The 57671-nt window shown below is 63.7% G+C and carries 47 protein-coding genes and 1 tRNA gene (2 of these 48 cut by a window edge); 32 read left to right on the top strand and 16 right to left on the bottom strand.

Going from position 1 to position 57671, the window contains the following annotated elements; translation table 11 throughout:
• The 15 genes from P0D89_RS00755 to P0D89_RS00685 all read left to right on the top strand — a co-directional run.
• Positions 1-746, top strand: the 3' portion of a protein-coding gene (locus P0D89_RS00755) for a helix-turn-helix domain-containing protein (RefSeq protein WP_408375992.1). Its footprint begins 361 nt before the window's first position; only the last 746 of its 1107 coding nucleotides appear in the window; the start codon falls outside the window, past its left edge; its stop codon occupies positions 744-746.
• Between the two features lie 85 nt (positions 747-831).
• The gene (gene ispG / locus P0D89_RS00750) at positions 832-2148 is read left to right on the top strand and encodes a flavodoxin-dependent (E)-4-hydroxy-3-methylbut-2-enyl-diphosphate synthase (protein WP_408375991.1); all 1317 of its coding nucleotides are present in this window, start codon (positions 832-834) and stop codon (positions 2146-2148) included.
• Between the two features lie 20 nt (positions 2149-2168).
• Positions 2169-3509: a histidine--tRNA ligase gene (gene hisS / locus P0D89_RS00745; RefSeq protein ID WP_408375990.1), complete on the top strand. Its 1341-nt coding sequence runs from the start codon at positions 2169-2171 to the stop codon at positions 3507-3509.
• A 66-nt stretch (positions 3510-3575) separates the two neighbouring features.
• A complete protein-coding gene (locus P0D89_RS00740; RefSeq protein WP_408375989.1) occupies positions 3576-4205 on the top strand; it encodes a YfgM family protein in 630 nt (209 codons plus the stop codon).
• A 75-nt stretch (positions 4206-4280) separates the two neighbouring features.
• Positions 4281-5426 carry an outer membrane protein assembly factor BamB gene (bamB, locus tag P0D89_RS00735; protein ID WP_408375988.1) on the top strand — a complete coding sequence of 382 codons (1146 nt, stop codon included), beginning with the start codon at positions 4281-4283 and terminating at the stop codon, positions 5424-5426.
• A gap of 442 nt (positions 5427-5868) precedes the next feature.
• The gene (gene der, locus P0D89_RS00730; RefSeq protein WP_408375987.1) at positions 5869-7206 is read left to right on the top strand and encodes a ribosome biogenesis GTPase Der; all 1338 of its coding nucleotides are present in this window, start codon (positions 5869-5871) and stop codon (positions 7204-7206) included.
• Between the two features lie 142 nt (positions 7207-7348).
• Positions 7349-7585, top strand: a complete 237-nt coding sequence (gene hfq, locus P0D89_RS00725; protein ID WP_006051315.1) for an RNA chaperone Hfq — start codon at positions 7349-7351, stop codon at positions 7583-7585.
• A gap of 73 nt (positions 7586-7658) precedes the next feature.
• Complete coding sequence (gene hflX / locus P0D89_RS00720; RefSeq protein ID WP_408376040.1) at positions 7659-8831, top strand: GTPase HflX; 1173 nt, start codon at positions 7659-7661, stop codon at positions 8829-8831.
• Positions 8832-8880: 49 nt separating this feature from the next.
• On the top strand, positions 8881-10269 hold the full coding sequence (gene hflK / locus P0D89_RS00715) for an FtsH protease activity modulator HflK (protein WP_408375986.1): 1389 nt from the start codon (positions 8881-8883) through the stop codon (positions 10267-10269).
• A gap of 12 nt (positions 10270-10281) precedes the next feature.
• Complete coding sequence (hflC, locus tag P0D89_RS00710; RefSeq protein ID WP_408357010.1) at positions 10282-11184, top strand: protease modulator HflC; 903 nt, start codon at positions 10282-10284, stop codon at positions 11182-11184.
• 44 nt (positions 11185-11228) lie between these two features.
• Positions 11229-11420, top strand: a complete 192-nt coding sequence (locus P0D89_RS00705; RefSeq protein WP_129959421.1) for a DUF2065 domain-containing protein — start codon at positions 11229-11231, stop codon at positions 11418-11420.
• Positions 11421-11599: 179 nt separating this feature from the next.
• Positions 11600-12751, top strand: coding sequence for an ATP phosphoribosyltransferase regulatory subunit (locus P0D89_RS00700; RefSeq protein WP_408357008.1), 1152 nt, complete (start codon positions 11600-11602; stop codon positions 12749-12751).
• A gap of 203 nt (positions 12752-12954) precedes the next feature.
• Positions 12955-14301: an adenylosuccinate synthase gene (locus P0D89_RS00695; RefSeq protein ID WP_408357006.1), complete on the top strand. Its 1347-nt coding sequence runs from the start codon at positions 12955-12957 to the stop codon at positions 14299-14301.
• Positions 14302-14304: 3 nt separating this feature from the next.
• Entirely contained in the window at positions 14305-14895 is a 591-nt protein-coding gene (locus P0D89_RS00690) for a phosphoribosyltransferase (RefSeq protein ID WP_408357004.1), read from the top strand.
• Positions 14896-15202: 307 nt separating this feature from the next.
• A complete protein-coding gene (locus P0D89_RS00685; protein WP_408375985.1) occupies positions 15203-17089 on the top strand; it encodes a potassium transporter Kup in 1887 nt (628 codons plus the stop codon).
• A gap of 199 nt (positions 17090-17288) precedes the next feature.
• Here P0D89_RS00685 and P0D89_RS00680 read toward each other — a convergent pair whose 3' ends face one another.
• Complete coding sequence (locus P0D89_RS00680; RefSeq protein ID WP_408357000.1) at positions 17289-19637, bottom strand: Tex family protein; 2349 nt, start codon at positions 19635-19637, stop codon at positions 17289-17291.
• Between the two features lie 125 nt (positions 19638-19762).
• Complete coding sequence (locus P0D89_RS00675; protein WP_408356998.1) at positions 19763-20050, bottom strand: hypothetical protein; 288 nt, start codon at positions 20048-20050, stop codon at positions 19763-19765.
• Between P0D89_RS00675 and P0D89_RS00670 the strand changes: the two genes are divergently transcribed.
• The 3 genes from P0D89_RS00670 to yoaA all read left to right on the top strand — a co-directional run bounded on the left by P0D89_RS00670 (position 20049) and on the right by yoaA (position 23595).
• Entirely contained in the window at positions 20049-20921 is an 873-nt protein-coding gene (locus P0D89_RS00670; RefSeq protein ID WP_408356996.1) for a hypothetical protein, read from the top strand. The genes P0D89_RS00675 and P0D89_RS00670 overlap by 2 nt on opposite strands.
• A gap of 127 nt (positions 20922-21048) precedes the next feature.
• Positions 21049-21267, top strand: coding sequence for a DUF465 domain-containing protein (locus tag P0D89_RS00665; protein WP_042322843.1), 219 nt, complete (start codon positions 21049-21051; stop codon positions 21265-21267).
• A gap of 63 nt (positions 21268-21330) precedes the next feature.
• On the top strand, positions 21331-23595 hold the full coding sequence (gene yoaA, locus P0D89_RS00660; RefSeq protein ID WP_408356994.1) for a DNA repair helicase YoaA: 2265 nt from the start codon (positions 21331-21333) through the stop codon (positions 23593-23595).
• Positions 23596-23750: 155 nt separating this feature from the next.
• Here the strand turns inward: yoaA and P0D89_RS00655 are convergent, their stop codons facing one another.
• On the bottom strand, positions 23751-24026 hold the full coding sequence (locus P0D89_RS00655) for a hypothetical protein (RefSeq protein WP_230412894.1): 276 nt from the start codon (positions 24024-24026) through the stop codon (positions 23751-23753).
• 232 nt (positions 24027-24258) lie between these two features.
• A complete protein-coding gene (locus P0D89_RS00650; protein ID WP_408356992.1) occupies positions 24259-25509 on the bottom strand; it encodes a JmjC domain-containing protein in 1251 nt (416 codons plus the stop codon).
• Between the two features lie 32 nt (positions 25510-25541).
• Here P0D89_RS00650 and P0D89_RS00645 point away from each other — a divergent pair, with 32 nt between their 5' ends.
• The gene (locus P0D89_RS00645; RefSeq protein WP_149668217.1) at positions 25542-26081 is read left to right on the top strand and encodes an FKBP-type peptidyl-prolyl cis-trans isomerase; all 540 of its coding nucleotides are present in this window, start codon (positions 25542-25544) and stop codon (positions 26079-26081) included.
• Here P0D89_RS00645 and P0D89_RS00640 read toward each other — a convergent pair.
• The 4 genes from P0D89_RS00640 to P0D89_RS00625 all read right to left on the bottom strand — a co-directional run bounded on the left by P0D89_RS00640 (position 26061) and on the right by P0D89_RS00625 (position 32639).
• Positions 26061-27428 (bottom strand): hypothetical protein, encoded by a 1368-nt coding sequence (locus P0D89_RS00640; RefSeq protein ID WP_408356990.1) that lies wholly within the window; start codon positions 27426-27428, stop codon positions 26061-26063. The genes P0D89_RS00645 and P0D89_RS00640 overlap by 21 nt on opposite strands.
• Entirely contained in the window at positions 27415-30099 is a 2685-nt protein-coding gene (gene mutS, locus P0D89_RS00635) for a DNA mismatch repair protein MutS (protein WP_408356988.1), read from the bottom strand. The genes P0D89_RS00640 and mutS overlap by 14 nt, the downstream gene beginning before the upstream one ends.
• A 160-nt stretch (positions 30100-30259) precedes the next feature.
• Positions 30260-31558, bottom strand: a complete 1299-nt coding sequence (lplT, locus tag P0D89_RS00630; protein ID WP_408356986.1) for a lysophospholipid transporter LplT — start codon at positions 31556-31558, stop codon at positions 30260-30262.
• Between the two features lie 277 nt (positions 31559-31835).
• Entirely contained in the window at positions 31836-32639 is an 804-nt protein-coding gene (locus P0D89_RS00625) for an inositol monophosphatase family protein (RefSeq protein WP_408356984.1), read from the bottom strand.
• Positions 32640-33189: 550 nt separating this feature from the next.
• Between P0D89_RS00625 and P0D89_RS00620 the strand changes: the two genes are divergently transcribed.
• Positions 33190-34017, top strand: coding sequence for an RNA methyltransferase (locus P0D89_RS00620; RefSeq protein ID WP_408356982.1), 828 nt, complete (start codon positions 33190-33192; stop codon positions 34015-34017).
• 182 nt (positions 34018-34199) lie between these two features.
• Positions 34200-35051 (top strand): serine O-acetyltransferase, encoded by an 852-nt coding sequence (cysE, locus tag P0D89_RS00615; RefSeq protein WP_408356980.1) that lies wholly within the window; start codon positions 34200-34202, stop codon positions 35049-35051.
• A 264-nt stretch (positions 35052-35315) separates the two neighbouring features.
• Here cysE and P0D89_RS00610 read toward each other — a convergent pair whose 3' ends face one another.
• The 4 genes from P0D89_RS00610 to P0D89_RS00595 all read right to left on the bottom strand — a co-directional run bounded on the left by P0D89_RS00610 (position 35316) and on the right by P0D89_RS00595 (position 38271).
• Positions 35316-36113 carry a UDP-2,3-diacylglucosamine diphosphatase gene (locus P0D89_RS00610; RefSeq protein WP_408356978.1) on the bottom strand — a complete coding sequence of 266 codons (798 nt, stop codon included), beginning with the start codon at positions 36111-36113 and terminating at the stop codon, positions 35316-35318.
• A gap of 47 nt (positions 36114-36160) precedes the next feature.
• Positions 36161-36655, bottom strand: coding sequence for a peptidylprolyl isomerase (locus P0D89_RS00605; RefSeq protein ID WP_408356976.1), 495 nt, complete (start codon positions 36653-36655; stop codon positions 36161-36163).
• Positions 36656-36799: 144 nt separating this feature from the next.
• Positions 36800-37381: a peptidylprolyl isomerase gene (locus tag P0D89_RS00600; protein WP_408356974.1), complete on the bottom strand. Its 582-nt coding sequence runs from the start codon at positions 37379-37381 to the stop codon at positions 36800-36802.
• A gap of 89 nt (positions 37382-37470) precedes the next feature.
• Positions 37471-38271 (bottom strand): tetratricopeptide repeat protein, encoded by an 801-nt coding sequence (locus P0D89_RS00595; RefSeq protein ID WP_408356972.1) that lies wholly within the window; start codon positions 38269-38271, stop codon positions 37471-37473.
• Positions 38272-38502: 231 nt separating this feature from the next.
• Between P0D89_RS00595 and cysS the strand changes: the two genes are divergently transcribed.
• The 6 genes from cysS (at position 38503) to P0D89_RS00565 (ending at position 45533) form a co-directional block, all read left to right on the top strand.
• The gene (gene cysS, locus P0D89_RS00590) at positions 38503-39900 is read left to right on the top strand and encodes a cysteine--tRNA ligase (protein ID WP_408356970.1); all 1398 of its coding nucleotides are present in this window, start codon (positions 38503-38505) and stop codon (positions 39898-39900) included.
• A 47-nt stretch (positions 39901-39947) separates the two neighbouring features.
• On the top strand, positions 39948-41000 hold the full coding sequence (locus P0D89_RS00585; RefSeq protein ID WP_408356968.1) for an endonuclease III domain-containing protein: 1053 nt from the start codon (positions 39948-39950) through the stop codon (positions 40998-41000).
• A 124-nt stretch (positions 41001-41124) separates the two neighbouring features.
• Complete coding sequence (locus P0D89_RS00580; protein WP_408356966.1) at positions 41125-42096, top strand: acetyl-CoA carboxylase carboxyltransferase subunit alpha; 972 nt, start codon at positions 41125-41127, stop codon at positions 42094-42096.
• Positions 42097-42144: 48 nt separating this feature from the next.
• Positions 42145-43623: a tRNA lysidine(34) synthetase TilS gene (gene tilS / locus P0D89_RS00575; RefSeq protein ID WP_408356964.1), complete on the top strand. Its 1479-nt coding sequence runs from the start codon at positions 42145-42147 to the stop codon at positions 43621-43623.
• Positions 43624-44008: 385 nt separating this feature from the next.
• Entirely contained in the window at positions 44009-45259 is a 1251-nt protein-coding gene (locus P0D89_RS00570; RefSeq protein ID WP_408356962.1) for an aspartate kinase, read from the top strand.
• 180 nt (positions 45260-45439) lie between these two features.
• Positions 45440-45533 (top strand) — tRNA-Ser (locus P0D89_RS00565).
• 395 nt (positions 45534-45928) lie between these two features.
• Here P0D89_RS00565 and P0D89_RS00560 read toward each other — a convergent pair.
• Genes P0D89_RS00560 through P0D89_RS00550 form a run of 3 tightly spaced genes read right to left on the bottom strand, consistent with a single transcriptional unit; the run spans position 45929 to position 50905 of the window.
• Complete coding sequence (locus P0D89_RS00560) at positions 45929-47116, bottom strand: porin (protein WP_408356960.1); 1188 nt, start codon at positions 47114-47116, stop codon at positions 45929-45931.
• 60 nt (positions 47117-47176) lie between these two features.
• Positions 47177-49600: a glycoside hydrolase family 31 protein gene (locus tag P0D89_RS00555; protein ID WP_408356958.1), complete on the bottom strand. Its 2424-nt coding sequence runs from the start codon at positions 49598-49600 to the stop codon at positions 47177-47179.
• A gap of 18 nt (positions 49601-49618) precedes the next feature.
• Entirely contained in the window at positions 49619-50905 is a 1287-nt protein-coding gene (locus P0D89_RS00550) for an MFS transporter (protein ID WP_408356956.1), read from the bottom strand.
• Positions 50906-51559: 654 nt separating this feature from the next.
• Here P0D89_RS00550 and P0D89_RS00545 point away from each other — a divergent pair.
• The gene (locus P0D89_RS00545; protein ID WP_408356955.1) at positions 51560-51907 is read left to right on the top strand and encodes a hypothetical protein; all 348 of its coding nucleotides are present in this window, start codon (positions 51560-51562) and stop codon (positions 51905-51907) included.
• Positions 51908-52107: 200 nt separating this feature from the next.
• Here the strand turns inward: P0D89_RS00545 and fabI are convergent, their stop codons facing one another.
• Positions 52108-52899 carry an enoyl-ACP reductase FabI gene (gene fabI / locus P0D89_RS00540; RefSeq protein ID WP_408356953.1) on the bottom strand — a complete coding sequence of 264 codons (792 nt, stop codon included), beginning with the start codon at positions 52897-52899 and terminating at the stop codon, positions 52108-52110.
• 125 nt (positions 52900-53024) lie between these two features.
• On the opposite strand from fabI, the gene P0D89_RS00535 reads away from it, so the two are divergent.
• The 4 genes from P0D89_RS00535 to P0D89_RS00520 all read left to right on the top strand — a co-directional run.
• Complete coding sequence (locus tag P0D89_RS00535) at positions 53025-55037, top strand: extracellular solute-binding protein (protein WP_408356951.1); 2013 nt, start codon at positions 53025-53027, stop codon at positions 55035-55037.
• A gap of 69 nt (positions 55038-55106) precedes the next feature.
• The gene (locus P0D89_RS00530; RefSeq protein ID WP_408356949.1) at positions 55107-56144 is read left to right on the top strand and encodes a microcin C ABC transporter permease YejB; all 1038 of its coding nucleotides are present in this window, start codon (positions 55107-55109) and stop codon (positions 56142-56144) included.
• On the top strand, positions 56144-57250 hold the full coding sequence (locus P0D89_RS00525; protein ID WP_408356947.1) for an ABC transporter permease: 1107 nt from the start codon (positions 56144-56146) through the stop codon (positions 57248-57250). The genes P0D89_RS00530 and P0D89_RS00525 overlap by 1 nt, the downstream gene beginning before the upstream one ends.
• Positions 57247-57671: the 5' end (the start) of an ABC transporter ATP-binding protein gene (locus P0D89_RS00520; RefSeq protein WP_408356945.1), read on the top strand. The gene runs 1210 nt beyond the window's last position; the window shows 425 of its 1635 coding nt (coding positions 1-425); the start codon lies at positions 57247-57249; its stop codon lies beyond the right edge, outside the window. Before P0D89_RS00525 ends, P0D89_RS00520 begins: the two co-directional genes overlap by 4 nt.

The following is a 57671-nucleotide window of genomic DNA, read 5'->3' as shown; positions in this document are numbered from 1 at the left end:
CGATGCCGGCGTCGTCGGGCAAGGACTTGCCGCGCGGCCGTGTGTCGTTGACGCTCGGCAGCAGCGGGCAGAAAAGCCGCTCGTGGCTGTGGGGCATTGCGGCGGTTGTCGTCGCGGTGATCGCGCTCGCCATGTGGCATACCAACAGCGGCGATTCGACCGCGTGGCTCGCACGTCTGAAGGCGAGCGCGAACGGCGCCGCAGGCGGCGCAAACGGCGCATCGGGTGCGGTCGCGCAGGGTCCGTCGGAGGGCGCAACTGCGCAAGAGGAAGCGTCGGCGCCGGAAGCGCCGGCCGTAGCGGAAAACGCGGCGTCGGCTACGCCGATGCCCGCGCCGCTGGCTACAGGTATAGCGCCGTCGTCGGCACCTGCGGTCACGGCAATGGCGGCCGCTCCGAAGGCGGGCTCGCAGGCTCAGACTGCTGCTGCGCCAGTCGCGAGTGCGCCGGCCGCTGTGGTGGCGGCAGCATCGGCGGCAACGGCAGCGCCTGCCGCGGGTGAGGCGATCGTCGCGCTGCGCGTGACGCAAGACAGTTGGTTCAGCGTGCGCGGCAAAGATGGCAAGGAGGTGTTCTCCGGCCTCGTGCACGCCGGCGACACGAAGGAAGTGACAGGTGAAGCGCCGTTCAAGATTACGGTCGGCAACAAGGCTGGTCTGGAGTCGCTGACGCTCGATGGCCAGCCGGTCGATCCGGCGAAATATTCGGCAGCCAAAGGCAATGTGGCGCGCTTCGCGTTGCCTTGACAGATACGGTATGCGCCGCGGCCAACCGGTCCGCGGCGCTTTTTCAATTCGGGCGCGACGTTTTTATGTAGCGCGTGCGGCGTAAATGGGTTTTTCGATGCAATCCCAAGCTCAATCCCAATCCAGTAGCAAGATCGTTTCTACCGAGCCGGTGTTCGGCGGGCAGGCTGCGCGGCGCAGGTCGCACGCGGTCGATGTCCGTTGGGGCGGCCAGCTCGTCACCATCGGCGGCGACGCGCCTGTGCGCGTGCAGTCGATGACCAACACGGACACGGCGGACGTAATCGGCACCGCGATCCAGATCAAGGAGCTGGCGCAAGCCGGTTCGGAACTGGTGCGTATCACGGTCAATACGCCCGAAGCGGCCGCGGCGGTGCCGGCCGTGCGCGAGCAGCTCGACCGCATGGGCGTGTCGGTGCCGCTGGTCGGCGATTTCCATTACAACGGCCATTTGCTGCTGCGCGATTACCCTGCGTGCGCGGAGTCGCTGTCCAAGTACCGGATCAATCCGGGCAACGTCGGCCACGGCGCAAAACGCGACACGCAGTTCGCGCAGATGATCGAAGCGGCCGTGAAGTACGACAAGCCGGTGCGTATCGGCGTCAACTGGGGCAGTCTCGATCAGGACCTGCTCGCGAAGATGATGGACGAGAACGCCGCGCGCTCCACGCCGTGGGAAGCGCAAAGTGTGATGTACGAAGCGCTGATCCAGTCGGCGATCGGCTCGGCGGAGCGGGCGGTCGAACTCGGCCTCGCGCGCAACAAGATCATTCTGTCGTGCAAGGTCAGCGGCGTGCAGGATTTGATCGCCGTGTACCGCGAACTCGCGCGCCGTTGCGAATTCGCGCTGCATCTCGGCTTGACCGAGGCGGGCATGGGCTCGAAAGGCATCGTCGCGTCGACCGCGGCGTTGTCGGTACTGCTGCAGCGGGGCATCGGCGACACGATCCGCATCTCGCTTACTCCGGAGCCGGGCGGTCCGCGCACCGGCGAGGTGATCGTCGGCCAGGAAATCCTGCAGACCATGGGTTTGCGCTCGTTCACGCCGATGGTGATCGCGTGCCCGGGTTGCGGCCGAACCACCAGCACGCTGTTCCAGGAACTGGCGTCGCAAATCCAGACCTATCTGCGCACGCAGATGCCGGTGTGGCGCGACCAGTATCCCGGCGTCGAGAAGATGCACGTCGCGGTGATGGGCTGCATCGTCAACGGCCCGGGCGAGTCGAAGCAGGCCAACATCGGCATCAGCTTGCCGGGCTCCGGCGAGAACCCCGCTGCGCCGGTGTTCATCGACGGCGAGAAGGTCAAGACGCTGCGCGGCGAGAACATCGCGCAAGAATTTCAGCAAATCGTGAGTGACTATGTCGAGCGCCGCTATGGCCGCGCTGAAGCACTCAACTAAACATCGGCTATCGAAGACAGATGACTGAACAGAAGAAAAAGCTCGAAAAGCTTTCCGGCGTGAAGGGCATGAACGACATCCTTCCGCAGGAAGCCGGGCTCTGGGAATTTTTCGAATCCACCGTCAAGTCGATGTTGCGTTCGTACGGATACCAGAATATCCGTACGCCGATCGTCGAGCATACGCAGCTGTTCAAGCGCGGCATCGGTGAAGTGACCGACATCGTCGAGAAAGAGATGTACAGCTTTACCGACGCGCTGAACGGTGAAAACCTCACCATGCGCCCCGAAAACACGGCGGCGGTGGTGCGTGCGGCGATCGAGCACAACATGCTGTACGACGGTCCGAAGCGCCTGTGGTACATCGGCCCGATGTTCCGCCACGAGCGTCCGCAGCGCGGCCGATATCGCCAGTTCCATCAGGTCGGCGTGGAAGCGCTGGGCTTCACGGGCCCGGACGCGGACGCTGAAATCATCATGATGTGCCAGCGGCTCTGGGACGACCTCGGCCTGACCGGCATCAAGCTCGAGATCAATTCGCTGGGCCTCGCTGAAGAGCGCGCGGCGCATCGCGTCGAACTGATCGCGTACCTCGAAAAGCACATGCACGTGCTCGACGAAGAAGCAAAGCGCCGTCTCTATACGAACCCGCTGCGCGTGCTGGATACGAAGAATCCGGCCATGCAGGAAGTCGCCCAGAACGCACCAAAGCTGATCGATTTTCTCGGCGACGCATCGCGCGCACACTTCGAAGGTTTGCAGCGCATTCTGAAAGCGAACAACATCCCGTTCACGATCAACCCGCGTCTCGTGCGCGGTCTCGATTACTACAACCTCACCGTGTTCGAGTGGGTGACCGACAAGCTCGGCGCGCAGGGCACAGTCGCGGCGGGCGGCCGTTATGATCCGTTGATCGAGCAGCTCGGCGGCAAGGCGACGGCAGCATGTGGCTGGGCAATGGGCGTCGAGCGGATTCTCGAATTGCTGAAGGAAGAGGGCCTGGTGCCTGAAGCGGAAGGCTGCGACGTGTACGTGGTTCATCAGGGCGATGCGGCGCGCGAGCAGGCCTTCATCATCGCGGAGCGGCTGCGCGACACGGGGCTCGACGTGATCCTGCATTGCAGCGCCGACGGTCAGACGGCCAGCTTCAAATCGCAGATGAAGCGTGCCGATGCGAGCGGCGCAGCGTTCGCGGTGGTGCTCGGCGAAGACGAGATCGCCAACGGCACAGTGGGCGTGAAGCCGCTGCGCGATGCAAATGCTAACGGCGGTAAAAGCGAGCAACATAACGTGCCCGCTGAAGACTTGACCGAATTTCTAATCAATGCGATGGTTGCAACCGCCGAAGACGGCGACGACTGATCGCGATGTCGTCGAGCCTGTTGGCTCGACACGCACACGTATCAAGAAAGAGGAAATCGCCGGGCAATGAGTTACCACGACGAACAAGAATCGATTGAAAGTCTGAAGGCATGGTGGACGCAGTGGGGTAATGCAGCCACGTGGATCGTGCTGGTGGCATTGGTTGCGGCAGCCGGCTGGAACGGCTGGAATTTCTGGCAGCGGCGCCAGGCGGCGGAAGCCGCTGTGCTGTACGACCAGGTGCAGCAAGCCGTGGCATCGGGCGACAAGGCCAGGATCACGCGCGCCGCCACCGACATGGAAGACAGGTTCAGCCGCACCGCGTACGCGCAGATGAGCGCGCTGGGCGCCGCCAAGGCGCTCTACGCCGCGGGCGATGAAGCCGCCGCGAAGGCCCAGCTGCAATGGACCATCGATCACGCGAAGGACGACGAGTTCAAGCAGATCGCCAGGCTGCGCATGGCTTCGCTGCTGCTCGACGACAAGGCTTACGACCAGGGTCTCGCGTTGCTCGCCGACTCGCAATCCGACGCGTTCAAGGGCATCGTGGCGGACCGTCGCGGCGACCTGCTCGCCGCGCAGGGCAAGCGCGACGATGCACGCACGGCTTACAAGCTCGCGCTCGACTCGCTGTCGAAAAACGACAGCTCGGCGCGCCAGTTGATTCAGTTCAAGCTGGACGCGCTCGGTGGCTGATCGCCGCGTGCCGCGCGCCGCATGCAACGACCAACCGGTTTCCTTTAATTAATTTCCTGAATGCTTCGTCCACCGATGAATCTGCTGAAACGTTACGCCGTGCCCGTTATCTGTGCGATGACCGTCCTCACCATGACGGCTTGCTCATCCACGAAAGACGAGCGCCGCGTGCCGACGCCGCTCACCGAGTTCAAACCCGTGCTCGACGTGCAGCAGGCCTGGACGGCGAGCGTGGGCAAGGCGGGCCGCTACCTGTTCTCGCCGGTCGCGGTGGGCAATGCGGTGTTCGCGGCTGGCGCGAACGGCTCGGTTGCGAAGATCGACGCGCAAACCGGTAAGGACATCTGGCGCGTCAAGCTGCGTGACGACCTGTCGGCGGGTGTCGGCAGCGACGGCACGCTGACGGCGGTCGGCGGCCTGAAGGGCGATGTCTATGTGCTCGGCGCGGACGGCAAGCAGTTGTGGACCGCGAAGGCGCCGGGCGAGATCATTACGCCGCCGCTGGTCGGCAACGGCCTCGTCGTGGTACGCACCGTCGACGGTCAGATCGTCGCGTTCAACGCGCAAACCGGCGAGCAGAAGTGGAACTACCGCAACCGCGCGGTGCCGCTCAATCTGCGGGTGTCGTCGGGCATGACGTTCGCCGGCGACGCAGCCGTGCTGGCCGGCTTCCCGGGCGGCTCGTTTGCCGCGATCAACCTGCAAACGGGCGACGCCTACTGGCAAACGCCAGTGTCGTATCCGAAGGGCGTGACGGAAGTGGAGCGCATCAACGACGTGACTGGTCCGCCTACGCTGGTCGGCTCGCAAACCTGCGCGGTGACGTTCCAGGGTCAGATTGGCTGTTTCGACGCGAACTCGGGCCGTGCGCTGTGGCAAACCGCGTTCTCGAGCACGAGCGGTCTCGCGCAGGATGACCGCACCGTGGTGGCAGCGGACGACTGGTCGGTCGTATCGGCGTTCGATGTGAACACCGGTTCGCGCCTATGGAAAAACGACCAGCTGAAGAACCGCGACCTCGGCGTGCCGTTCCTGCTCGGCCGTGCGGCCGTGCTCGGCGACTATCAGGGTTACGTGCACTTCCTGTCGGCTTCCGACGGCTCGCTGGTCGCTCGCGTGAAGACCGACGGCAGCGCGATTACCGCGGCGCCCGTACTGGCCGGCGAAACGCTGGTGGTGCAAACGCGCGACGGTGGACTGTACGGCTATCGCCCGCGCTAATCGCGCACGCCGAGCTTCGTCAAGCGCGCAGGCCGGCATCGCCGGCCGCGCGCGTTTTTGTTGAACTTGTTTTGAGTGTTTGTCGTATAGCAGGACAGTAGAAGCATTGCGCCGGACTGGGTGGTCCGGCAGTCGAATCAGAAATGTCACGCGTAGCCTACGTGGCCATCGGTGGCTGCTTGCGGCGCCACCTTCGGCGGCATCGCAGACCATCGCCCTCGAACGGGCGTGCGAGCTGTCGAGCAAGAAAGACTGAATCTGGCGGCCCGTTGGCGCCGCCCATACAGCCAAATCCCGTCCGCCCGGTTGCGCATATCGAGAGCACAGCCGGGGCCGGCCGAATTCGTGATAATTTTCGTCAAACGCTGCCGTGTCGCGGCCGCATGGCGTCGCTACGCGGGCGGTCGATTTCGATCCCGCGTTTCACCGTGAACAACATCTGATGAAACCCGTTATTGCCCTCGTCGGGCGCCCCAATGTGGGGAAATCCACGCTGTTCAACCGTCTCACGCGCTCGCGTGATGCGCTGGTTGCCGATCTGCCCGGTCTCACGCGCGACCGCCACTATGGCGAAGGGCGCACCGGCGAGCGGCCGTATCTGGTCGTCGATACCGGTGGTTTCGAGCCGGTCGCGAAAGACGGCATCCTGCACGAGATGGCGCGTCAAACGCGCCAGGCGGTCGAGGAGTCGGACATCGTCGTATTCATCGTCGACGGCCGCAATGGTCTCGCGCCGCAAGACAAGTCGATCGCCGACTATCTGCGCAAGGTCGGCCGGCCGATTTTCCTCGTCGTCAACAAGGCGGAGGGCATGAAGTACAGCACCGTCGCCGCCGATTTCTACGAACTGGGTCTCGGCGACCCGCGCGCGATTTCAGCCGCGCATGGCGACGGCGTTACCGAAATGATCGACGAGGCGCTCGGCGTCGCGTATGCGGGCCAGCCGGAAGAGAGCGACGACGAGAAAGCAGCGCGCGGCGTGAAGATCGCGATCGTCGGCCGCCCGAATGTCGGCAAGTCGACGTTGATCAATGCACTGGTCGGTGAAGAGCGCGTGATCGCGTTCGACATGCCGGGCACCACGCGCGATTCGATCTACGTCGACTTCGAGCGTCAGGGCAAGCCGTACACGCTGATCGACACGGCCGGTCTGCGCCGCCGCGGCAAAGTATTCGAAGCCATCGAGAAGTTCTCGGTGGTGAAGACGCTGCAATCCATCTCGGATGCGAACGTCGTGATCCTGCTGCTCGACGCGCGCCAGGACATCTCCGAACAGGACGCGCATATCGCTGGCTTCGTCGTGGAGCAGGGGCGCGCGCTGGTGGTGGGCGTGAACAAATGGGATGGTCTCGATCCGCATGTGCGCGAGCGCACCAAAGCCGACCTCGAGCGCAAACTAAAATTTCTCGACTTTGCCAAATTCCATTTCATTTCCGCTGCGGAAAAAACCGGAATTGGTCCGCTGATGCGTTCGGTCGACGACGCCTACACCGCTGCAATGGCGAAGCTGCCGACGCCGAAGCTCACGCGCGCGCTGATCGATGCAGTTGAATTCCAGCAGCCGCGCCGACGTGGTCCGGTGCGTCCGAAGTTGCGTTACGCGCACCAGGGTGGACAGAATCCGCCGATCATCGTGATTCACGGCAACGCACTCGATGCGATCACCGAAACATATAAGCGCTACCTCGAAAACCGCTTCCGGGAAACTTTCAAGCTGACTGGGACTCCATTGCGAATAGAGTTCCGATCGTCGACGAACCCTTACGCGGACAAAGGCTGAAACCCGCGTGTATGTTGGGTTTGGGCGTGCGGCCCGGGCCCGCGCGCAAAAACGAAAATCGGCTATAGTGTAGCGGTTGACGGCGGATCTCTTTTTCTTCGTCGTCAATTCAGTCAACCTGCAAAAAAATACGGAGTTTGCTATGAGCAACAAAGGGCAATTGTTACAAGACCCGTTTTTGAACGCACTGCGTAAAGAGCATGTGCCGGTGTCGATCTACCTGGTCAACGGCATCAAGCTTCAAGGGAACATCGAATCGTTCGACCAGTACGTCGTGTTGCTCAGGAATACGGTCACCCAGATGGTCTACAAGCACGCAATCTCGACTGTCGTGCCAGCCCGTCCGGTGAATTTCCACCCGGATTCCGAACAGTCCTAACCCTCGTCGCGGCCGGCGTAGCGTCGCCCGTTGGCGATTCCCTCCCGGCCGCCTCATTTTGATACCCTCCAATTTGATCAATGCAGCGCTTGTCGGCATCGACTTCGGTAAGATCGATTTCGAAGCCAGTCTCGAAGAACTCAGCCTGCTCGCGCAAAGCGCGGGCGCGAATCCCTTAGTCACCCTTACCGGGCGCCGGTCCAGCCCCGACGCGAAGATGTTCGTCGGCAGCGGCAAGGCCGAAGAATTGCGTCTTGCGTGTGAGGCGAACGACATCGAACTCGTCATCTTCAATCACGCTCTGGCGCCCGCGCAGCAGCGCAATCTGGAGCAAGCGCTTAATCGGCGCGTGGTCGATCGCACCAGTCTCATTCTCGACATCTTCGCGCAACGCGCCCGCAGCCACGAAGGCAAGCTGCAGGTGGAGCTCGCGCAATTGCAGTATCTGTCGACCCGGCTGATTCGCGCGTGGACCCACCTCGAGCGCCAGAAAGGTGGTATCGGCTTGCGCGGTCCTGGCGAAACGCAGCTCGAAACCGACCGTCGTTTGATCGGCGAGCGCATCAAGGCGCTCAAGACGCGGCTCGAAAAATTGCGTCGCCAGCACGGCACGCAGCGCCGCGCGCGCAGCCGCAACCAGACGATGTCGGTGTCGCTGGTCGGCTATACGAACGCAGGCAAGTCCACGCTTTTCAATGCGCTTACCAAAGCCCAGGCGTATGCCGCCGATCAACTGTTCGCGACGCTCGACACCACCTCGCGGCGCGTTTATCTCGGCGACGAAGCGGGGCAGGTGGTGGTGTCCGACACGGTCGGCTTCATCCGCGAGTTGCCTCACCAACTGGTGGCCGCATTTCGCGCCACGCTCGAAGAAACCATTCACGCCGACCTGCTGCTGCATGTGGTCGATGCATCGAGCGCGGTGCGCCTCGATCAGATCGATCAGGTGAACGAGGTATTGCACGCGATCGGCGCGGACACGATTCGCCAGGTGCTGGTGTTCAACAAGATCGACGCGGTGCCGGAGTTGGCGGCCCGTGGCGACACGGTTGAGCGGGATGAATATGGTAATATTTCGCGCGTCTTTTTGAGCGCGCGCACTGGTCAAGGGCTGGATACGCTGCGCGCTGCCATCGCTGAAATCGCTACTGCCGAACCTCTTGCCGACACGTTCGTCGATCAGTCGGAAGAAGACCGGCCCGCAGCACCGCGCGACGACCGTAAGGTTCCAGAACTCGGGCACTGACCCGTTCCAATTGCACTGACCCGCTGTCTACTCTGGTGAACGAACACAGGTGAACGAATACAACGAGCGGAGTATCTGGCTGCGCATGCGCGCCTTGCTTTCACTGAACGATCCGCGCTGGGGCCGGGGCGACGGCAATGGCGACCGGCAACGGCCGAATGACCCGAAGCGTCCACCCAAGGACGGTGAGGGTCCGCCCGATCTCGACGAGATGTGGCGGGAGTTCAACCGCCGCCTGAGCCAGATCTTCGGACGCAAGGGCGGCGGTGCGGGCGGCGGCCGTCCGGACAACGGACGTGGCGCGCGCATCGGCGTGGGTATCGTGATCGGCGTGCTGATCGCGATCTATCTCGGCAGCGGCGTGTTCGTCGTGCAGGATGGCCAGGCCGCGGTCGTGATGCAGTTCGGCAAGTATCGCTACACCGCGGGTCAGGGTGTGCACTGGCGCTTGCCGTATCCGTTCGAAGCCCATGAGTTCGTCAATGTCGGTCAGATCCGCCAGGTGGAGATCGGCCGCAACAACGTGGTGCGTCTCGCAAACGTGAAGGACGCATCGATGCTCACGCACGACGGCGACATCGTCGACGTGCGCTTCGCGGTGCAGTACCAGGTGCGCAAGCCCACCGACTATCTGTTCCGCAGCGTCGATCCCGATCAGAGTGTCATGCATGCTGCGCAGGCGGCAGTTCGCGGCATTGTCGGCGCGCGCAGCACGAACGAGATCCTCGATCAGGATCGCGAAACAATGCGTCAGCAGCTGATGGCGGCGATCCAGCAATCGCTTGACCAATACGAGTCCGGCCTCGCCGTGACCGGCGTGACGATCCAGAGCGTGCAGGTACCAGATCAGGTGCAGGCCGCGTTCGACGCCGCCGCTAAAGTGCATCAGGAAAACGAGCGCGCGAAGCGCGACGCGCAGGCCTATGTGGCGGACTTGTTGCCGCGTGCGCAAGCCGACGTGGCGCGCCAGATCGAAGACGCGAAAAACTACAGCGACAAAACCGTCGCGCAGGCGCAAGGCGAAGCCGACCGCTTCAAGCAGGTCTACGCGCAGTACTCGAAAGCGCCTGCGGTGATTCGCACGCGCATGTACATGGAAACCATGCAGCAGATCTACTCGAATACGACCAAGGTTTTCGTGGACAGCAAGAACGGCAACAACGTGCTGTATCTGCCGCTCGACAAGCTGGTCGAGCAGAATCGCCAGCGGCTCGCCGACGCTGCTGCCGCTACGCCGGGCGCCGCTGGCGCAGGCGCGGGCGCGCCGCAAGCGGCGAGCGCGGCTGCGTCGTCGGGCGCGTCCGCCGCTGCGGCTGGCACGGCAGCAGCTTCCGCGCCCGCCGCGGCCGAGACGCCAGCCAGCCAGCCCGCGAGCGGCGCCTCGCTGCGTTCACGCGACGCCTTCCGCAATCGCATGCGCGAAGACGACGTTCAATAAGGAGCGCACAACATGAACAAGATCATTGCGCTCGTCGTAGCTATCGTCATCGTGCTGTTCGCAGCTTCGTCGATGGTATTCGTCGTCGATCAGCGGCACATGGCCGTGCTGTCGTCGCGTGGCGACACGGCGCCCACCTTGCTCGGCCCTGGGCTGCACGTGAAATTGCCGCCGCCGTTGCAAACGCTCACGCTGGTCGATAACCGCATTCAGTCGCTCGACGCGCCAGACGAGGACCGCTATGCCACGTCGGATAAAACCGATCTGCTGGTCAACCCGGTCATCAAGTTCCGCGTCACCGACCCGCTCAAGCTGCTCGCCGAAACGAAGGGCGACATCCAGAGCCTGCCGGACCGGCTCGCGCTGCTGTCGCGCAGCGCGCTCGGCGATGCGTTCGGTCAGTTCACACTGTCCGATGCGCTTGCCAAACAGCAAACCCTCGCGGAACAAGCACGCGGCGCGATGGACAAGAGCGCGGCGTCGCTCGGCGTGTCAGTGGTCGACGTGCAGCTGACGCGCGTCGACTTCCCCGCGGCGATGGCCGATTCGGTTTTCAAGCGGATGAACGCCGCACGCGAGCAGGTCGCGGCCGACGAGCGCGCGAAGGGCGCGGCCGAGGTCGCCCAGATCAAGGCGGCCGCGGCAGCCCAGCAGCAGGCGGTGCTCGCGGACGGCAACGCGCAGGCGCAGACCATCCGGGGCGAGGGCGATGCGAAGGCCGCGGAAATCGCCGCCGAAGCATTTGGCAAAGACCCGCAGTTCTACCAGTTCTATCAAAGCATGCAGGCGTACCGGAAGACCTTCAAGCCGGGCGACCTGATCGTGGTCGACTCGAACAACGAGTTCTTCCGCTTCATGCGTAGCCCGACCGGCGGCGCTGCCCCGGACGCTTCCGCGGCCCCGCGCAAACACTGATAACCGGAACGCCGCGGCATCCGCATCGCGGCCCCTTCATTCGCATGGACATAGCCGGCTCGTTACTGCTTGCGATCGCATTGATGCTGATTATCGAGGGGATGTTCCCCTTCGTTTTTCCGAGCGCCTGGCGCGACACGTTCCGTAAAATAGCGGAACGGCCGCCCCATCAGATTCGCGTCGGCGGATTGATCGTGATGCTGCTCGGGCTGATCCTGCTGTTTATCGTGACCTGAAAGGGCCACGCCGGCGGCGGGGCAGCGCGCGTGACGTGCTCGCCATGCCTTTGTGTCGGCGAGGGCGCGGCGCGCAGGCGGTGCCTGCGATGGCCGCCAGAATCGAGCCGCCGCCCGCCATTCAAACACTCACTTACCGGCGCTTCAGCCGCCGTGTTCAACGCCGTAGGACTGTACCGATGTCGACCTGGTTGCTCCCCGAGAATATTGCCGACGTGCTGCCGTCGGAAGCCCGCAAGATCGAAGAGTTGCGGCGCCGTTTGCTGGACCGCTTCCGGTCGTACGGCTACGAGATGGTCATGCCGCCGCTGCTCGAGTATCTCGAGTCGCTGCTGACCGGCGGCGGTCACGATCTGAATCTGCGCACCTTCAAGCTCGTCGATCAGCTGTCCGGGCGCACGCTCGGTCTGCGCGCCGACATCACGCCGCAGGTCGCGCGGATCGACGCGCATCTGCTGAACCGTCAGGGCGTGACGCGTCTTTGCTACGCCGGCAACGTCGCGCATACGCGGCCGCGCGGTCTCCACGCCACGCGCGAGCAGATCCAGATCGGCGCGGAAATCTACGGTCACGCGGGCCTCGAAGCGGATCTGGAAATCCAGCAACTGATGCTCGACGCGCTGCGTCTGGCGGGCCTCGCCAAAGTGCGCCTCGATCTGTGTCACGCGGGCGTGCTCGCGGCGTTGATCGAAGCGCAGCCCGCCGCGGCCGAACTCGGCCAGTCGCTGTACGACGCGCTGGCGGGCAAGGACGTGCCGCGCCTCGTCGAACTGACGGCGGGGCTCACGCCGGTCATCCGCGACGCGTTGCGCGCGCTGCCCACGTTGTACGGCGACGCGTCGGTGCTCGACGAAGCCCGCGCGCGTCTGCCGAACGCGCCGGCCATCGCCCGCGCGCTCGACGACCTCGCGTTTCTCGCGAGCCAGGTGGACGGCGCCGAAGTGATGATCGACCTCGCCGACCTGCGTGGCTACGCGTACCACAGCGGCGTGATGTTCTCCGCCTATGTGGACGGCGTGCCGAATGCGGTCGCGCGCGGCGGCCGTTACGACCACGTCGGCCAGGCTTACGGGCGGGCTCGCGCGGCAACCGGCTTTTCGCTCGATCTGCGCGAAGTCGCGCGGATCTCGCCGATCGAAGCGCGCAGCAGCGCGATTCTCGCGCCGTGGCAACACGACGACGCGCTGCGCGTGAGCGTCGCCGCGTTGCGCGATGCTGGCGAAGTGGTGATCCAGGCGCTGCCTGGCCACGAGCACGATCTGGATGAATTCGCGTTCGACCGCGTGCTGGTCGAGCGCAACGGCGCATGGGTCGTCGAGTCGCGCTCCTGAACGCGTTTCGTTCGGGTCGGCAGAGGACTATCCTTAGCCCATGTCGAACGGCGGCGAACGCGCTGCCGAACCGGGCGCGGTCACTGGCCGCGCCATCTTTTTCCTACCCACCATAACGTGCATACCGTTGAGCGGAAACGGAAAAATTCGGAAGGTTCCGCGAACATAGGTAGAATACGTTTTTAACCAGCTTACGAAACAACATGTCTGCCAGCGCAGTGAATGTGAACCCCGGACGCAACGTCGTCGTCGTGGGGACCCAGTGGGGAGATGAGGGCAAGGGCAAGATCGTCGACTGGCTGACGGACCACGCTCAAGGCGTCGTTCGCTTCCAGGGCGGTCACAATGCCGGTCACACGCTTATCATCGGCGGCAAGAAAACCATCTTGCGTCTGATTCCGTCGGGCATCATGCATCCCGGCGTCGCGTGCTATATCGGCAATGGCGTCGTGTTGTCGCCGGAAGCGCTGTTCAAGGAAATCGGCGAGCTCGAAGCCGCAGGCGTCGATGTCCAGAATCGCCTGTTCATCTCCGAAGCCACCACCCTGATCCTGCCGTATCACATCGCCATCGACCAGGGCCGCGAAGCGCGCCGTGGCGCGGGCAAGATCGGCACCACCGGCCGCGGCATCGGCCCGGCTTACGAAGACAAGGTGGCGCGCCGCGGTCTGCGTGTGCAGGACCTGTTCGACCCGGTCAGTTTCGCGGAACGTCTGCGCGAAAATCTCGACTACCACAACTTCGTGCTCACGCAATACCTGGGCGTCGCCGCTGTCGACTTCCAGCAAACGCTCGACACGATGTTGGGCTACGCCGACCGTCTGAAGCCGATGGTCACCGACGTGTCGCGCCGTCTGTACGACGCCAATGCCGCCGGCAGCAACCTGCTGTTCGAAGGCGCGCAAGGCACGCTGCTCGACATCGACCACGGCACCTATCCGTTCGTCACGTCGAGCAACTGCGTGGCGGGTGCGGCGACCGCGGGCGCGGGCGTCGGTCCGCAAAAGCTGAACTACATTCTCGGCATCACCAAGGCGTATTGCACGCGGGTCGGTTCGGGCCCGTTTCCGAGCGAGCTGTATGACGCGGACAACGCCGCGCGTCAGGAAGCGATCGGCCTGGAACTGGCTACCGTCGGCAAGGAATTCGGCTCGGTCACCGGCCGTCCGCGCCGCACCGGCTGGCTCGACGTCGCAGCGCTGCGCCGCTCGATCCAGATCAACGGCGTGTCGGGTCTGTGCATGACCAAGCTCGACGTGCTCGACGGCCTCGACGAAGTGAAGCTGTGCGTCGGCTACACGGTCGACGGCCAGAATATCGACCTGCTGCCGCGCGGCGCGTCGGAAGTCGCGCGCTGCGAGCCGGTGTACGAAACCTTCGCGGGCTGGAAGGAAAGCACCGTCGGTATCAAGGAATGGGACAAGCTGCCGGCTAACGCGCGCGCGTATCTGTCGCGTGTGCAGGAAGTCGCAGGCATTCCGATCGACATGGTGTCGACCGGTCCGGATCGCGACGAGACCATCCTGCTGCGTCATCCGTTCAAGGTTTAAACCATGGTTCAAGGTCTACCCATGATCGCGATGAAAGATCCGCGCAATGACGACAAGAACCTGTGGGTCGGCTGGGACGAATATCACCGGCTGATCGAAATGCTCGCGCTGGCCGTGCACGAGTCGGGCTGGAAGTTCGACAAGATCCTGTGCCTCGCGCGCGGCGGCTTGCGCGTGGGCGACCAGCTTTCGCGCATCTACGATCTGCCACTGGCGATCCTCGCCACCAGCTCGTATCGCGAAGCGGCCGGCACGGAGCAGGGCGAACTCGACATCGCGCAATACATCACGATGACGCGCGGCGAGCTGCACGGCAACGTGCTGCTGGTCGACGACCTGGTCGATTCCGGCGTGACGCTGGCGCGGGTTCAGCAGCATCTGAAGGAACGCTATCCGGCGATCACCTCGGTGCGCTCGGCGGTGCTCTGGTACAAGGGCTGCTCGAAAGTGAAGCCTGATTACCACGTACAGTATCTGCCCACCAATCCATGGATTCATCAGCCGTTCGAGGAGTGGGACACGGTTCGTCCGCATAACCTCGGCGCGTGGATCAAGCGCGGCATCGCGCAGGCGCAGGAGTCGGCGGGGGAGTAATGTGAATGCCCGGCGCTTTGTGCCTGGCGTCGTCTGTATCGCAGTGCCCGCAAAACGGAGCCCGGTTGGGCTCCGTTTTTTTTGCGCGTCTTCAGCGGACCGGCCAAGCCACGCTGCGCGAATCGCCTGACGCGAATTCAGGCAGGACCGCCGGCGCCACCCTCGGCGCGGCAGACGCGCCCAAATCGCAGTGCTACACTGCGCGGACTATCTACGTGGTGTATCCACAACAAGCCGGGCGGCGCTAGACGGGCAGTTTAGAATAGCGGTCGTTTTTTCCGCTCAGGAAACGGATTTCCTCGCGTCTATGACAGATAACAATCACGTGCACAAGCAGCCACTGCCGTCACTCGCGATTGCCGCGATCGGCGTGGTGTTCGGCGATATCGGCACGAGCCCGTTGTATTCGCTGAAAGAGGCTTTCAGTCCGTCGCACGGCATTCCGTTGACCGAGCAATCCATCCTCGGCGTGATCTCGCTGCTGTTCTGGGCGATCATGATCGTAGTCGGCGTCAAATACGTGCTGTTCGTGATGCGCGCGGACAACAACGGCGAGGGCGGCGTGCTCGCGCTCATGGCGTTGGCGCTGCGCTCGCTCGAAGAGAAATCGAAAATGGCCGGCCTGCTGGTGATGCTCGGCATCTTCGGCGCCTGCATGTTTTATGGCGACGCGGTGATCACGCCGGCCATCTCGGTGATCTCGGCAGTCGAGGGTCTGGAGATTGCCGCGCCTCATCTGACGCATCTGGTCCTGCCGCTCACCATCGTGATCCTGATTCTGTTGTTCTGGATTCAGCGGCACGGCACGGCGATGGTGGGCCGCCTGTTCGGTCCGATCATGGTGGTGTGGTTCGTGGTGCTCGCCGCGCTCGGCCTGTGGCACATCGCGCAGTCGCCCAACGTGATCCGCGCGCTGAACCCGTACTACGCGTACTCCTTCATGGCCGCGCACGTGTTGCAGGCCTATGTGGTGCTAGGCTCGGTCGTGCTGGTGCTGACCGGCGCTGAAGCGCTGTACGCCGACATGGGCCACTTCGGCGCGAAGCCGATCCGCATGGCGTGGTATCTGCTGGTGATGCCGTCGCTAGTGCTGAACTACTTCGGCCAGGGCGCGCTGCTGATGCACGACCCGAGGGCCATCGAAAATCCCTTCTTCCTGCTCGCGCCTGATTGGGCGTTGCTGCCGCTCGTCGTGCTGTCGACGGTGGCGACGGTGATCGCCTCGCAGGCCGTGATCTCCGGCGCGTATTCGCTGACGAGCCAGGCGATCCAGCTCGGCTACGTGCCGCGTATGAAGATCCTGCACACGTCGGAACTGGCGATCGGGCAGATCTATGTGCCGGTGGTGAACTGGATGCTGCTCTTCATCATCCTGTGCATCGTGATCGCGTTCAAGAGTTCGGACAACCTCGCCGCCGCGTACGGTATCGCTGTGACGGCCACGATGGTGATCACCACGATCCTCGCCTGCGTCGTGATGGTGAATGTGTGGAACTGGAACAAGCTGTTGGTGGGGTTGATCATCGGCCTGTTCATGACCATCGACCTGGGCTTTTTCGGCGCCAATCTGCTGAAGGTCGAAGAGGGCGGCTGGTTGCCGCTCGGCATCGGCGCGTTGCTGTTCTTCCTGCTGATGACGTGGTTCAAGGGCAGGATGATCGTCAAGGAGCGCACGGCCGCCGACGGTATTCCGCTGATGCCGTTCCTGCAGGGGCTGCTCGCGCATCCGCCGCATCGCGTGTCGGGTACGGCGATCTATCTGACCGGCAGCGATTCGCTGGTGCCGGTGAGCCTGCTGCACAACCTGAAGCACAACAAGGTGCTGCATGAGCGCACGATCTTCCTGACCTTCGTGACGCGCGACATCCCCTATGTGAACGACGCGGAGCGCGTGACGGTGAAGGATATCGACGGCGGTCTGTATCTCGTCAAGGCGGCCTACGGTTTCAACGAAACGCCCGATGTCAAGGCGGTGCTGCTCGAGGTCGGCCGCACCCACGACATGACCTTCGAACTGATGGACACGTCGTTCTTTCTCGCGCGCGAAACGGTGGTGCCGACGCAACTGCCGGGTATGTCGGTGTGGCGCGAACGTGTGTTCGCATGGATGCACCAGAACGCCGCGAAGCCGACGGACTTTTTCAGCATCCCGGCCAACCGGGTGGTGGAGTTGGGGACCAAGATCGAGATCTGACGCGAGCCGGTGAATCTTACGTGCTTCGATGTCGGTATCGGGGCGCGAAAAAAAGCCCACGCAATGCGTGGGCTTTCTGTTTTGCCGCATGGCATCACGAGGCTTCATCGCGGTGTCGCCGCGTGAGTGCTCGCGTGGTGACCCATGCCATGCTTGCGAAAGCCAGCGCATGAAACCAATCACGCGTGGCTCGCAGCGCTTACTTCTGTTTGAGCTTGGCGAACGCGGCGGCCATTGCGCCGCCCGCTTCCGGCTCGCGCGAGCGCTGTTGCGACGCGCCGCGTCCGGCACCGCCTGAACGGCCGGCGCCGCCGCGATCCTGCTGCGCACCGCCGCCGCTACGCGCAGCAGCCGCGCCGAACTCATCGTCCAGACGCATGGTGAGCGCAATACGCTGGCGCTTCACGTCGACTTCCAGCACCTTCACCTTGACGATCTGCCCGGCCTTCACGACTTCGTGCGGGTCTTTGATGAACTTCGTCGACATCGCCGACACGTGCACCAGACCATCCTGATGCACGCCGACATCGATGAACGCGCCGAATGCCGCCACGTTCGTGACGACGCCTTCGAGCACCATGCCCGGCGTCAGATCGCTGACCTTCTCGACGCCTTCGCGGAACGTCGCGGTCTTGAACTCGGGGCGCGGGTCGCGGCCCGGCTTTTCGAGTTCGAGCAGAATGTCGCGCACGGTCGGCAGACCGAAACGGTCGTCGACGAATTCGCCCGGCGACAGCCCACGCAGCGCGTCACGATTGCCGAGCACTTCGCCGACATGTTTGTTGATCTTCGCGAGCATCCGTTCGACGACCGGATACGCTTCCGGGTGAACTGACGAGCGGTCGAGCGGATTCTCGCCGTTGTTGATGCGCAGGAAGCCGGCGGCCTGTTCGAAGGTCTTGTCGCCGAGACGCGGCACTTTGCGCAAATGCTCGCGCGACGGGAACGGGCCATTCGAATCGCGATAGTCGACGATGTTGCGCGCGAGCGTAGCGTTCAGACCCGACACGCGAGCGAGCAGCGCGACCGACGCGGTGTTCGCGTCCACGCCGACCGCGTTCACGCAGTCTTCGACCACCGCGTCGAGCGAGCGCGCCAGTTCGCGCTGATTGACGTCGTGCTGATACTGGCCGACGCCGATCGCCTTCGGCTCGATCTTCACCAGTTCTGCGAGCGGGTCCTGCAGGCGGCGCGCAATCGACACCGCGCCGCGCAGCGACACGTCCATGTCGGGGAATTCCTTCGCCGCGAGTTCGGAGGCCGAGTAGACCGATGCGCCCGCTTCGGACACGACGATCTTCTGCAGCTTGAATTCCGGATGACGCGCGATCAGCTCGCTCGCGAGCTTGTCTGTTTCGCGCGAGGCCGTGCCGTTGCCGATACTGATCAGCTCGGCCTGGGTCTGCGCACAGATGCGCGCGAGTTTCGCGATCGAACCGTCCCAGTCGCGGCGCGGCTCGTGCGGGTAGATCGTGTCGGTGGCGAGCACCTTGCCGGTACGGTCGACTACCGCCACCTTGACGCCGGTGCGCAGCCCAGGATCGAGACCGATCACCGCTTTCGGACCGGCCGGCGCGGCCAGCAGCAGGTCCTTCAGATTGCGCGCGAACACCCGGATCGCTTCGTGCTCGGCTTCGTCGCGCAGGTTGGTCAGCAGTTCGTTTTCGATGTGCGGCTGCACCTTCACGCGCCAGCACCAGCGGCACACGTCGGAGAGCCACTTGTCGGCCGGGCGGTTCTGATTGGCGATGCCGAAGTGGCGCGCGATCAGCGCTTCGCCCGGATGCGGCACCTGCGCGTCGAGTTCTTCGCCGAGGCCCAGCTTGACCATCAGCACGCCCGCGTTGCGGCCGCGGAACAGCGCCAGCGCACGATGCGACGGCACGGTGCGGATGGTCTCCGCGTAATCGTAGTAGTCGCGGAATTTCTCTTCTTCCGCGCTCTCCTTGCCCTCCACGACCTTCGACGACACCACGCCCTGGTTGAACAGATAGTCACGCAGCTTGCCGAGCAGCTCGGCCGTTTCGCCGAACTGTTCGGAAAGGATGTCGCGCGCGCCGTCGAGTGCGGCCTTGATGTCGGCGACGCCTTTCTCGGCGTCAACGTAGGCGGCGGCTTCGGTTTGCGGGTCGAGCAGCGCATTGCCGAGCAGCGCGTCGGCGAGCGGCTGCAGACCGGCTTCGCGCGCGATCTGCGCGCGCGTGCGGCGCTTCGGCTTATACGGGAGATACAGATCTTCCAGCACCTGTTTGCTGTCGGCGCCTTCGATCGCGCCGCGTAGCTCGTCGGTGAGCTTGCCCTGTTCGTCGATGCTGGCGATGATCGAGGCGCGCCGGTCTTCGAGCTCGCGCAGATACAGCAGGCGTTCCTCGAGATTACGCAGTTGCGTGTCGTCCAGATTGTCGGTCACTTCCTTACGGTAGCGGGCGATGAACGGAACAGTCGCTCCTTGGTCGAGAAGTTGCACCGCGGCCGCGACCTGGCGCGGCTGGACGGACAGTTCGGCGGCGATGCGCTGTACGATCTTGAGTGCTACGGTTTCCGTCATAAGGTCTTGGTGTTCCTGCGGACTCAGTCAGGGGCCGCGCGCTGACGGCTCGTCGGGACACGCCCGGCGTGCGCGCTGCGACCAGGTTGCTAGAGCGGGGCATTTTGCCATAAATGCCAAAGGGCTCAACCGCAGGGTGATAGAATTTCGGGCATGTTCCGTTGACCCTCTACGACGTTGCCAATCTCCTTGTCCATCAACCGCCTGGGCTTTCGCCGGGTCTCTCGCCTGTCACCGGATTTGTCGCCGGAATTGTCGTCGGGTTCGCCAACGGGTTTGCTGAGCTTGCCGCTCACCTCGTTGGTGTCGGCCGCGCGCTCCATGCTCGGGCTTGCATTCGGGTTTGCGTCAATCTCGCCGCGAGTTTTCGCCGCATCGTACGCGTCGTGTGTGATGGTCGCCGCGCTCACCATGTCCGCACCGGCCGTGGCGCAAACGGCGTCAGCTGAGGGCAACAGCGCGAGCGCGCCGGTGTCCGCGCAGACGCTTGCGCCATCAGCGGCATCGGCCGTTCAGGGCAATCAGCCGGCCGGCAGCGCGGACAGCGCGAGCGACGCGGCCGCACCGGACGACTCGTTCGAGGCGCGTCAACGGGCACTCGACGAACGCAGCGAGGAGAACAACTACCGTTACGCTGTCGCCCAGCACAATTGCTACAGCAGGTTCTTCGTCAATCACTGTCTGAACCGCGCGCGCGACAGCATGCGCATGGTGCAGGCGGAGATTCGCAAGGAACAGCTCGCGCTCGACGGCGAGCAGCGCGTGCAACGCGCGCGAGCGCGTGACGAGCGGGCCGCGCTGAGGCGTGCGCGCGACGAAGCGAACGCGCCGCAGCGTGCCGCCGAAGATGCGCGCAACGAGCAGGCTTATCAGGACAAGCAGCGTCAGCACGAACTCGATCAGGCGCAGCGCAACGCCGAGGCGCCGCAACGCGCCGCGAACGCGCAGGCCTACGAGGAAAAGCAGCGCCAGCATGCGCTGGATCAGGCGCAGCGTGGCATCAGTCCGTCGCAGGCAGCGGCCAACCAGCAGGCGTACGACCAGAAGCAGGCCGACTTCCAGCGCAAGCTCGAGGAAGCGCGTCAGCAGGGTGCGCAGAAGGCGCAGGAGCGCGTCGAGAAACAGCAGAGCTTCGAGAAGAAGCAGGCCGATGCCGCGCAACACAAGGCCGACGTGGAAGCGCGTCAGAAGCAGGCGGCCGAGAAGGCCGAGCAGAAGCGTCAGGACCAGTTGAAGCAGCAGCAACTCGAAGAGCAGCAGAAACAGCAACAGCAGCAGGAGTAATGTGCTGTAGTGGCGCTGGCTGGTTGTGGCCAGCGCCCGTAGTAGCCGTAACGCCTTTAAAGCCGGACAGCAACCTCAGGCGTCGGTCTGCGCGCGCAGCCCGTGCCGCAGACGAGAGGAGGCGAGCATGCGCGATCATCACCACGTCATCAACGCGGACACACTTCGCGACCGTATTCTGCAACTGGAATCGGAGCACAGTGGGCTCGATCGTCTAATCGACCGAATGTCGGATGAGCCCGGCATCGACGACTTCGAGTTGCAGCGCCTGAAAAAGCGCAAACTCAAAGTCAAGGACACCATCATCTTGCTGCAATTGCAGCTCGAACCGGACGCACGCGCCTGAGTTCGCAGCCTGGCAGGCGCCGGGCGCGCGCCGCGCGAGCCGGACTTTGCAGGAACGCTTGCCTTGAATTCACCGCTTGAAACTTCATCCCGGACCACGACGGGCGACGCAGCAGCAGGAACCGGCACGCCGGCGCCGCGTGCTGCCGCGTCCACGTTGAGCGCGTCGCTCAATCCGCGCCGCGCGGCCGAGCTCGACGACATCTTCGCCGACAATGGCCTGCTGGCCCGGCAGATCGACGGCTATCGGTCGCGGGCCTCGCAGATCGAAATGTCGCGCGCAGTTGCCGCGGCGATGGAAGCGTCGGGGCGTGCGATGCCCGAGCCCGCGATGTTCGAGGCGCACAAGCGTCCGGCGCGGCGCTTGCAATCGGCGGGCACGGATGCCACGGCCGAGGCCGCTGGGAATGTGGAGTCGGGCGGGCTCGACGGTAGCGAAAACACGCTGATCGTCGAGGCGGGCACGGGCACCGGCAAGACCTATGCGTATCTCGTGCCGGCCATGCTGTGGGGCGGCAAGGTGATCGTCTCCACGGGCACGAAGCATCTGCAGGATCAGCTCTTTCAGCGCGACATTCCGACCGTTCGCGATGCGCTTGCAGTACCGGTATCGGTGGCCATGCTCAAGGGGCGCGCGAACTACCTGTGCCACTACTATCTGCAGCGCACCGCGGATAACGGCCGTCTGCCGTCGCGCCAGGAAACCTCGTATTTGCAGGACATCGTTCGCTTCGCGAAGATCACGCGCACCGGCGACAAGGCCGAACTCGCGAGCGTGCCGGAAACGGCGGCGGTGTGGTCGATGGTCACGTCGACGCGCGAGAACTGTCTCGGCCAGGAGTGTCCGCATTACAAGGAGTGCTTCGTGATGCAGGCGCGCCGCGAGGCGCAGCAGGCGGATATCGTGGTGGTCAATCACCATCTGTTTTTCGCCGACATCATGTTGCGCGATACGGGGATGGCCGAGTTGCTGCCCACCGCCAACACGATCATCTTCGACGAAGCGCATCAGTTGCCCGAGACGGCGACGCTGTTTTTTGGCGAGACGTTGTCCACTACGCAGTTTCTCGAACTCGCGCGCGATTCGGTGGCCGAAGGTCTGGGCCATGCGCGCGAGGCGGTCGACTGGGTCAAGCTCGGTGCGACGCTCGAGCGCGCGGCGCGCGATGTGCGGCTCGCGTTCAAGGAAGATTCGGTGCGCTTGTCGATCGGCCAGTTGCCCGACGATCATCCGCTATTCCCAGCGCTCGAAACGCTCGAAGCCGAACTCGACGCGCTGGCATCGGCGCTGGCCGGCCAGGCCGAGCGCGCCGAATCGCTCGGCGCATGTCTGCGTCGCGCGCGCGAGTTGCAAGGCGTGCTTGCGGGCTGGACCACGCCGCCCACCGAGACCGAGCGCAAGGCCGGCGACGCACAGCACGCGATCTCGAACGACGCCCACGCCGAACGCACGGACCCGAACGAAAAGGTGCGCTGGATCGAAGTCTTCTCCCATACCGTGCAGTTGCACGAAACGCCGCTGTCGGTCGCGCCGATCTTCGCGAAGCAACGCGCCGGCGTGTCGCGCGCGTGGATCTTCACATCGGCCACTTTGTCGGTGCGCGGCGACTTCACGCACTACGCCGCGCAAATGGGACTGAATGCCAAACGCTCGATGACGCTGCCGAGCCCCTTCGACTATCCGTCGCAAGGGTTGCTGTACGTGCCGCGCAACTTGCCGCAGCCGTCGTCGCCGATGTTCACCGACGCCGTGTTCGATGCCGCGTTGCCCGCGATCGAAGCATCGGGCGGCGGCGTATTCATGTTGTGCACGACGCTGCGCGCGGTGGACCGCATCTCGGCCAAACTGCGCGACACGATCGAAACACGCGGCTGGAACTATCCGCTGCTCGTGCAGGGCGACGCAAGCCGCACCGAGTTACTCGACCGCTTCCGGGCGTATGGCAATGCGATCCTCGTGGGCAGTCAGAGTTTCTGGGAAGGCGTGGACGTGCGCGGTGACGCGCTGTCGCTGGTGGTGATCGACAAGCTGCCGTTTGCGCCGCCGGATGACCCGGTGCTGTCGGCGCGGCTCGATGCGCTCACCAAGAAAGGCTTGAGTCCGTTTGCCGTGCATCAGTTGCCGCAGGCCGTGATTACGTTGAAGCAGGGCGCAGGCCGTCTGATTCGCGCGGAGACCGATCGCGGCGTGCTGATGATCTGCGACACGCGTCTCGTCGACAAACCGTATGGGCGTCGGATCTGGCAAAGCCTGCCGCCGTTCAAACGAACGCGTGAGATCGAGGTGGTGCGCGAGTTCTTCGAAGAGAGCGCGACGCCAGTCGGATGAACCGTTACGTGTTGAAAATGCCGCCGTCGTAAAAAACGGCGCGCAAATGGCAAAACGCCACGGATGTGAGTCCGTGGCGTTTTGCTTTACTGCCCGGGAAATCGCGACGATTTCCCGATGCAGTTTTCGCCCAGAGGCGAGCCCTATGCGACAGCTTACTGGCTTGCGCCCGAAGCCGGAGCAGCTGCCGAAGCAGCAGCGTCCGAAGCAGCAGCGCCTGCGTCCGAAGCAGCAGCCGTAGCCGAAGCAGCAGCATCGCTCGCAGCAGCAGCGGCACCCGAAGCAGCCGTAGCCGCGTCCGAAGCTGCAGCAGCCGGTGCCGAAGCAGCAGCTGCGTCGCTAGCCGGGGCAGCGGCTTGGTCGTTGCTCTTGTTGCATGCAGCCAGTGCCACAGCTGCCAACAGGGATGCTACGAGGAGGGATTTCTTCATGATCACGTCCTTTTATGGTTTAAAGGTAAGCAACAGCGCAAAATAAAACCGGTAATGTGCTCCAACACCGACCTGGGCCGCTGGTGGAGACGCTCTTTCGACGAGCTAGAATCTTCCCTACGGCTTGGGCGGAAATTATATGCACTTTCGTACTGACAGTCGATAAATCCGGGGTCAATACGTTGTCTTTCTCATACAAAATTTCACTGTACGGTATAGCAGGCAGGCAGAGTTACGCAAGCTCGCCCACTTGTATCCAGCCCGCACAATACCACTCGTGTAGCAGTGCTGTCACCGACGAATCGTGTGAGAGTGTTACAAAGCGTTTCGCACTCATACACCGCCGATCGGCGAGATCAAATAACCACTTTTGCGCGCCACCCAACGGCATTTCTTCTCCATTTACGAAGAAAAAACGGCGGTTGTACAACAAACTGGTCTTGCGGTCCAGTCGCAGGCCGGACTTTGATGCCTGACCGATAAAACGGGCTTCGTTGAGCGGCCTCGACGGCGGATCGAATACCACGCTCGGCTTTGGCTCGCTCAGATACGTGCCGAGAAACGACGCAATATCCTGATCTTTCCATTTGATGCTAGCAAGGATTGCGCCAACCTTCTCCACGAGAGCCGCGGGCAGCTCGGCCGGACGGTCGACGGCGGGCTGCTGCGGATCGCGGTAAAGCGCGCCCGGCTTGCCCGCGGACTCGCCGCGTTCGGCCAGATGGTAGAGGAACTGCGCAGTCAGCTCGCTGGCCGAAGGGGCGCGAAAGCCGATCGAGCAGGTCATGCATTCGCCTTCCGCGATGCCGTCATGGGCGATATGCGGCGGCAGATACAGCATGTCGCCGGGTTCGAGCAGCCATTCCTGTTCCGGCTCGAAGTTCTGTAAAACTTTCAAAGGCAAACCGGCTTGCAAGGTCAGATCTTTCTGCCCGCTGATGCGCCAGCGCCGTTTGCCTTTTACTTGCAAAAGAAACACATCGTAGGAATCGAAGTGGGGGCCTACGCCACCACCGTCGGTTGCATACGAGATCATCAGGTCGTCAAGGCGCGCGTCGGGCACGAAGCGGAAGCGGTCCAGCAACGCACGTGCGCGGTCGTCGTGCAGGTCCGCGCCCTGCACGAGCAGCGTCCATGCGCGCTGCTTTACCGATGGCAGCTCGTCGGTCGCGAATGGTCCGTGCTCGAGCTGCCATTTGTTGCGGAAGTGGGTGATCAGGCGTGCTTCGACTTCGTCCTGATCGGCCAGCTCGAAAAATTCGTCGCGCGACAGCGGTGACTCGATGTCCGGAACGGCCTGGCGGATCAGCAGCGGTTTTTTTTGCCAATACCGGCGCATGAATTGCGACGGGGTCAAGTTGCCGAGCAACGCGGTCGGCGTATCAGGCGAGGGTGGGAGAACGGGACGCGCCGGCTCCGAAGCCGGCGACGATTTCCGTGCCGAAGCTGCATCGGCCGGGTGGTCAGTGGGCCGCTTGGGCATCGTATAATGTGAGTTGTATTCTGGAGAATCGAATGAAAATCGCAAAGAACACCGTCGTGTCGGTCGCTTACAAGCTATCGGATGCGCAGGGCAACCTGATTGAAGAAAGCGACGAGCCGATGGTCTATCTGCACGGCGGCTATGATGGCACGTTCCCCAAGATCGAGGAAGAGCTCGACGGTCACGAGGCCGGCTTCGAGACTCAGATTCAGCTTGAACCGCAAGACGCGTTCGGCGAGTACGACCCCGATCTCGTGAAGATCGAGCCGCGCGATCGTTTCCCGGAACCGCTCGAAGTCGGCATGCAATTCGAGGGCACGCCGGAGGAAGGCGACGAGGACCTCGATTCGCTGGTCTACGTGGTCACCGACGTCGCGGAAGACAAAGTCGTGCTCGACGGCAATCATCCGCTCGCCGGCATGGCGTTGCGTTTCGCGCTGACGGTGAAAGACGTGCGCCCGGCTACGGAAGACGAAATCCAGCACGAGCACGCGCACGGCGCCGACGGCCTTGAAATCCTCGACGAAGACGACGAGGAAGACGACGACAAGTCAGGGCCCACTCTGCACTGAACTTGCCGGCACGCCGCCCGGTACGCTGAGGCCTGAAGCAGCGCCCGGCGTGCGCGGTGCCGTGGCCGAAGCGGGCGGCGCCGACAGTGGCGGCCCGTATGCCCCGCCGCCCTGGTCGGCCGGTATGCGCGGTTGCTGATCCGGTTGCGGCTCTCCGGGCGTTTGCAACAGCGGCGGCAATTCCGATGCGGGTCCGAGTGCCGGCACAGCCGGCATCGATGCAGCCGGCTCCTCGCGTTGCGGCACGGGTTGCGCGGTAGGCATCGGCATCTGTTTCGGCACATCCCGCACGCTCACACGGAACGGCGGTTTCCTGCCGAGTTCCGCATCAATCTGAATCCACTGGTTAAGACGATCATGCGGTGCAATCGCGACGCGCGTGAGATTCGTCACCAGCATCCCTTTGTCATTGCGTAGCGGCTGATCGATCACGAAGCCGCCGCTCGCGGCTTCGTCGTCGCCATGAATCACCAGCACGGGCCCGTGGAAAATCTGCGCGAGCTTGACGAGGCTGCGCTTGAATTCCAGGAAACCGTCGCGGCGTGGGCTGTGCGCAAAGCGCAGCCACGCGAAGCGGTCGGGCCGTTCATAACGCTCCGGATCGAAGTCGCCCTGAATGAACACGACGATTGCGCGCGCGTCGCGCCGTTTCGCGAATTCGCCGGCGTGTTCGAGCCAGAAAGCGTTGGCGATGACCCGATCTTCGAATTCGCCGTTGCGCCCGCCCGCGGTCAGGTAATGATTGTTCGGGCTGGGTGCGTTGAGCCCGACGAACACGATGTCGCCCGCTTGCCAGCGCACATTTTCGCGAAAGGGACGAAAGCGCGAGACTTCGCTTTCCCGCGTCAGCGCGATCGGGTTCTGGCCCATCGACGTGGGGTCTGCGAACAGCGTTTGACGCAGCAGGTCGAGCCGCTCGACCGGGTCGAAGCCACCAGCCTCTGCCGTGCCGCAGTCGACCCAGTCATGCTGGCCCGGAATGAAGAAAAGTGGAGGCCGCGAAGTCTCGAGCAGTGCCTGGCGGCGCTCGTAGAGCGCGTCGCGGCAGGCTTCCTTTGATCCCTTCAGATTGCCGTTGTAGACGATGAACGACACGTCGCGCTCGCGGCCGATCGCCTCGATCAGCCGTTGCGTGGCGGCTTCGTCGGCGGCGCTGTGCATCGTGTTGGCGATCACTGCGAAGGTGAAGCGCGGTGCCGCGGCGTTGGCGGGCGTTGCGAACGTAAAAAATGCAGCGGACAGTGCCGCGAGCCACCCCGGACCGCCGGTGAGCGAGAAGGCGACAGTCAGCGCCGCGCGAAGTCGGCGCGGACGCTGGAGAGGGCGACGGGCGTCAATGATCCGCATCCGGCGCGGCGGCCAGTTCGTGCAGTTCGTACAACAGATCGAGTGCTTCGCGCGGCCGCAAATCGTTTGGATCAATGCCGCGCAAACGCTCGACGAGCGCCTGCATCGCGGGTGATGCCACTGCCGCATCGGACCCGGCATCGCGCTCGTCGTCCGCGTCCTGGGCCATCGGCACGGGCGCGGAAAACAGGTCGAGTTGCGGCGCGGGTTGCGCGGCCGATTGCTGTTCGAGATGCGCGAGATGTTTGCGCGCCGCACGAATCACCGCGTTCGGCACGCCGGCCAGTTGCGCGACCTGCAGGCCGTAGCTCTGATTGGCCGGGCCTTCGTTGACCGCATGCAGGAACACGATGCCGTGCCCATGCTCGACCGCCGACAGGTGCACGTTGGCCGCGTGCGGAAACTCCGTCGGCAATTGCGTCAGTTCGAAGTAGTGCGTGGCGAACAGCGTGTGGCAGCCGTTGTGCGCGAGCAGATGCCGCGCGATTGCCCACGCCAGCGCGAGCCCGTCGAAGGTCGACGTGCCGCGGCCGATTTCATCCATCAGCACGAGACTCTGCGGCGTCGCGTCGTTCAGGATCGCGGCGGCTTCGGTCATTTCGACCATGAAGGTGGAGCGCCCGCCGGCCAGGTCGTCGGCCGCGCCGATCCGCGTGAAGATGCGGTCGATCGGCCCGAACGCCGCGCGCCGCGCCGGCACGTAGCTGCCCACATACGCGAGCAGTGCGATCAGCGCGGTCTGCCGCATGAAGGTCGATTTACCGCCCATGTTGGGGCCGGTGATCAGCAGTAGCTTGCGCTCGGGCGTGAGCGTGCAGTCGTTGGCGATGAACTGCTCGACCTGCGCCTCGACAACCGGGTGCCGGCCCTGTTCGATCTCGATGCCGGTGTCGCGCGAGAACGTGGGCGCAACCCAGTCGAGCGCACGGGCGCGTTCGGCGAACGCGGCGAGCAGGTCGAGTTCGGCAAGCGCCGACGCGACCCGCTGGCACTCCGGAATAAACGGCAGCAGCGATTGCAGCAACGCATCGTACAGCGAACGTTCGCGTGCGAGCGCGCGTTCCTGCGCGGACAGCGCCTTGTCCTCGAAGGTTTTCAGCTCCGGCGTGATGTAGCGCTCGGCGTTCTTCAGCGTCTGACGGCGGCGATAGTCGTCGGGCACCTTGTCGGTCTGGCCGCGCGTGACTTCGATATAGAAGCCGTGCACTTTGTTGTACTCGACGCGCAGATTGCCGATGCCCGTGCGTGCGCGCTCGCGCGTTTCGAGGTCGATCAGGAACTGTCCGCAGTTCTCCGAAATATCGCGCAGTTCGTCGAGTTCCGCGTCGTAGCCTCGCGCGATCACGCCACCGTCGCGCACCATCGCCGCGGGCTCCTGCGCGACCGCACGGCTGAGCAGTTCGACGCAGGCTTGCGGCGGCTCCAGCGACGCGTCGATACGTGCCAGCGAATCCGCGTTGGACGACACGGCTGCAAGCAGCGTGCGCAATTCGGGCAGCGCGATGAACGTGTCGCGCAGGCTCGACAGGTCGCGCGGCCGCGCCGACAGCAGCGCGAGACGCCCAGTGATCCGTTCGATGTCCGAGATCTGCCGCAACGCGCCGCGCAGCGTGTCGACGTCGGCGCCCGGTGGCGCATCGAGCAACGCGCCGATGGCCTGCTGACGCGCTTGCGCCACCGCGGCGTCGCGCGGCGGATGATGCAGCCAGTGACGCAGCAACCGGCTGCCCATGGTTGTGCAGCAGGTATCGAGCAACGAACACAGCGTGGGCGATTCGGTGCCGCGCAGCGTTTCGGTGAGTTCGAGGTTGCGGCGCGTGGCGGGGTCGAGGCCGATATATTCGGATTCGTACTCGACCTTCAGGCTGCGCACGTGGCGCAATTGCTGGCCTTGCGTGGCCGCCGCATACAGCAGCAACGCGCCGGCCGCGCCGCACGCGCAAGTCAGCGAATGCGCGCCGAAGCCGTCGAGCCCCGCCACTTCCAGTTGATCGCACAGGCGTTGCGTGCCCGACGCGATATCGAAGTGCCAGACCGGCACGCGCGTGAGCGCGCCCGCGTTGACGGGCGGCGTCCAGCTTGCCGAATCGGCGCCGGTGTCGGCGACCAGAATTTCCGCGGGACGAATGCGTTCGAGCGCCGCCGCCACCTGGTCGGGGGCGACTTCAGCGAGGCGCAGCGCGCCGCTCGCCAGATTCAGCCACGCGAGGCCGACGCTGGTCGCAACGCCGCGCCGGTTGTGCGCGACGCACATGGCCAGCAGATAAACGTCGTTCTTGTCGGACAGCAGTGCGGCGTCCGTCAGCGTGCCCGGTGTGACCACCCGCACCACCTTGCGCTCGACCGGGCCTTTCGATGTAGCCGGGTCGCCGATCTGCTCGCAAATCGCGACGGATTCGCCGAGCTTCACCAGCTTGGCCAGATATTGTTCGACCGCGTGATGCGGCACACCCGCCATCTTGATCGGATTGCCGCCGGATGCGCCGCGTTGCGTGAGCGTCAGATCGAGCAGGCGCGCGGCTTTTTCCGCATCTTCGAAAAAGAGTTCGTAGAAGTCGCCCATCCGGTAGAACACTAGCGTGCCCGGATGCTCCGCTTTGATGCGAAGGTATTGCTGCATCATCGGCGTGTGTTGTGCGACGTCGTTGGCCGCTGCGGTTTGAATGCCCATCCTCGGTGTCTTCTTGCGTTAGCTGTTCAGGGCGTGAGTTTAACCCGCCGGCGCCACGAGTGGACCCTGGCCGGATGGCCGATCCGCAGAGTTGACCTGATGGCCGCCGCGTCGATCGTCGCGTTCGCTCAAACGCGCCGCATCCGTCGGCGGCGAGCGGTCATTCCTCGATCATCGCCCGCATGTTCACCGTGCGCTCGTTCACCGCGCTGCGCCGTTTCGCGAGCCACATCATGAACGTGATGAAGCTGCCGAACACGACGATGATCCATTGCGCCGGCATCTTCGCGGTGAGCAGCAGCGCGTACACGCCGAGCATCAGCAGCACCGCGAGATTCTGGTTGAAATTCTGCACCGCGATTGAATGGCCGGCCGACAGCAGCGTCGCACCGCGATGCTGGAGAAGCGCGTTCATCGGCACGATGAAAAAGCCCGACAGCGCGCCGAGCAGAATCATCAGCGGATACGCGAGCAGGATGTAGATCGGCGCGACGTACGAGCCGATCCGGATACCCGCGCCCGCCGGAAACAGATCCTTGTTGTAGAAGGCCACCGCGATCGCCACCGCGCCGGTCAGAATGCCGACCGGCAACACCCGCAGCGATTTGCGCAACGGGATCAGCGCGGCTGCCGCGGCCGCGCCGACCGCGATGCCGAGCCCTGTCACCCCTTGCATCACCGCCGCCTTCGACAGCGACAGCCCGAGGTTGACGTTCGCCCATTTGAGCACCAGCAATTGCAGCGTCACTGCGCCGCCCCACATCAGCGTCGTCACCCACAGCGCGATCTGCGCGAGCTTGTCGGCCCACAGCACGTTGAAGCAGTGGTAGAAGTCGCCGACCAGTTTCTTCGGTTCTGACAGACGATTCGGATAACGCGCGCCGGTATCGGGAATGAAGATGTTGATCGCGGCGGCGATCGCGTAGGTGACCATCACCGCGAACATCGCCAGATCGGCCGACGAGCGGATCAGCGGCAGATGCGCGTGTGCGACGAATCTATCGGCGAAGCTGCTGATCAGCGCGCCGCCCACCATCGTGCCGACGATGGTCGACAGCACCGTCGCCGATTCGAGCCACGCGTTCGCCTTGACGAGCTTTTCGGCGGGCAGCAGTTCGGTGAGGATGCCGTACTTGGCGGGCGAATACGCGGCCGCGCCGAAGCCGACCACGCCGTAGGCGATCATCGGGTGGACGCCAGCGATCATCATCAGACAGCCGCTCGCCTTCAGCGCGTTGGAGATGAGCATCACGTGGCGCTTTTGCATCGAGTCGGCGAACGCGCCGACGAACGGTGCGAGCAGCACGTATGAGACAGTAAAGAAAATCTGCAGCAGTGGCGTGACCCAGGCGGCCGAGCGAATCACGGAGAGCAATGCGATGGCGGCAATCAACAGTGCATTGTCCGCGAGCGACGAAATGAACTGCGCCGCGATGATTGTGTAGAAGCCTTTTTTCATGAAGCGGATGGGAAGCTGCGCGCGAATCGGGAGCGGGGCGGTCGCGGGCCGAGCCCGAAAACGCGCGCATGTGAAGGCGCAGCGAGAACCGCGCGAAACGCAGCCGGGCGAAGCAGCGCGCCGGCGCGGCATCCCGCTTTGTAGCACGAACGTCCCCGCGATGCAGAGCCGCCAACAAAAAAGCGGCCGAAGCCGCTTCCTTGTTCCGCATACCGCCGCATGGGCCGGATCGAGGCCGACCCGGGACCGGCTCAGACTGACTCGACGTCAGCCAGCCTCAAGCCGATTGCTCGCGCGTGCGGCTGTAGCGCGACAGGACCGGGATCATCTGCGCGTAAATCTTCGGGTTGCCCGCGACGATCTCACCCACGTGCAGGAAGTCCGAGTCGCCCGTGTAGTTGCCGACGAGGCCGCCGGCTTCCGTGATCAGCAGGCTGCCCGCGGCGACGTCCCACGGATTAAGGCCCTGCTCGAAGAAGCCGTCCATGCGGCCGGCGGCGACGTTCGCCAGATCGAGCGCGGCTGCGCCCGGGCGGCGCAGACCCGCGCAGGCGACGGTCATTTCGGCGAACTGGCGGCCATAGGCTTCGAGGCCGTCCGTTTCGCGGAACGGGAAGCCGGTGCCGATCAGGCCGTCGGCCAGACGGTCGCGCTTGGCCACGCGGATGCGGCGATCGTTCAGGAATGCGCCGCGGCCGCGCGACGCGGTGTACAAGTCATTGCGGGTCGGGTCGTAGACCACCGCCTGCGTCACGGTGCCCTTGTGCGCGAGCGCGATCGACACGCAGTAGTACGGGAAGCCGTGGATGAAGTTGGTGGTGCCGTCGAGCGGATCGATGATCCACTGGTATTCCGAGTCGTTGTCCGACTTGCCGGATTCTTCGGCGAGGATCGCGTGATCGGGGTAGGCGGTCTTCAGCGTGTCGATGATCGCCGCTTCAGACGCTTTGTCGACCTCCGTGACGAAATCGTTGTGCTGCTTCTTGCTGACCTGGAGCAGATCGAGGTCGAGCGACGCGCGGTTGATGATCTGGGCTGCGCGGCGCGCGGCCTTCACAGCGATATTGAGCATGGGATGCATGAGACTGGATCCTTTGTGCCGGGGCAGCACGGCTGCTGGCCGGTAAATGAGCGCTAATGCGCCGACTGGCGCCCAAAGAGGCGCGAAAACAGCACGGAACGCCCGCCCGGCGCAGGACCGGTGCGCATTCCGCCGACGGAGACGAATTGAATAAGAACAAGGCGCCCGGCTGAGCAGGGGCTGAAGCCGGGCGCGAATATCAGTATTTTACCTGAGTCCGGGCGACGCGGCAGCGTTCGCGGCCCGGGGGGATAATTGGGCGTGGTGTGGATCCGATGGTGCCGTGACGTGGCTCTTGCAGGGTCACCATGGGGCAGCGGCATGGCGTCAACCACGTGGCCGTCAGATGACGCCAAACCGGCAACCGCGTGGCTTCATAGAGGCCGCCCTATGGCGCGAATCCGCCGCAATTGCCCGCTGCAAATTGCGCCGGTATTCACGCGTGATCCGCAGCAAGACGCAGCGGGAAACGACACGCGAAGCACCGGCAATTCGGAACCCACACGCGGTTGGCGCTACCATACCCGTCTTTAGCTTGCAGAATTCCATCGTGGACCACCCGCACCATTCTTCCGATCCCGCCGTGGCCGAACTGCGCGGCGGCTTCACTTCGACCCGCTTCGTGCTCGTCGAGCCCAGTCATCCGGGCAACGTCGGCGCGGCGGCGCGCGCGCTGAAAACCATGGGGTTCTCGCGGCTCGTGCTGGTGTCGCCGCGCGTACCGCACGTGCAGAGCGATCCGGAAGCGATCGCGATGGCGAGCGGCGCCGACGACGTGCTCGCGTCCGCGCACGTCGTGCCCACGCTCGCCGACGCGTTGAAAGGCGTGCATTGGTCGATCGCGCTGACCGCGCGGCTGCGCGAATACGGTCCGCCGCAATGGACGCCGCGCGCCGCGGCCGCGGCCGCGCATGAGCAGGCGGTGCACGGCGAGATCGCGCTGGTGTTCGGCAACGAACGCACGGGCCTGTCGAATGAGGACGTGGAGCGCTGCAGCGCGCTAGCGCATATTCCGGCCAATCCGGCCTATAGCTCGCTCAATCTGGCGCAGGCCGTGCAGGTGTTGGCGTACGAGTTGCGTACGATGTATCTGTCGGCGGATGACGCGGTGGCCTCGGCACTTTCGGCGCCCGCGGCGCAAGGCGAGCCGTTCGGCGCGCGCGCGGCGAGCGACGAGATCGAAAGCATGTTCAGGCATCTGGAGAGCGCGCTCGTAGCGATCGACTTTCTCGATCCGGCCAATCCGAAGAAGTTGATGTCGCGCCTGCGGCGGCTCTTTGCACGTTCAGGGCTCGAGCGCGAGGAAGTGAACATCGTGCGCGGCATCGCCAAGCACATCCTCCTGAAGGCGAAGCGAACCGGCGACGACGCATCCTGAGCCGCAGCCTCATCCGATGACGACGACCTTGCCGGCAGCGTGGACTTCCGGCAGGTTTCGCGCAATCGACCTACAATCCTCGAAACGTTCTAACCAAATCTGCCGCCATGCTATGCGGCAGTCACGCCGTCATGCGCGACTGCGCGCAAGCGGTCTTTTCTCCCCACAACACAGTCCCTGCCATGTTCACGAGACTTCGCGAAGACATCGCCACGATCCGCGAGCGCGATCCCGCCGCCCGCAGCGCGTGGGAAGTGCTCACGTGTTATCCGGGCCTGCACGCGCTCGTGCTGCACCGGCTCGCGCATGCGTGCTGGCAGGCGCGGCGCCGCTGGCTCGCACGCTTCATCTCGCAGATGGCGCGCTTCATGACCGGTATCGAAATTCATCCGGGTGCGACGGTGGGGCGGCGCGTATTCATCGACCACGGTATGGGCGTAGTGATCGGCGAAACCGCGCAGATCGGCGACGACTGCACGATCTATCAAGGTGTGACGCTCGGTGGCACGTCGCTGACGCGCGGCGCGAAGCGGCACCCCACGCTCGAACGCGGGGTGATCGTGGGCGCGGGCGCAAAGGTGCTCGGCGGCTTCACGATCGGCGCGGACGCGAAGATCGGCTCGAACGCCGTGGTGACCAAGCCGGTGCCCGCACGCGGCACCGCGGTGGGCAATCCGGCGCGGATCATCGTGCCGGCGGCGGCAGCTTCGGTTGCGTCGGTCATGGCGACGGCGGCCGCCGTCAACGCCGGCTCAAGCGACGCCTCGCGCGATGCGAAACGCGTGACCCAACGCAGCGAATTCTGCGCGTACGGTATTACGCCCAATGCGGACGACCCGGTGTCGCTGGCGATACACGGGCTGATCGATCATGCCGCCACGCAAGCGAAGCGTATCGATGAGATCGTCGACGCGCTGGAGCGGTTGGGCACGAGTCTTGAAGGTCTGCAAGGTGCGGATGCGGCGCTGCTCGACTTGCGACGCCTGTCGGCCGCGATTGCGGGGAAAGTGGAAGGCGCTGTGGCGGAGCGCTAGTTGATGGCTTAGGGCTGGCGCTTTGAGCGCTGGCCCGTTCGAGGGGCCGTGTCAATCCTAAGGGCTTTAACGACGCAACTTCGACAAGACGGTTTTGCGCAAGAGGGCGTCAGGCAGGTGTGAGTTAAGCAAGCCAGTTTGATGCAATCGAGCTTCACGCCCATCAGCTTCAGACGACAAGCCAGCCTCGCACAACACGGCCTCGCGCAAGTGAGGCTTGAGGCAACGGAAGCCTGAAGCAAAGAAGCCGCGCCAAGACCAGTCTCAATCCAGCGGCAACGCCCGAATCCCATCTGCATCAATCCGCAGATACCCGCCACGCCGCGTGCCGTGATCGAGGTCCCAATCCGGCAGCACCCAGCGCGTGCCGCCCGGCTCGCGATGCCGCGCGGGCAGGTGCGTGTGTCCGTGAATGATCGTCGCGGTCTTCGACGCCTTGAACAACGCGGCTACGGCCTTTGGCGTCACGTTGTACTTCATCGACACCGGCCGCAAGCGGCCAGATTCGCTTTTCGAGCGCATGTTCTCGGCGAGCTTCTGACGCCAGCGAAACGGCCACGCGAGAAACAGCATCTGCGCGAAACGATTGCGCGCAAAACGCCGGAAGAACTGATAACCGCGGTCCGCGCTGCACAGCCCGTCGCCGTGCGCGAGCGCCACGCGTGTGCCGAATGCGGTGATCACGAACGGGTCGGGCAGCCAGATCGCGCCGGCCGCTTTCATGAAGCGCTTGCCGAGCAGAAAGTCGCGGTTGCCGTGCATCAGGTAAAGCGCGATGCCGCGCTCCGACAGCGTATGCAGCAGCGCCGCGATACGCGCGACGAACGGCTCGGCCAGCATGTCGTCGCCGACCCAGTACTCGAACAGATCGCCGAGAATGAACACCGAATCCGCCTGCTCGGCGGTGACGCGAATGAAATGTTCGAACGCGGCGACCGTGTGCGGAATCGCCTCGCCCAAATGAATGTCGGAGAGGAAAAAAAACGGGCGCGCGGCGTGCGGGCGTTTGCCCTCGCCAGGCACGCCCGCGGCGACGCTTCGCAGCGGCGTTTCTTGCAGCATTGAAGGTGCCTGATTCCAGTTCGAACGAATCGACGCTCGGTTGACCCTTAGTCGACGATCACAGCCTTTTCGATCACGACGTCGTCGGCCGGCACGTCCTGATGGAAGCCCTTCGAACCCGTCTTGACCTTCTTGATCTTCTCGACCACATCCATGCCGTCGACCACCTTGCCGAACACCGCGTAGCCCCAGCCCTGCGGTGTCGGCGACGAGTGGTTCAGGAAGTCGTTGTCGTTCACGTTGATGAAGAATTGCGCGGTCGCCGAATGCGGGTCGTTGGTGCGCGCCATCGCGATCGAGCCGTTGACGTTCTTCAGGCCGTTATTCGCTTCGTTGTTGATCGGCTCGGCCGTCGGCTTCTGCTTCATGCCGGGTTCGAAGCCGCCGCCCTGGATCATGAAGCCGTCGATTACGCGGTGGAACACCGTGTTGTCGTAGTGGCCGGCCTTCACGTAGTTGAGGAAGTTTTCAACCGACTTCGGCGCCTTTTCAGCGTTCAGTTCGAGTTTGATGACGCCGTGGTTTGTATGCAGTTCAACCATGATGGAATCCTTTGATGAACGGGGTGGGTAAGAGGCGCGGCGAGTCGTGATGGGTTGACGACGGACCGCGCCGGGGCGTGGATTGTGCACTAGCGCGTAGTCAGGCGCGCGTTCAGGTGCGTATTCAGCTGTGCTCGCGTTCGCTTACTTGCCGACCACCGTGGCCGACTGGATCACGACCGGCGTTTTCGGCACGTCGCTCATCGGGCCGCGCGTGGTGGTGGGCGTGGCTTCGATCTTCTTCACGACGTCCATGCCGCTCGTGACCTTGCCGAACACCGCGTAACCGTTGCCGTCCGGATTCGGATAGTCGAGATTGGCGTTGTCCACCGTGTTGATGAAGAACTGCGCGGTGGCCGAATTCGGATCGCTGGTGCGCGCCATCGCGAGCGTGCTGGCCATGTTCTTCAGACCGTTGCGGCTCTCGAGCGGAATCGGCGCGCGCGTGGGCTTCTCCGCAAAGCTCTGCGTGTAGCCGCCGCCCTGGACCATGAAGCCCGGAATCACGCGATGGAAGATCGTGCCGTTGTACTGGCCGGACTTCACGTAGTCGAGAAAGTTGGCGACCGTCTTCGGCGCTTTCTCAGGATACAACTCGACGCGGATGTCGCCTTCCGATGTCTTGAGCAGGACGGACGGATGCGCGGCTTGTGAACCGGACTGGGCAAAGGCGGGTGCGTTTGCGATCAGGGCGGCGCTGCCGAGCGCCAACATCAACCATTTCATGAAGATCCTCGGGGTTGGAAAAACGTGGTGCCTTAATGTCGTGCCGAAAACGCATGGTGCCGATGCGTGATGCCGACAACGTGCCGGCGTTATTGCGACGGCGCCATGTACGGCGGCATCGCGAGCGAGCCGTTCGCGCCGCCGAACTGGAAGCTCGGCGTTTGCGTCATGTTCGAGGTGGCGCGGTTCGTGTAGTTGTCGACCGGCACCTCGGCCTGCTTCGGCGGCGCAGGGGTCTTGGGCGGCGACACGATCTTCTGGATGTCCGCGAGACGCTGCGTGGTCGTGGCGCTGGCCTTGCCGAGATTCTGCGCGTGACGGTAGGCCTCGTTGGCCATGCGCAGATACAGGTCGCCAAGATTTTCGTACGCGAGACCGTAGCCCGGATTGACCTTGGTGGCCGTTTCGAGCGCGGCGCGCGCTTCGGCGAAATTGCCCTGCTTCGCGTACAGTGCCGCCAGGTTGTTGTACGGCTCGGGCAATTCGGGGTAGGTCTGCGTGAGTTCGGTGAAGGCGGCGATCGCTTCGTCGTCGCGATTCAGGTGAGCGAGCACCGTGGCGCGCTTGAACTTCGCCTGGGCGTCGCGCGGATTCGCCGCGATGTGCGCGTCGAGTTGCGCGAGCGACGCTTGCCAGTTTTTCTGCGCGATCGATGCGTCGACGTCCGGCGTGTTGTCGCGCACCGCGGGGCCTTGCGGCATGACGGGGGCCTTCTGCGCATAGACCGCCGCAGCCGGCAGGACCGCAAGGGCGGCAGCAACGGTGACGCGCAAGGTGAGGGCGCGCGTCGCATCATGGGCAACACCGCGGGCAAGGCCGCGCGTGAGCCCATTGAACGCCGTCGCGACGAGGGTCGCAGCGCTGCGCGCGCGGCCGCTGGAAGGTTTCATAGGCTTGGGTCTGGATGTTATACTCCGACCCATTCTAACAAAAGGTCTGCGGGTTCCGTCGAACCGCCGACTGTCTTTTCGCCACTCGTGGTCGTCTCCGCCTTGATCGCAGCCTGACCGCCGCACCAGATGCACCGGTTTTGCTGTATGCGACGCACCGCCGTCCTGTTCGCGGGGCGCGGCGCGCATGAAACACAATGCGGATTTCTTTCGGCCCACGCACCGTTCTCTATGGAATCACTGCGCATCTACAACACGCTCGCGCGTGACAAGCAAACTTTCGTGCCGCTGCGAGAAGGCGTCGTGCGGATGTACGTCTGCGGGATGACCGTGTACGACTATTGTCACGTCGGTCATGCGCGGGTGATGGTCGTGTTCGACATCGTGCAGCGCTGGCTGCGCACGCTCGGCTACGACGTGACCTACGTGCGCAACATCACGGATATCGACGACAAGATCATCCGCCGCGCCGTCGAGAACGGGGAGACGATCAAGTCGCTGACCGACCGCTTCATCGCCGCGTTGCATGAAGACGCGGACGCGCTCGGCATCCAGCGTCCGGACATCGAACCGCGTGCGACCGACTTCATTCCTCAGATGCTCGGCATGATCGAGACGCTCGAGGCGAACGGCTACGCGTACCAGGCAAGCGACGGCGATGTCAACTACGCGGTGCGCAAGTTCGCGGGCTACGGCAAGCTGTCGGGCAAGTCGCTCGAAGATCTGCGCGCGGGCGAACGCGTCGCGGCCAACGACGCGAAGCAGGACCCGCTCGACTTCGTGTTGTGGAAACAGGCGAAACCGGACGAGCCCGCCGACACCGGCTGGGATTCGAAGTACGGGCGCGGCCGTCCAGGCTGGCATATCGAGTGCTCGGCAATGGGCTGCACGCTGCTCGGCGAACAGTTCGACATTCATGGCGGCGGCCAGGACCTGCAGTTTCCGCACCACGAAAACGAAATCGCCCAAAGTGAAGCCGCTACCGGTCAAACGTTCGTCAATTACTGGATGCACAACGGCTACGTACAGATCGACAATGAGAAGATGTCGAAGTCGTTGAACAATTTTTTTACGATTCGCGAAGTGCTGGCGCAGTACGATGCAGAGGTCGTGCGCTTTTTCATTGCGCGCGCCCACTACCGTTCGCCGTTGAACTACAGTGACGTGCATATCGACGACGCTCGCAACGCACTCGCGCGTTTGTACACCGCGCTGAAGGACGTCGCGCCGGACGACGCGGAACTCGACTGGAACGAAGCGCATGCGCAGCGTTTCCGGGCGGCCATGAACGACGACTTCAACACGCCGGTTGCAGTGTCGGTGTTGTTCGAGTTGGCAACTGAAGTGAACCGCACGCGCGACCCCGCGCTGGCCCGTCAATTGCGCTCGCTCGGCGCGGTGCTCGGACTGCTCGGCCGCGAGCCGCGTGCATATCTGCAGCAGGCCGCGGGCGCCGCAGCGCAAGGTGCGCTCGAGCCCGCCGCGATCGAGGCGAAGATCGCCGCGCGCGTGGCCGCCAAGCAGGCGAAGGACTATGCGGCAGCAGACCGGATCCGGGCCGAATTGCTCGAGGCCGGCGTTGCACTTGAAGACAAACCCGGCGGGTTGACCGAGTGGCGGCGCGTGTGAGCGCACCTCGTACTTCCCTCTGATCGACTCGCCAGGCAGGAGGCAGGATGGCAACGGCCACGAAGACGCCGGCTAAACGGGCCACGTCTCAAACAAACGCGGCAGCTGGGGCAAAACCGACACGCACGTCGGCTCGCGCGGGCAGCGGCACGGTAAAGAAAGCATCGTCGAAGGCAGCAGGGGTGATCGCGAAAACCGGGATGGGCGCGACGGCGGGGCCGACGAAAAAGGCCGCAGTCAAACGCGCGCTCAACGGAACCTCGGCGCACGCGCCTGTTGCGAAGCGCGCGAAGGCGTCGCGCGCGAAAAGCAATGGCGTATTGCCGGCCGAGTTGGCAGGCGACGTGCAGGAGCTCGCGCGCGATGCGACTGCGGGCGAAGTGGTGCGCAAGACGCGCGCGTCGGCGAGCGCGGGTGGCGAAGCGGCGAGCGCGAGCGAAGTCGCGGTGCCGGTGCAGATCGGCGGCCTCACGCCTGAGGTCACGCGTCCCGCGTATTGGGACAAGGCCTGTGCGGACCTCGTCAAGCGCGATCGCATACTGAAGAAACTGATTCCGAAATTCGGCCCGGTGCATTTGTTGAGCCGTGGCGATCCGTTCGTCACGCTCGCGCGCTCGGTGGTCGGGCAACAGATTTCGGTCGCGTCCGCGCAGGCGGTGTGGGCGAAGGTCGAGGCCGCGTGTCCGAAGCTGGTGCCGCAGCAGTTCATGAAGCTCGGTCAGGAGAAGCTGACCGCGTGCGGCCTGTCCAAACGCAAGGCCGAGTACGTGCTCGATCTCGCGCAGCATTTTGTGTCGGGTGCGTTGCACGTCGGCAAGTGGACGTCGATGGAAGACGAGGCGGTGATCGCCGAGCTCACGCAGATTCGCGGCATCGGCCGCTGGACCGCGGAGATGTTCCTGATCTTCAATCTGTCGCGGCCCGACGTGCTCCCGCTCGACGACCTCGGGCTGATCCGCGCGATCAGCGTGAACTATTTCAGCGGCGAACCGGTGACGCGCAGTGAAGCGCGCGAGGTCGCCGCGAACTGGGAGCCGTGGCGCACCGTCGCCACCTGGTACATGTGGCGTAGTCTTGATCCGTTGCCGGTCGACTACTGAAGAACAAGAAACGAGGCCGTTTCGAAAGCTATGGATTATTGAGGTCCGATAGTTGAGAAATGGTTTTGACATCGGCGCGCGCGGTTAGAATACGCGCTGCCGGTAAGTCCAAGGATTACAACCAATGAAGACCACCTTTCTGGATTTCGAACAGCCGATCGCTGAACTCGAAGCGAAGATCGAAGAATTGCGCTTCGTGCAGGACGATTCGGCCGTCGATATTTCGGAAGAAATCGAGCGGCTGTCCAAGAAGAGTCAACAGCTCACCAAAGATCTGTACGCAAACCTGACGCCGTGGCAGGTTTCGCAAATTGCCCGCCATCCGCAGCGCCCGTACACGTTCGACTACGTGAACGAGCTGTTCACCGATTTCCACGAACTGCACGGCGACCGCAGCTATGCGGACGACCTGTCGATCGTCGGTGGCCTCGCGCGTTTCAATGGCCAGGCCTGCATGGTGATCGGTCATCAGAAGGGCCGCGACACGAAGGAGCGCGCGCTGCGCAACTTCGGCATGCCACGTCCGGAAGGCTATCGCAAGGCCGAGCGTCTGATGCGTCTCGCCGAAAAATTCAGCCTGCCGATCTTCACGTTCATCGACACGCCGGGCGCGTATCCGGGCATCGGCGCGGAAGAGCGCGGCCAGTCCGAAGCGATCGGCCACAATCTGTACGTGATGGCCGAACTGAAGACGCCGCTGATCGCAACGATCATCGGTGAGGGCGGTTCGGGCGGTGCGCTCGCGATCGCTGTCGGCGATAGCGTGCTGATGCTGCAGTTCTCGACCTACTCGGTGATTTCGCCGGAAGGTTGTGCGTCGATTCTGTGGAAGAGCGCCGCGAAAGCGCCGGAAGCCGCGGAAGCGCTCGGGCTGACCGCGCATCGTTTGAAGGCGCTCGGTCTGATCGACAAGATCGTCAACGAGCCGCTCGGCGGCGCGCATCGTGATCCGAAGGGCATGGCCGCGATGCTGCGCCGTGCGCTCGCCGATTCGCTCCGTCAGTTCCAGGGCATGAGCATCAACGACCTGCGTCAACGCCGTTTCGAACGGTTGATGTCGTACGGCAAGTTCAAGGAAACGACGCCGGGTGCGTAAGCCCGCGCGCGTTCTCTTTCGTCCTTCGGCGCTTCACGCGCTAGCGACGTGACCACCACCGCTGAAACGCCTGCCGACCGCCTCGTCATCGAGGCCGTCGGCCTGGCGCTGTCCGCGCTTCCCGCTAGCGCGCGCATTGCGGTGGCGTTCAGCGGCGGCGTCGATTCGACAGTCTTACTCGATGCCGCGGTGCGTGTCGCGGGCGCGTCGCGTTGTGTCGCGCTGCACGTGCATCACGGGTTGAGTCCTCATGCCGATGCGTGGCTAGCGCATTGTCAGGCGTTTGCGCGCGAGCGAGCGGTCGAATTCGACGCGCGGCGCGTCGAGGTGTCGCGCGCCACCGGCGTGAGTGTCGAAGCGGCGGCGCGCGATGCGCGCTATCGCGCTTTGGATGCAATGTGTGCGGCTCACGGCGTGCATACGTTATGGCTCGCGCAGCACGCGGACGACCAGGCCGAGACCGTGCTGCTGCAATTGCTGCGTGGTGCCGGTCTCGCGGGTCTTGCGGCGATGGCGCCGGAATTTCTCGCGGCGGGGGCGTGCGCGACGCGTGTGCGGCCCTTGCTTCACATCCTGCGCGCGCAACTCGAGCAATACGCGAGCGAGCACGCTTTGGACTGGATCGACGACGAGTCGAACGCGGACACCCGCTACGCTCGCAATGCATTGCGTCACGAGGTGACACCGGCGCTTACCGTCCACTTTCCCGGTTTTCGCGACGCGCTCGCGCGTACGGCCGCGCATGCGGCATCGGCGCAGCGGTTGCTCGATGTGCTCGCGCGCATCGACATGGATGCGGCAGCCGAGGACGAAGGGCGTGCGCTCTCGGAGAGTGCGCTGCTCGCACTCGACGACGATCGCGCACTCAACCTGCTGCGCTACTGGATGCGCACATTGGGGCTCGTCGCGGCGTCCAGCGCGCGCTTGACCGATGCACTGCGTCAACTGCGTGAAGTGGGCGCGGCGGGCGAGGGTCATCGATTGCGTATCGATCATGCGGGACAGGCGTTGCGCAGCTATCGCGGCCTCGTCTATTGGGAAGCAGGAGACAGCGGCGAGCCCGCAGACGAAACCGCGCTCGCCGTGCGCGAGATCAGCGAACTCGCGTGGCACGGAGAGTCCGTGTGGCATTTGCCGCAATGGCGGGGCACGTTTGTGTTTGCAGTGGTAGATGCGGCGACAGGCAATGAACGTGCGGCCGCCTCAGATGCGAACCCCCACGCGTCCAATCGCGACTCCATCCCCATCAGCGTCCTGCAACGCGCGTTGTTGAACGCAAGATCGCGCAGCGGCGGCGAACGGATGCGCACGGCCGACTCGCCAAACGCACCGAACCGGACCTTGAAGAACCTCTTCCAGGAGCGCCGCATTCCTGCGTGGAAGCGCGACGTGCCGCTGCTTTACGTCGGCGACGAACTACTGTTCGTGCCTCTGCTCGGCGTGAACCGCGCGGCGTTGACCGACCCGGCCGACCCCGCTGAAGCGCGCATCAGAATCATCTGGCGCGAAGATCTGTTGCTTGCCTGACCGGACGGTTGGACTGCCCGGTGAGCGACGCGCCAAACCTCGAAATAGGGCGCAAAGCCGCATGAAACAGGCCTTTGCAGCGCCAATTCTCCACGTTGCGATGGCCGGCGCGGCTTGTCTTTTTGCCCCCAATCGGGTAGGTTTACGTGTTTGCCCGACCCGATTTCGCCGTCGCTTTTGTCGCTATCGCCGGTTTGCGAGCGTGATCCGTCGTTTCCGTTAAGCCATTAGCGATCATTTCCGGGCAAATCCGCGCGTGCTGCACGCGCGCTGCATTTACGCCGCCACACACTCTGCCGTCGTTCACAAGACGTTGCGCTCCCTGTGCTTTTGTGCGGTTGTCTCCAGCGCGCCAGCGCGGTTTCTCTTCCAGTTCAGAACGACAATGGCACTCATCGTACATAAATACGGCGGCACCTCGATGGGCTCGGTCGAGCGCATCAAGAACGTCGCCAAGCGCGTCGCGAAATGGCACAAGGCCGGCCACAAGATGGTCGTCGTGCCGTCGGCAATGTCCGGCGAAACCAACCGCTTGCTCGGTCTCGCGAAAGAAATCACGACTCAACCGAGCCCGCGCGAACTCGACATGATCGCCGCCACGGGCGAGCAGGTCAGTTCGGGACTGCTCGCCATCGCGCTGCAGGAAGCCGGCGTCGACGCGGTCAGCTATGCCGGCTGGCAAGTGCCGGTCAGGACGGACAGCGCGTTCACGAAAGCGCGCATCAGCGAAATCGACGGCGAGCGCGTGCTGCGCGATCTCGACGCGGGCAGGGTGGTGGTGATCACCGGCTTCCAGGGCATCGACCCGGACGGCCATATCACCACGCTCGGCCGCGGCGGCTCGGATACCTCGGCGGTTGCGGTCGCGGCCGCGCTGAACGCCGATGAGTGCCTGATTTACACGGACGTCGACGGTGTATACACGACCGACCCGCGCGTGGTCGAAGAAGCGCGCCGGCTCGATCGCGTGACGTTCGAAGAAATGCTGGAAATGGCCAGCCTGGGTTCGAAGGTGCTGCAGATCCGCTCGGTGGAATTCGCCGGCAAGTATCAGGTGAAGACACGCGTGCTGTCGAGCCTGACCGATCCGCTGATGCCGCTCGACGCTGAAATGAAGTCGGGCACCCTGATTACTTTTGAAGAAGATGAGACCATGGAAAAAGCAGTCATCTCGGGCATTGCGTTTCAGCGCGACGAAGCTCGTATCGCCGTGATGGGCGTGCCCGACAAGCCGGGCATCGCGTATCAGATTCTCGGCCCGGTGGCGGACGCGAATATCGACGTCGACATGATCATCCAGAACCAGAGCGTCGAAGGTAAAACGGCGTTCACGTTCACGGTCGGCCGCGGCGACTATCAGCGCGCGATGGACATCCTCACCGGCCAGGTGAAGGGCCACGTGCAGGCGGAGCAGGTGCTGGGCGATCCGAAGGTGTCGAAGGTGTCGGTGGTCGGCGTCGGCATGCGTTCGCACGTCGGCATCGCGAGCACGATGTTCCGCACGCTGTCGGAAGAAGGCATCAACATCCAGATGATCTCGACTTCCGAAATCAAGATTTCGGTGCTGATCGACGAGAAGTACATGGAGCTCGCCGTGCGCGCGCTGCATAAGGCGTTTGATCTGGATCAGGCGTAAATGGCATGAAAAACGGGGCGCTTCAAAGCGCCCCGTTTGTTTTGCGCGGCCGATGAGAACAAATTGCATCGGCAATGACAAAGCTGGCACAAAAAGTGTTCTTCAGACATTGACCTTCGAGGTTCGGCCCGCTATTATCTTGGCTTCGTCGCACTGACTCCCTGTGCGACAGAAAGTTTGGGAGACGTGGCCGAGAGGTCGAAGGCACTCCCCTGCTAAGGGAGCATCTGGGCCAAAACCTGGATCGAGGGTTCGAATCCCTCCGTCTCCGCCAGTGATGGCGGCAAACCCCGCAGAGTCTCGGCTCTGCGGGGTTTTGTTTTTTCGGGCCACCAACCTAGCGGGCGCGTCGTCGTTTCGTCCACATTTGATGGCCAGGTCGGCAACACTCGCTGCCATCGTTGCAGGGATCACCATCACACCATCGCGGCTCCAATGATCAGGATTACTGCGATGGCTTCCCTGTGTCGTCAGCGAAGGTGTAATCGTCTATGAAGCGGGCAACGATGCTGCGAACCGTTGCGTGGAGCGCGTCGCAATCGAACTCCGCGTTCGCGATTGCCGGATGGAAATTGAAGGATCCGGATCAGCCTGGAAGATCGTCCGTGACGCCTTGATTGCGGCGCTCAGACGCAACGAATCCCCGCAATCGCTGCGGGGACGGCGCCGTCAAAACGCGTGCCGCAATCCCACCATCCCGACAAACTGTGAGGGCCCCGACGACGGTGTCGTATTCTGCGAGTCGCCGACCACCGCCACCGCATCCACAATGCTCGTTGCGCCGCTACCCGTTGCGACCAACGCTTTGCCGCGCGCATGCTGATAGGCCTGCAGCGCATACAACGTCGTGCGCACGGAGAGGTTGCAAGTCTGCTCCAGCGAAATCTGCTGATAGCGCGCAGCATCGTCGATGCCGTTCGCCCTGCTCGCCTGCGTATAGCTGTAGCCGGCGCCGACAGTCACGCTTGGCGTGATCCGGTAGGTCGATACCACGCCATACGTGTTGAACACGGCTTTGCTCGAAAACAGCGAACCATTGCCCGGCGCGTATTGCACGTTCGAATAGTTGATACCGACCATCAGGTCCTGAAGGCTATAGCGGGCGACCGCGGCGAACAGCTGTGCGCTGCGCGCCGTCGCGTAGCCGTTGTTCACCGGCGAATTGATGGCAAAGCTGCCTAGCGCCGCGCTCGTCGCGATGTCTTTCAGCTTCACGTAGCCCGCCGCGATCGCAAACGGCTTGTAGTCGTAGCGAAAGGCCGCGCTGAAATGACTGCCATTGACGATGCTGCCCGGCACGCCGCCCAGCCCGTACTGCGCGCTCATCTGCAATCCTGCCAGGGTCGGCGAAAGATAGGTTATCGAATTGTTGAAGCGCAGCGTGGTGTCGAGTGCGTCGATATCTCCGGGATGCGCACCGGTCGCGCCCGTGAGCACGCCCGTCGGCCCGAGTGCGCCGACCATCTGGAAGTAGGGCGTATATTGACGGCCGAGCGTCACCGTGCCGTAGCGGTCATCGGTGAGCCCGACGTAGGCCTGCCGATTGAACAGATAGCCCGCGGTGCTCTGCGCACCGGTCAGCGAGTTGAAGCCGCTTTCGAGTCTGAAGATCGCCTTCGTGCCGCCGCCGATGTCTTCCGAGCCGAGCAGGCCGAACTTGCTGGCCTGCAGGTTGCCCTGGCTCATGTAAAAGTTGGCGTGCCCATGCTGGTTGCTGGCATAGGCGAACGCGTTGTCGACGACGCCGTACAACGTGACGCTGCTTTGCGCCGAAGCGGCGCTCGACAGCGCCGCGCCCGCCATTGGCAGGCAGGAGAGGACGAACGCGCGTGATCGCGCACGCTTTGAAGCGTTCATGGCTGCGGGTCTCCGGATCGAATGAGCGACCTGATCCGCCAGGCCGCTGTTGACGGTTGTTTAGTGCGCGAGGTTAATCGTCAGGCAGCGCCAGCCGCCGGACAGATGGTCGCCCGCGAGCGCGCCACCGGCGCAGACGATTGCGCGTAGTTCGTGTCGCGGCACGAAGATGCTCACTTGTGGCTGCGGCTGCGGCATCCAGCCTTCGCGCTCGACCGAAATGCGCAGCGTGTGCGCATCGCCCGTCAGCACGACGTTCCAGCGGCCTTGTGCGCCGGTACGCCAGGCTTCGCTTTCGCCGTCGTCTTCGACACAGCCGCCGCGCGTGGTGCCGGCGCCGGCGTGCGGCACCGCGAGGAATGCGCGCTCGTCGGCGGGATGGCCGAAGTGCTGCTCGGCAATGTTCAACGGCACCACGCTGCCTTCACGCAACAGGAACACCGGCTGCTCGAACGGCGCGGGCAGCGTCACCGTCCGGCCGCCGTCAAACGCCTCGCCGCTCCAGTACGACACCCAGCTCGTGCCCGCGGGCAGATACACATCGCGCGTGGACTGGCCCGCCTCGATCACCGGCGCGACCAGCATCGACGAGCCGAGCATCATGTCATCGCCGTCGACGAGGCAGCGTGGGTCGTGCGGAAACTCCGCGAACATGGGCCGCAACACTGGCTCATACGCGCAATGCGATTGCCAGAGCAGTTCGTACAGGTAAGGAATGAGCCGGTAGCGCAGCTTGATCAACCCGGTCACCTGTTGCGTGACTTCGGGATGCATCCACGGTTCGTTGACCGTGCCGTCGTCGTTCCACGAGTGAATGCTAAAGCGCGGCAGGAAGATGCCGAACGCCACCCAGCGCGCGAACAACTCCGGACCCGGCGCCGGACCCGAAAAGCCGCCGATGTCGTGTCCGCTGTTCGACACGCCCGACATCGCGAGCCCGAGGCCCATTTTCAGGTTGAAACGCAGCGTTTCCCATGACGTGTAGTTGTCGCCGGACCACGTCTGCACGTAGCGGTGCATGCCGACGCCGCCCGAGCGCGACACGAGAAACGGCCGCCGCTCGGGTGCGTACTCGCGTTGCGCGTCGTGAGACGCACGCATCATCAACTGCGTTTGCAACACCTTCGCCTCGTGTGCCGGATACGCGTTGCCGAAGCCGTGAGCGAGCGCGTGCGGCGACCAGATTTCGAATTCGTTATTGTCGTTCCATGTCGCCGCCACGCCGTGCTTCAGCAGGCTGTCTTTCACACGCGCCTTCCACCAGTCGATGGTGTGCGGATTCGTGAAGTCCAGATAGGCGCCGACTTCGTCCCAGTACTGCACCCACGCCGGATCGCCGTCGCGCGCGCGGATCAGCAGGCCGGCCCGTGCGACTTCTTCGAACGCAGGATGATCCTGCAGCAGACAAGGTTTGATGTTCGCGCACAGCCGCACGCTATGTGCGAGATAGCTCTGCACAAAGCCGTCGATATCGGGGAACTTCTCGTGATTCCAGTTGAATACATAACGCTTCGGACCGATCGACGTGTAACCCGACGACAGATGGAACGAGTCGCACAGCACGTCGTGCTCGCTGCATCGTTCGATGAATTCGCCCATCCGCTGCTGCGCATCGGGCGCGTCGGTGTAGCTCATCGTCGAGCCAGAGTAGCCCAGCCCCCATTTGGGCATCCAGGCGGGCCGTCCGGTCAGCCACGTGAAACGGCGCACCGCATGCAGCGGAGTGCCCGCCGACGCGATGAAGTAATAGTCGAGATCGCCATGCGCGGCGATGAAATACCGGTAGCGGCCGTGATAGTTGTCGAGCTCGCGGCCCATGTCGAAGCGGCAATCGGCGAGCGTGTCGTAGAACAGGCCGAAGCCCGTCGACGTGTGCGGCTGCCAGGTTACGTAGAACGGAATGTGTTTGTAGAGCGGGTCCGTGGTGCGCGCGCTGTAGCCCATGGCGTCGATATTGCGCATCTCGTAGCTCTGATCAGCGCGATCCAGCGAACCGGCACGCTCGCCGAGGCCGACGTACATTTCGCCCTCGCGGCGCTCGATGTAGTGATACACGCGCTCGTCCCACCAGCCGAAGTTATACGCTTGCGTCCGGCGGTCGTTCATCACGCGATGCCAGGCGTCTTCGTGCAGGATGTCCCACGCGCACAGGCCGCCGTCGAGCGTGACCGTCAGGCGCACGCGCGCGGTTTCGACTACCACGTGGCCGGCATCGCCCGACACCGCGAACGGCGGCGGCGTGAAGCCGCTCATGTCGCGCCGGTCGCGCCCTTCGAGCGCCACGTCGTCGGCGCCGGGCGCTATGGCCCAGCTTCGTGGGCCGTGTATTTCACCGTCCGGCAGCACGAGCACGCGGATGATGTCTTCCGCGAGAACGAACAGTTCGATGCGGCAGTTCGCCTGCGCGCTCAGAACGAGATGGTTGCCGACATGAGACGACAACGAAAAACGCGGCGGTTGTTTCAGGTTCGTCAGTGAACGCATGATGGGTCTTCCGGAAGGTCACGCGGTGGTGCCGGTATTGCTGCGCGCGGGATGCGGCTGTGCGTCGCGGGAGGCGCCGCGCATCAGAACGATCAGCAGCGTCGCGCCGATGAGATCGAAAGCGCCGAGCGCGCCGAACAGCGGCGTGTATCCGATCGAATCGGCCAGCGCGCCGACCAGCAGCGAAAAGCCCAGCCCGCCGATCCACGCTGCCATGCCCGCAAAGCCGGCGACGGTGCCGACCTCGCTCGGGTCGAATACGTCGGCGGCCAGTGTGTTCACGAGCGCCGAAATCATCTGATGCGCGAAGCCGCCTACGCAAAAAAGCGCGATGGCCTGATACGGCGACGCGACGAGGCCGATGGATGCAGACCCAAGCATCATCAACGCGCCGAGCACGACCCCCGTGATGCGCGAGCGGATCAGCGGCATGCGCAGGTGTTTCATCAAAAACGGCGACAGGTAGCCCCCGAACAGGCCGCCCAGGTCGGCGGCGAGAAAGGGCAACCAGGCGAACAGCGCGATCTGCTTCAGATCCATGTGACGCTGGGTGGCGAGGTAAAGCGGAATCCAGAAACTGAAGGTTTGCCAGGCGGGCTCAGCGAAAAAGCGCGCTTGCGCAATGGCCCAGAAGTGGCGCGTACTCAATACCTCGCGAACGCTGCGGCGACGCGGCGCGGCCGGCGTTTGTCCGCGGCTGATGGTGTCGCGCTCGGCTTCACTGATGCGCGTGTGATCGGCCGGCGAGCGGTACAGCAGATACCAGGCGGCCGCCCAGAAGAAGCCGAGCGCGCCGGTCACGGCAAAGGCGCTTTGCCAGCCGTAGCGCAGCGACAGGAAGACGACGAGAGGCGGCGCGAGCAGCGAACCGAGCGACGTGCCGGCATTGAAATAGCCGACCGCCACGGATTTTTCTCGATCGGGAAACCATTCGGCCACGACTTTCATGCCCGCCGGAATGGCGACGGCCTCGCTCAGGCCCATCAGCCCGCGCAAGGCCGCGAGCGAGAGCCAGCCGCCCGCCAAACCGTGGAACACACCCGTGAACGACCACAGGCAGGCGAACAGCGCGAAGCCGAGCCGCAGGCCGATCAGGTCGATGATCAGGCCGCACACCGGTTGCATCACGGTGTAGCCAATCTGGAAGGCGCCCACGACATACGAATACTGCTGGGTGCTCATGTGGAGCAGCTTCATCAATTCGGGCGCCATCACGCCGAGCGAGTTGCGCGACAGATAGTTGACGATCGTCCCTGCGCATACGAGCGCGATGATCCACCAGCGCAATCCGGCGATTGTTTTCAAATCAGTCTCCGTTGCCCATGGTCCGCCGGTTGATTGCTCAGCAGGCGGATGTGCGCGAATTCGAACATTTTTTGGATTTCCAATTCAAGTCATCGTATCACCTGAGGTACTCTCGGACACCAGGGAAAACCATGTTTTTCTACGAAATAGTTCGTGTTTTATGGGATAAGATTCGTAAATGGTCGATCGAGGCGATAGAGTGGTCTGATGACATGGGATTGATATTTATTGAATTTGATGTTCTTTCGAACATAAAATGTTCGTTTTTAGCGATGCGCGGACCGACGCCCCGGCGTCGACCGGGAAGGGCGGGGTAGAGGGGGAGAGGAGGAGAGGCGGAGAGGGGGGATGGGCGATGACGCCACGATTGGCGGCTCACCGAGGGCAGGACGGCGGGGCGGCTGCGGCGTTTGCGCACAGTAAAAAGCTTCACGCCGGCCGCGCGGACGATGCGCGGGCGGCGGCAGTTCGGCGGGCGACGGCCTCGGTTACAATCGCTCTACTTTTTCACCGGGCCTTTGTCCGATGTAACCAGAAGTAACGCGTGGACGGCCCGTGCGATGTTATGCATCAGTTATTACAAACTTGAAATACGCGGAAGGACGCCTTGCGCTATATTCCGCCGCAACAACACATTCTTCAAAAAGGTGATCAATGAAGTCCGTTCGTCTTGTTCCGCTTCTGATCGGGGTTCTGACGTTGGGTGCATCGGGTGTTGCAATGGCCGGTGGGCTGAACATCGGCGTCAATATCGGCATTCCCGCACCGGTCTACGTTGCGCCGGCTCCGGTGTACGCACCGCCTCCGCCGCCTCCGCCGCCCGTCATTTATCAACCGGCGCCCGTGTACTACGGCGGCCCGGCGATCGTGGTCGGCTGGCATGGCGACCGCTACTGGGACGGTCGTCGCTACTGGGCGCGTGATGACTGGTATCGCCATCATCCTCCGGGTCGTGGCAACTATGCTCACGATCACTACGACAATCATCGCGGCTGGCACTAAGCCATAGAGCGAGCGATACGGCGCGATCAGATTGGTGTCGTAGATTGAAAAAAACCGCCCAAAACAGGGCGGTTTTTTAATGCCTGCCGCACTTGCGGTTTCACGATCGCAGTGACGTTAGGCAGGCGCGTGCATTCAACGCAGGCGCCTTCATCGAGCAGTATCAGGATCAAGCGGCCTCAGACCCGCGCGCGCGCCCTTCACTCCGCCACAGCCGCCATCCCTCCGACCACCGCACTAAAGCCGCTATCGACGTGCACGATCTCCGCCGTCACGCCGGCCGCCAGATCCGACAACAAAAACGCCGCGGTATTGCCGACCTGCTCGATGGTCACGTTGCGTTTGAGCGGTGCGTTCTGTTCGACGAACTCGAGAATCTTGCCGAAGCCTTTGATGCCGCTCGCGGCCAGCGTCTTGATCGGCCCCGCCGAAATGCCGTTCACGCGCACGCCCTTGGCGCCGAGCGACACCGCCAGATAACGCACACTCGCTTCGAGCGAAGCCTTCGCGAGCCCCATCGTGTTGTAGTTCGGAATTGCGCGTTCGGCGCCGAGATAGCTCAGCGTGAGCAGTGACGCGTCCGGCGTGAACATCGACTGCGCGGCCTTGGCGAGCGCGGGGAAGCTGTACGCGGAAATGTCGTGCGCGATGCGGAAGTTTTCGCGCGTCATGCCGTCGAGGAAATCCCCGGCAATCGCCTCGCGCGGCGCAAAGCCGATCGAGTGGACGAGGCCGTCGAGGCCGTCCCAGTGTTGCTTGAGCGACGCGAAGAGGGCGTCGATCTGCGCGTCGTCGGCGACGTCGCAGGGGAACACCAGATCGCTGCCGAACTCGGTGGCGAATTCGGTGATGCGATCCTTGAAGCGCTCGCCGACATAGGTGAACGCCAACTCGGCGCCTTCACGCTTGCAGGCCTGCGCGATGCCGTACGCAATCGAACGGTTCGACAACAGGCCGGTCAGCAGGATACGTTTGCCAGCGAGGAAGCCCATGGAATCTCCTGAACGATCGCCGCGCCGCGCGTGCGAATGTGGCGCGCTCCACAGGCGCGGACAGCGCGGATTAATTGGGTAGAATTCTCTCACATTGCAATTGCCCACTGACCAACAAGGCCCCTATGACAACTGGCTCGCGACGGGTTCAAGCGCCTCGTGCATTTCGATGCAGCGTGATTCACGGACCTTCGCGCAGCGGTCTCGCAGTGGTGCCGCGTTCCTGGCGCGCATTGTGCTCATGGTGTGCATGGGGTTCGGCGCGCGCTGCCGCGACAGCTTGCGTGCTCGCCATCACCGGTTTGCTTGCCGCGCCGCAAGCCCACGCGGCCCATGCAATCGCACAATACGGCGAGCCGAAATATCCGGCCGGCTTCAAGCACTTCGACTACGTCAACCCGGATGCGCCGAAGGGCGGCACGCTGGTGCTGGCCAACCCGAGCCGTCTCACGAGCTTCGATAAATTCAATCCGTTCACGCTGCGCGGCAATACGGCGCCCGGCGTGGATCTGCTGTTCGAGAGCCTGACCGTCGGCAGCAGCGACGAGGTTGCGTCCGCCTACGGGCTGCTCGCCGATGACATCGAGGTCGCGCCTGACGGCTTGTCGGTGACTTTCCACATCAATCCGCGCGCGCGCTTTTCGAACGGCGATCCGGTCACCGCCGACGACGTCAAGTTCTCGCTCGACACGCTGAAAAGCCCGCAGGCCGCGCCGCAATTTGCGTCGATCTTCGGCGAGATCACGCGCGCGGTGGTGGTCGATCCGCAGACGGTGCGTTTCGAGTTTCGCCAGCGCAATCGCGAACTGCCGCTGCTGGCGGGCGGCATGCCGGTGTTCTCGCGCAAGTGGGGGATGAAGCCGGACGGCAGCCGCACTCCGTTCGACCAGCTCGCGTTCGAAAAGCCGATCGGCAGCGGACCTTATCTGATCGAGCAGTACGACAACGGCCGGACGATCACGTATCGGCGCGATCCGAATTATTGGGGTGCGGAATTGCCGGTGCGCGCCGGCATGAACAACTTCGATCGCATCGTCTACAAGCTGTACTCGGATAGCACGGCGCGGCTCGAAGCCTTCAAGGCCGGCGAATACGATGCGCTCGTCGAGTATGTCGCGCGCAACTGGGTGCGGCGCGACGTCGGCAAGAAGTTTGATAGCGGCGAGCTGATCAAGCGTGAGTTCCCGCAACACAACGGCACCGGCATGCAAGGCTTCATGCTGAATACGCGGCGTCCGTTGTTCCAGGACGTGCGCGTGCGCAAGGCGCTCGATCTCGCGCTCGACTTCCAGTGGCTGAACCGGCAGTTGTTCTACAACCAGTACCGGCGCATCGACAGTTTCTTCGCCAACACGGATTTGCAGGCGAAGGGTTTGCCATCGCCGGGCGAGCTGGCCTTGCTCGAACCGTTCCGGGCGCAACTCGACCCCGCCGTGTTCGGTCCGCCGCCGAAGCAGCCGGATACCGATCCGCCAGGCTCGCTGCGCGCCAATCTGCTGCAGGCGCGCGCATTGTTGCAGGACGCCGGCTGGACCTATCGCGACGGTGCGTTGCGTAACGCGAAGGGCGAGCCATTCCAGTTCGAGATCCTCGATGACTCAGGCTCGGCCGCGCAGATGGAGCCGATCGTCGCGACCTATATCCGTAATCTTCAGAAGCTCGGCATTACCGCGACGTTTCGGGTGGCGGATTACGCGGTCTATCAGAAGCGACTGGACGCGTTCGATTTCGACGTCACGACGATCCGCATGCCCGACGTGCAGGTACCGGGCTCGGAGCAGATCGAGCGCTTCGGCAGCAAGGCCGCCGATACCAACGGGTCGGACAACATGATCGGGTTGAAGTCGCCCGTGGTCGATGCTGTTCTGAACGCGCTCGTGCATGCGCAGACGCGCGAGCAACTGGTGGACGCGACGCATGCGCTCGACCGACTGCTGATGCATGGCTACTATGTGGTGCCGCACTGGTACAGCGGCACGCATCGGGTCGCATTCAAGCGCGGCCTCGCGTGGCCGAAAACGCTGCCGCTGTACTATGGCGCGGAAGGCTGGATCACGTCGATGTGGTGGTACGAGCAGCCGCAGGCATCGCCACCGGCACAGCCGCAAGCACTGCCGCATTCGTCGTCAAAGCCGTAGCCAGAACCGCTGCCACGCCAACGCGCCATTTCATTCACCGCCTTCGCACTTCGCACCGGAACGCCGCCCATGTGGAGCTACATCCTCAAACGTCTGTTGCTGATGATCCCGACCTTGCTTGGCGTGCTCACGCTGACCTTCGCCGTGATCCAGTTCGTGCCGGGCGGTCCGGTCGAGCAGATGCAGCACGAGTTGCGCAAGGGCGCGGAGAACGGCGCGCCGTTCGGTCTGCGTGCGCATAGCGGCGTCGACGCACAACAGATCGCGCAACTCAAGCAGCTTTACGGCTTCGACAAACCGCCGCTCGAACGCTACGTGCTGATGCTCAAGCGCTTCTCGACCTTCGACCTCGGGCAAAGCTATTTCCGTCATCAAAGCGTGTGGTCGCTGATCGTGTCGAAGCTGCCGGTGTCGATCAGCATCGGCCTGTGGACCTTCTTCCTCACGTATCTGATATCGGTGCCGCTGGGCATTGCGAAGGCGGTGCGCAACGGTTCGCGCTTCGATATCGCGACGAGCCTCGTGGTGCTGATCGGCTACGCGATTCCGGGCTTCGTGCTGGGGGTGCTGCTGCTCGTGCTGTTCGGCGGCGGCACCTTCCTGCAACTGTTTCCGCTGCGCAATCTCACGTCGGACAACTGGGCGCAGCTGAGTCTGGGCGGCAAGATCGTCGACTATCTGTGGCACATCACGTTGCCGATCACCGCTTCGGTGGTGGGCAGTTTCGCGGTCGTCACGATGCTGACGAAAAACGCCTTTCTCGACGAGATCCGCAAGCAATACGTACTCACCGCGCGCGCTAAAGGTCTGTCCGAAAAGCGCGTGCTGTGGAAGCACGTGTTCCGCAATGCGTTGTTGCCGCTGATCGTCGGCTTTCCGGCGGCGTTCATCGGCGCGTTCTTCACCGGCAGTCTGCTGATCGAGACGCTGTTTTCGCTCGACGGGCTGGGGCTGCTGTCGTATGAATCGGTGGTGCGCCGCGACTATCCGGTCGTGCTCGGCACGCTGTATCTGTTCACGCTGATCGGCCTCGCGACCAAGCTGATCTCCGACCTCTGCTATGTGTGGGTCGATCCCCGCATCCAATTCGAACAACTGGAGCGCTGATGAATCGAGCCCGTCTTTCCGCCGACGCGGCGGCGCGCGCCGAACCCGTTCGCGCGTTCGTGTCGCCTTCGCCCGCGCGCCGCGTGTGGCAGCGTTTTCGCCAGCAGCGGCTGGGCTACTGGAGTCTGATCGTGTTCGTCGTGGCGTTCGCGGCGAGCCTCGCGGGCCCGCTGTGGTCGAACGACAAGCCGATTGTGGTGCGCTACGAAGGCCACCTGTATTTCCCGCTCTTCAAGACCTACGCGGAGACCACGTTCGGCGGCGATTTCCCGACGCCGGCCGATTATCTCGATCCGTATATCAAGCATCGTTTCGACACGCCTGGCAATTTCGCGCTCTATCCGCCAAACCGCTACTACTACGACACGCTGAATTACTTCTCGAAGGCGCCGAACCCGGCGCCGCCGTCGCGCGATAACTGGCTCGGCACCGACGACCGCGGCCGCGATCTGTTCGCCCGGCTGCTCTATGGTTTCGGGGTGTCGGTGGAGTTCGGGCTCGTGCTGACGCTGATCGGCACGATACTGGGAATCGCTGCCGGTGCCGTGCAGGGTTATTTCGGAGGACGTATCGATATCGTCGGGCAGCGTCTGATCGAAATCTGGAGCGCGATGCCCGAGCTGTATCTGCTGATCATTTTCTCGTCGATCTTCGAACCGGGCTTCATTCTGCTGATCGTGCTGCTGTCGCTGTTCGGCTGGATAGGCTTGTCCGATTACGTGCGCGCCGAGTTTCTGCGCAATCGGCATCAGGATTACGTACGCGCCGCGCGGGCAATGGGGCTGTCGAACTGGCAGATCATGTGGCGCCACGTCTTGCCCAACAGCCTGACGCCGGTGATCACGTTCCTGCCGTTCCGCATGAGCGGCGCGATTCTCGCGCTGACGAGTCTCGACTTTCTCGGCCTCGGCGTGCCGTCGCCCACCCCGAGCCTCGGTGAGCTGCTCGCGCAAGGCAAGGCGAATCTCGACGCATGGTGGATTTCGTTGTCCACCTTCGGCGTGCTGGTCGCGATGCTGTTGTTGCTGACCTTCATGGGCGACGCGCTGCGCAACGCGCTCGATACCCGCATCTCCGATGCGATGCGCGCCGGAGGCAACCAATGAGCGCCACGGTTCAGAACAACGGGCAAAAGGTGCCCGCGCCGCCGCTGCTGGAACTCGACCATCTGCGCGTGAGCTTCGGCGACACCGTTGCGGTGAGCGATGTCACGCTCGCGATCGAGCGCGGCGAGCGAGTGGCGCTGGTCGGCGAATCGGGCTCGGGCAAGAGCGTGACCGCGCTGTCGATCCTGCGGCTCCTAAGCGACGCGCAGGTGAGCGGCACGATCCGTTTCGACGGCGTGGATCTGCTCGGCAAGAGCGAGCGCGAGATGCGCGGCATGCGCGGCTCGGACATCGCGATGATCTTCCAGGAACCGATGACCGCGCTCAATCCGCTTTATACGGTCGGCGATCAGATTGCGGAGACCATCGTCGTGCACGACGGCGTGTCGGCGGGCGAGGCGCGCAAACGCGCGGTCGCACT

Origin of the sequence: Paraburkholderia sp. RL18-085-BIA-A (assembly GCF_046027075.1) — a bacterium.
Taxonomy (GTDB): domain Bacteria; phylum Pseudomonadota; class Gammaproteobacteria; order Burkholderiales; family Burkholderiaceae; genus Paraburkholderia.
The sequence above is the reverse complement of the archived record's forward strand: the minus strand, read 5'-3'. Positions and strand labels throughout refer to the sequence as shown.

Bases quoted from the DNA above. Each gene is read 5' to 3' on its own strand.
- mutS (WP_408356988.1), bottom strand. From the start codon at position 30,099: ATGGGCATTCAAACCGCAGCGGCCAACGACGTCGCACAACACACGCCG.
- P0D89_RS00625 (WP_408356984.1), bottom strand. From the start codon at position 32,639: ATGCATCCCATGCTCAATATCGCTGTGAAGGCCGCGCGCCGCGCAGCC.
- hflC (WP_408357010.1), top strand. From the start codon at position 10,282: ATGAACAAGATCATTGCGCTCGTCGTAGCTATCGTCATCGTGCTGTTC.
- P0D89_RS00535 (WP_408356951.1), top strand. From the start codon at position 53,025: ATGACAACTGGCTCGCGACGGGTTCAAGCGCCTCGTGCATTTCGATGC.
- P0D89_RS00595 (WP_408356972.1), bottom strand. From the start codon at position 38,271: ATGAAACCTTCCAGCGGCCGCGCGCGCAGCGCTGCGACCCTCGTCGCG.
- P0D89_RS00655 (WP_230412894.1), bottom strand. From the start codon at position 24,026: ATGAAGAAATCCCTCCTCGTAGCATCCCTGTTGGCAGCTGTGGCACTG.
- P0D89_RS00555 (WP_408356958.1), bottom strand. From the start codon at position 49,600: ATGCGTTCACTGACGAACCTGAAACAACCGCCGCGTTTTTCGTTGTCG.
- P0D89_RS00740 (WP_408375989.1), top strand. From the start codon at position 3,576: ATGAGTTACCACGACGAACAAGAATCGATTGAAAGTCTGAAGGCATGG.
- hisS (WP_408375990.1), top strand. From the start codon at position 2,169: ATGACTGAACAGAAGAAAAAGCTCGAAAAGCTTTCCGGCGTGAAGGGC.
- P0D89_RS00605 (WP_408356976.1), bottom strand. From the start codon at position 36,655: ATGGTTGAACTGCATACAAACCACGGCGTCATCAAACTCGAACTGAAC.
- P0D89_RS00610 (WP_408356978.1), bottom strand. From the start codon at position 36,113: ATGCTGCAAGAAACGCCGCTGCGAAGCGTCGCCGCGGGCGTGCCTGGC.
- P0D89_RS00530 (WP_408356949.1), top strand. From the start codon at position 55,107: ATGTGGAGCTACATCCTCAAACGTCTGTTGCTGATGATCCCGACCTTG.
- P0D89_RS00545 (WP_408356955.1), top strand. From the start codon at position 51,560: ATGAAGTCCGTTCGTCTTGTTCCGCTTCTGATCGGGGTTCTGACGTTG.
- P0D89_RS00645 (WP_149668217.1), top strand. From the start codon at position 25,542: ATGAAAATCGCAAAGAACACCGTCGTGTCGGTCGCTTACAAGCTATCG.
- hfq (WP_006051315.1), top strand. From the start codon at position 7,349: ATGAGCAACAAAGGGCAATTGTTACAAGACCCGTTTTTGAACGCACTG.
- der (WP_408375987.1), top strand. From the start codon at position 5,869: ATGAAACCCGTTATTGCCCTCGTCGGGCGCCCCAATGTGGGGAAATCC.
- lplT (WP_408356986.1), bottom strand. From the start codon at position 31,558: ATGAAAAAAGGCTTCTACACAATCATCGCGGCGCAGTTCATTTCGTCG.
- P0D89_RS00675 (WP_408356998.1), bottom strand. From the start codon at position 20,050: ATGGTGAGCGCGGCGACCATCACACACGACGCGTACGATGCGGCGAAA.
- P0D89_RS00695 (WP_408357006.1), top strand. From the start codon at position 12,955: ATGTCTGCCAGCGCAGTGAATGTGAACCCCGGACGCAACGTCGTCGTC.
- P0D89_RS00640 (WP_408356990.1), bottom strand. From the start codon at position 27,428: ATGCGGATCATTGACGCCCGTCGCCCTCTCCAGCGTCCGCGCCGACTT.
- P0D89_RS00665 (WP_042322843.1), top strand. From the start codon at position 21,049: ATGCGCGATCATCACCACGTCATCAACGCGGACACACTTCGCGACCGT.
- bamB (WP_408375988.1), top strand. From the start codon at position 4,281: ATGAATCTGCTGAAACGTTACGCCGTGCCCGTTATCTGTGCGATGACC.
- P0D89_RS00670 (WP_408356996.1), top strand. From the start codon at position 20,049: ATGTCCGCACCGGCCGTGGCGCAAACGGCGTCAGCTGAGGGCAACAGC.
- P0D89_RS00560 (WP_408356960.1), bottom strand. From the start codon at position 47,116: ATGAACGCTTCAAAGCGTGCGCGATCACGCGCGTTCGTCCTCTCCTGC.
- P0D89_RS00690 (WP_408357004.1), top strand. From the start codon at position 14,305: ATGGTTCAAGGTCTACCCATGATCGCGATGAAAGATCCGCGCAATGAC.
- P0D89_RS00570 (WP_408356962.1), top strand. From the start codon at position 44,009: ATGGCACTCATCGTACATAAATACGGCGGCACCTCGATGGGCTCGGTC.
- P0D89_RS00585 (WP_408356968.1), top strand. From the start codon at position 39,948: ATGGCAACGGCCACGAAGACGCCGGCTAAACGGGCCACGTCTCAAACA.
- P0D89_RS00705 (WP_129959421.1), top strand. From the start codon at position 11,229: ATGGACATAGCCGGCTCGTTACTGCTTGCGATCGCATTGATGCTGATT.
- P0D89_RS00685 (WP_408375985.1), top strand. From the start codon at position 15,203: ATGACAGATAACAATCACGTGCACAAGCAGCCACTGCCGTCACTCGCG.
- ispG (WP_408375991.1), top strand. From the start codon at position 832: ATGGGTTTTTCGATGCAATCCCAAGCTCAATCCCAATCCAGTAGCAAG.
- fabI (WP_408356953.1), bottom strand. From the start codon at position 52,899: ATGGGCTTCCTCGCTGGCAAACGTATCCTGCTGACCGGCCTGTTGTCG.
- P0D89_RS00580 (WP_408356966.1), top strand. From the start codon at position 41,125: ATGAAGACCACCTTTCTGGATTTCGAACAGCCGATCGCTGAACTCGAA.
- P0D89_RS00700 (WP_408357008.1), top strand. From the start codon at position 11,600: ATGTCGACCTGGTTGCTCCCCGAGAATATTGCCGACGTGCTGCCGTCG.
- P0D89_RS00680 (WP_408357000.1), bottom strand. From the start codon at position 19,637: ATGACGGAAACCGTAGCACTCAAGATCGTACAGCGCATCGCCGCCGAA.
- P0D89_RS00650 (WP_408356992.1), bottom strand. From the start codon at position 25,509: ATGCCCAAGCGGCCCACTGACCACCCGGCCGATGCAGCTTCGGCACGG.
- cysS (WP_408356970.1), top strand. From the start codon at position 38,503: ATGGAATCACTGCGCATCTACAACACGCTCGCGCGTGACAAGCAAACT.
- P0D89_RS00525 (WP_408356947.1), top strand. From the start codon at position 56,144: ATGAATCGAGCCCGTCTTTCCGCCGACGCGGCGGCGCGCGCCGAACCC.
- cysE (WP_408356980.1), top strand. From the start codon at position 34,200: ATGTTCACGAGACTTCGCGAAGACATCGCCACGATCCGCGAGCGCGAT.
- P0D89_RS00600 (WP_408356974.1), bottom strand. From the start codon at position 37,381: ATGAAATGGTTGATGTTGGCGCTCGGCAGCGCCGCCCTGATCGCAAAC.